Source organism: Streptomyces sp. NPDC088812 (genome assembly GCF_044750285.1).
In the GTDB taxonomy this organism is placed as follows: domain Bacteria; phylum Actinomycetota; class Actinomycetes; order Streptomycetales; family Streptomycetaceae; genus Streptomyces.
The window spans coordinates 1-57,671 of record NZ_JBIVJP010000014.1; the positions used below are offsets into that span (position 1 = coordinate 1).

At 73.4% G+C, this 57,671-nt stretch carries 46 protein-coding genes and 2 pseudogenes (1 of these 48 running past the window's edge); 17 read left to right on the plus strand and 31 right to left on the minus strand.

The features are described from left to right. From ACIP67_RS23875 to ACIP67_RS23910, 8 genes are all read right to left on the minus strand, one after another. The coding region (locus ACIP67_RS23875; RefSeq protein WP_401694399.1) for a DUF475 domain-containing protein at positions 1-209 on the minus strand (209 nt) is incomplete at its 3' end. Between the two features lie 3 nt (positions 210-212). Continuing rightward, a complete protein-coding gene (gene rraA, locus ACIP67_RS23880) occupies positions 213-710 on the minus strand; it encodes a ribonuclease E activity regulator RraA (protein ID WP_401694400.1) in 498 nt (165 codons plus the stop codon). Between the two features lie 53 nt (positions 711-763). Beyond that, entirely contained in the window at positions 764-1,408 is a 645-nt protein-coding gene (gene otnC / locus ACIP67_RS23885; RefSeq protein ID WP_401694402.1) for a 3-oxo-tetronate 4-phosphate decarboxylase, read from the minus strand. Beyond that, entirely contained in the window at positions 1,405-2,679 is a 1,275-nt protein-coding gene (otnK, locus tag ACIP67_RS23890; RefSeq protein ID WP_401694404.1) for a 3-oxo-tetronate kinase, read from the minus strand. The genes otnC and otnK overlap by 4 nt, the downstream gene beginning before the upstream one ends. Positions 2,680-2,761: 82 nt before the next feature. Next, positions 2,762-3,850, minus strand: coding sequence for an isocitrate/isopropylmalate dehydrogenase family protein (locus ACIP67_RS23895; protein ID WP_401694405.1), 1,089 nt, complete (start codon positions 3,848-3,850; stop codon positions 2,762-2,764). A gap of 60 nt (positions 3,851-3,910) precedes the next feature. Further along, positions 3,911-4,747: a sugar phosphate isomerase/epimerase family protein gene (locus ACIP67_RS23900; RefSeq protein ID WP_401694407.1), complete on the minus strand. Its 837-nt coding sequence runs from the start codon at positions 4,745-4,747 to the stop codon at positions 3,911-3,913. Then, positions 4,744-5,454, minus strand: a complete 711-nt coding sequence (locus ACIP67_RS23905) for an aspartate/glutamate racemase family protein (protein WP_401694408.1) — start codon at positions 5,452-5,454, stop codon at positions 4,744-4,746. The genes ACIP67_RS23900 and ACIP67_RS23905 overlap by 4 nt, the downstream gene beginning before the upstream one ends. Positions 5,455-5,685: 231 nt before the next feature. Then, a complete protein-coding gene (locus tag ACIP67_RS23910; protein WP_401694409.1) occupies positions 5,686-6,399 on the minus strand; it encodes a FadR/GntR family transcriptional regulator in 714 nt (237 codons plus the stop codon). Positions 6,400-6,759: 360 nt separating this feature from the next. On the opposite strand from ACIP67_RS23910, the gene ACIP67_RS23915 reads away from it, so the two are divergent. From ACIP67_RS23915 to ACIP67_RS23930, 4 genes are all read left to right on the plus strand, one after another. Continuing rightward, positions 6,760-8,055 carry a CitMHS family transporter gene (locus tag ACIP67_RS23915; RefSeq protein ID WP_401694410.1) on the plus strand — a complete coding sequence of 432 codons (1,296 nt, stop codon included), beginning with the start codon at positions 6,760-6,762 and terminating at the stop codon, positions 8,053-8,055. Positions 8,056-8,299: 244 nt separating this feature from the next. Further along, entirely contained in the window at positions 8,300-9,103 is an 804-nt protein-coding gene (locus ACIP67_RS23920) for an alpha/beta fold hydrolase (protein WP_401694766.1), read from the plus strand. After that, complete coding sequence (locus ACIP67_RS23925) at positions 9,103-10,437, plus strand: SpoIIE family protein phosphatase (RefSeq protein ID WP_401694411.1); 1,335 nt, start codon at positions 9,103-9,105, stop codon at positions 10,435-10,437. The genes ACIP67_RS23920 and ACIP67_RS23925 overlap by 1 nt, the downstream gene beginning before the upstream one ends. Then, a complete protein-coding gene (locus ACIP67_RS23930; RefSeq protein WP_401694412.1) occupies positions 10,437-10,766 on the plus strand; it encodes an STAS domain-containing protein in 330 nt (109 codons plus the stop codon). Before ACIP67_RS23925 ends, ACIP67_RS23930 begins: the two co-directional genes overlap by 1 nt. A 219-nt stretch (positions 10,767-10,985) precedes the next feature. Here the strand turns inward: ACIP67_RS23930 and ACIP67_RS23935 are convergent, their stop codons facing one another. From ACIP67_RS23935 to ACIP67_RS23945, 3 genes are all read right to left on the minus strand, one after another. Next, positions 10,986-11,270: a hypothetical protein gene (locus ACIP67_RS23935; RefSeq protein ID WP_401694768.1), complete on the minus strand. Its 285-nt coding sequence runs from the start codon at positions 11,268-11,270 to the stop codon at positions 10,986-10,988. Then, positions 11,237-11,521, minus strand: coding sequence for a hypothetical protein (locus ACIP67_RS23940; RefSeq protein ID WP_401694413.1), 285 nt, complete (start codon positions 11,519-11,521; stop codon positions 11,237-11,239). Before ACIP67_RS23940 ends, ACIP67_RS23935 begins: the two co-directional genes overlap by 34 nt. 310 nt (positions 11,522-11,831) lie before the next feature. Continuing rightward, positions 11,832-13,544, minus strand: coding sequence for a family 43 glycosylhydrolase (locus ACIP67_RS23945; protein WP_401694414.1), 1,713 nt, complete (start codon positions 13,542-13,544; stop codon positions 11,832-11,834). A 450-nt stretch (positions 13,545-13,994) separates the two neighbouring features. On the opposite strand from ACIP67_RS23945, the gene ACIP67_RS23950 reads away from it, so the two are divergent. Next, complete coding sequence (locus tag ACIP67_RS23950) at positions 13,995-14,819, plus strand: hypothetical protein (protein ID WP_401694415.1); 825 nt, start codon at positions 13,995-13,997, stop codon at positions 14,817-14,819. A 119-nt stretch (positions 14,820-14,938) separates the two neighbouring features. Next, the gene (locus ACIP67_RS23955) at positions 14,939-16,936 is read left to right on the plus strand and encodes an NAD-binding lipoprotein (RefSeq protein ID WP_401694416.1); all 1,998 of its coding nucleotides are present in this window, start codon (positions 14,939-14,941) and stop codon (positions 16,934-16,936) included. Between the two features lie 457 nt (positions 16,937-17,393). Here ACIP67_RS23955 and ACIP67_RS23960 read toward each other — a convergent pair. After that, positions 17,394-18,320: pseudogene (locus tag ACIP67_RS23960) on the minus strand (LysR substrate-binding domain-containing protein); the annotation flags it as partial. Between the two features lie 96 nt (positions 18,321-18,416). Here ACIP67_RS23960 and mdlC point away from each other — a divergent pair. The 4 genes from mdlC to ACIP67_RS23980 all read left to right on the plus strand — a co-directional run bounded on the left by mdlC (position 18,417) and on the right by ACIP67_RS23980 (position 24,376). After that, complete coding sequence (gene mdlC, locus ACIP67_RS23965; RefSeq protein WP_401694417.1) at positions 18,417-19,997, plus strand: benzoylformate decarboxylase; 1,581 nt, start codon at positions 18,417-18,419, stop codon at positions 19,995-19,997. A 45-nt stretch (positions 19,998-20,042) separates the two neighbouring features. Then, positions 20,043-21,497, plus strand: coding sequence for a benzaldehyde dehydrogenase (locus ACIP67_RS23970; RefSeq protein WP_401694418.1), 1,455 nt, complete (start codon positions 20,043-20,045; stop codon positions 21,495-21,497). Between the two features lie 253 nt (positions 21,498-21,750). Next, positions 21,751-23,007, plus strand: a complete 1,257-nt coding sequence (locus ACIP67_RS23975; RefSeq protein ID WP_401694419.1) for an MFS transporter — start codon at positions 21,751-21,753, stop codon at positions 23,005-23,007. A gap of 292 nt (positions 23,008-23,299) precedes the next feature. Further along, positions 23,300-24,376, plus strand: a complete 1,077-nt coding sequence (locus ACIP67_RS23980; RefSeq protein WP_401694421.1) for a tyrosine-protein phosphatase — start codon at positions 23,300-23,302, stop codon at positions 24,374-24,376. 70 nt (positions 24,377-24,446) lie between these two features. Here ACIP67_RS23980 and ACIP67_RS23985 read toward each other — a convergent pair whose 3' ends face one another. Beyond that, a complete protein-coding gene (locus ACIP67_RS23985) occupies positions 24,447-26,009 on the minus strand; it encodes a polysaccharide lyase family 1 protein (RefSeq protein WP_401694422.1) in 1,563 nt (520 codons plus the stop codon). A gap of 805 nt (positions 26,010-26,814) precedes the next feature. Then, positions 26,815-27,699 (minus strand): APC family permease, encoded by an 885-nt coding sequence (locus tag ACIP67_RS23990; protein ID WP_401694423.1) that lies wholly within the window; start codon positions 27,697-27,699, stop codon positions 26,815-26,817. Here ACIP67_RS23990 and ACIP67_RS23995 point away from each other — a divergent pair. Beyond that, on the plus strand, positions 27,668-28,066 hold the full coding sequence (locus tag ACIP67_RS23995) for an Lrp/AsnC family transcriptional regulator (RefSeq protein WP_401694770.1): 399 nt from the start codon (positions 27,668-27,670) through the stop codon (positions 28,064-28,066). The two genes, ACIP67_RS23990 and ACIP67_RS23995, sit on opposite strands and share 32 nt — an antisense overlap. 249 nt (positions 28,067-28,315) lie before the next feature. Then, on the plus strand, positions 28,316-28,666 hold the full coding sequence (locus tag ACIP67_RS24000; RefSeq protein WP_401694776.1) for a hypothetical protein: 351 nt from the start codon (positions 28,316-28,318) through the stop codon (positions 28,664-28,666). A gap of 23 nt (positions 28,667-28,689) precedes the next feature. Here the strand turns inward: ACIP67_RS24000 and ACIP67_RS24005 are convergent. Beyond that, positions 28,690-29,067: pseudogene (locus ACIP67_RS24005) on the minus strand (hypothetical protein); the annotation flags it as partial. Between the two features lie 32 nt (positions 29,068-29,099). On the opposite strand from ACIP67_RS24005, the gene ACIP67_RS24010 reads away from it, so the two are divergent. The 4 genes from ACIP67_RS24010 (at position 29,100) to ACIP67_RS24025 (ending at position 33,231) form a co-directional block, all read left to right on the plus strand. After that, positions 29,100-29,567 (plus strand): DUF4334 domain-containing protein, encoded by a 468-nt coding sequence (locus ACIP67_RS24010; protein WP_401694425.1) that lies wholly within the window; start codon positions 29,100-29,102, stop codon positions 29,565-29,567. Positions 29,568-29,607: 40 nt separating this feature from the next. Beyond that, a complete protein-coding gene (locus tag ACIP67_RS24015) occupies positions 29,608-30,702 on the plus strand; it encodes a zinc-binding dehydrogenase (protein ID WP_401694426.1) in 1,095 nt (364 codons plus the stop codon). 421 nt (positions 30,703-31,123) lie between these two features. Next, positions 31,124-31,600 (plus strand): DUF485 domain-containing protein, encoded by a 477-nt coding sequence (locus ACIP67_RS24020; RefSeq protein WP_401694427.1) that lies wholly within the window; start codon positions 31,124-31,126, stop codon positions 31,598-31,600. After that, positions 31,597-33,231 carry a cation acetate symporter gene (locus tag ACIP67_RS24025; RefSeq protein WP_401694429.1) on the plus strand — a complete coding sequence of 545 codons (1,635 nt, stop codon included), beginning with the start codon at positions 31,597-31,599 and terminating at the stop codon, positions 33,229-33,231. The genes ACIP67_RS24020 and ACIP67_RS24025 overlap by 4 nt, the downstream gene beginning before the upstream one ends. 143 nt (positions 33,232-33,374) lie before the next feature. Here the strand turns inward: ACIP67_RS24025 and ACIP67_RS24030 are convergent, their stop codons facing one another. The 13 genes from ACIP67_RS24030 to ACIP67_RS24090 form a co-directional block, all read right to left on the minus strand. Further along, positions 33,375-36,635 (minus strand): family 78 glycoside hydrolase catalytic domain, encoded by a 3,261-nt coding sequence (locus ACIP67_RS24030; RefSeq protein WP_401694431.1) that lies wholly within the window; start codon positions 36,633-36,635, stop codon positions 33,375-33,377. A 32-nt stretch (positions 36,636-36,667) separates the two neighbouring features. Beyond that, positions 36,668-40,114 carry a glycosyl hydrolase gene (locus tag ACIP67_RS24035; protein ID WP_401694433.1) on the minus strand — a complete coding sequence of 1,149 codons (3,447 nt, stop codon included), beginning with the start codon at positions 40,112-40,114 and terminating at the stop codon, positions 36,668-36,670. 433 nt (positions 40,115-40,547) lie between these two features. Continuing rightward, on the minus strand, positions 40,548-43,136 hold the full coding sequence (locus ACIP67_RS24040; RefSeq protein WP_401694434.1) for a beta-L-arabinofuranosidase domain-containing protein: 2,589 nt from the start codon (positions 43,134-43,136) through the stop codon (positions 40,548-40,550). Positions 43,137-43,464: 328 nt separating this feature from the next. Further along, positions 43,465-44,019 (minus strand): NADPH-dependent FMN reductase, encoded by a 555-nt coding sequence (ssuE, locus tag ACIP67_RS24045; protein WP_401694772.1) that lies wholly within the window; start codon positions 44,017-44,019, stop codon positions 43,465-43,467. 99 nt (positions 44,020-44,118) lie between these two features. Further along, on the minus strand, positions 44,119-44,889 hold the full coding sequence (locus tag ACIP67_RS24050) for an alpha/beta hydrolase (protein WP_401694437.1): 771 nt from the start codon (positions 44,887-44,889) through the stop codon (positions 44,119-44,121). A gap of 62 nt (positions 44,890-44,951) precedes the next feature. After that, positions 44,952-46,292 (minus strand): LLM class flavin-dependent oxidoreductase, encoded by a 1,341-nt coding sequence (locus ACIP67_RS24055; protein ID WP_401694439.1) that lies wholly within the window; start codon positions 46,290-46,292, stop codon positions 44,952-44,954. 172 nt (positions 46,293-46,464) lie between these two features. Beyond that, positions 46,465-47,319 carry an ABC transporter ATP-binding protein gene (locus ACIP67_RS24060; RefSeq protein WP_401694440.1) on the minus strand — a complete coding sequence of 285 codons (855 nt, stop codon included), beginning with the start codon at positions 47,317-47,319 and terminating at the stop codon, positions 46,465-46,467. Next, a complete protein-coding gene (locus ACIP67_RS24065; RefSeq protein WP_401694443.1) occupies positions 47,316-48,215 on the minus strand; it encodes an ABC transporter ATP-binding protein in 900 nt (299 codons plus the stop codon). The genes ACIP67_RS24060 and ACIP67_RS24065 overlap by 4 nt, the downstream gene beginning before the upstream one ends. Further along, positions 48,212-49,099 carry an ABC transporter permease gene (locus ACIP67_RS24070; protein ID WP_401694445.1) on the minus strand — a complete coding sequence of 296 codons (888 nt, stop codon included), beginning with the start codon at positions 49,097-49,099 and terminating at the stop codon, positions 48,212-48,214. Before ACIP67_RS24070 ends, ACIP67_RS24065 begins: the two co-directional genes overlap by 4 nt. A 3-nt stretch (positions 49,100-49,102) precedes the next feature. Further along, positions 49,103-50,131: an ABC transporter permease gene (locus ACIP67_RS24075; RefSeq protein ID WP_401694447.1), complete on the minus strand. Its 1,029-nt coding sequence runs from the start codon at positions 50,129-50,131 to the stop codon at positions 49,103-49,105. Between the two features lie 62 nt (positions 50,132-50,193). Further along, complete coding sequence (locus ACIP67_RS24080; RefSeq protein WP_401694448.1) at positions 50,194-51,765, minus strand: ABC transporter substrate-binding protein; 1,572 nt, start codon at positions 51,763-51,765, stop codon at positions 50,194-50,196. 485 nt (positions 51,766-52,250) lie between these two features. After that, the gene (locus ACIP67_RS24085; RefSeq protein ID WP_401694450.1) at positions 52,251-53,165 is read right to left on the minus strand and encodes a DsbA family protein; all 915 of its coding nucleotides are present in this window, start codon (positions 53,163-53,165) and stop codon (positions 52,251-52,253) included. Positions 53,166-53,194: 29 nt separating this feature from the next. Next, positions 53,195-53,626, minus strand: a complete 432-nt coding sequence (locus ACIP67_RS24090) for an RrF2 family transcriptional regulator (protein WP_401694452.1) — start codon at positions 53,624-53,626, stop codon at positions 53,195-53,197. A 139-nt stretch (positions 53,627-53,765) separates the two neighbouring features. Between ACIP67_RS24090 and ACIP67_RS24095 the strand changes: the two genes are divergently transcribed. Continuing rightward, the gene (locus ACIP67_RS24095; RefSeq protein ID WP_401694453.1) at positions 53,766-54,272 is read left to right on the plus strand and encodes a cupin domain-containing protein; all 507 of its coding nucleotides are present in this window, start codon (positions 53,766-53,768) and stop codon (positions 54,270-54,272) included. Positions 54,273-54,315: 43 nt separating this feature from the next. Here ACIP67_RS24095 and ACIP67_RS24100 read toward each other — a convergent pair whose 3' ends face one another. The 3 genes from ACIP67_RS24100 to hisD all read right to left on the minus strand — a co-directional run. Beyond that, the gene (locus ACIP67_RS24100; protein ID WP_401694455.1) at positions 54,316-56,223 is read right to left on the minus strand and encodes a hypothetical protein; all 1,908 of its coding nucleotides are present in this window, start codon (positions 56,221-56,223) and stop codon (positions 54,316-54,318) included. A gap of 310 nt (positions 56,224-56,533) precedes the next feature. Beyond that, the gene (locus tag ACIP67_RS24105) at positions 56,534-57,304 is read right to left on the minus strand and encodes an SDR family NAD(P)-dependent oxidoreductase (protein WP_401694456.1); all 771 of its coding nucleotides are present in this window, start codon (positions 57,302-57,304) and stop codon (positions 56,534-56,536) included. Then, positions 57,301-57,671 carry the end of a histidinol dehydrogenase gene (hisD, locus tag ACIP67_RS24110; RefSeq protein WP_401694457.1) on the minus strand. The gene runs 931 nt beyond the window's last position, so the window shows 371 of its 1,302 coding nt (coding positions 932-1,302); the start codon falls outside the window, past its right edge; its stop codon occupies positions 57,301-57,303. Before hisD ends, ACIP67_RS24105 begins: the two co-directional genes overlap by 4 nt.

Consider the following 57,671-nt stretch of genomic DNA (forward strand, 5'->3'; position numbering starts at 1 on the left):
ACGCCGACGGTGAGGAAGATCTTCTGCCAGAAGGCGTTCATCTTCTTCAGGATCCCGGCGTTGACCACCGCGTTGTCGAACGACAGCGAGATCTCCAGGACGGAAAGGATCGCCACGACACCGAAGGCGGTCCACCCCCCGTAGAGCGCCGCCGAGACGAGGCCGAGCGCGGTGACCGCGAACGACCAGCCGAAGGTTTTCAGAAGCACTGGCTACCCAATCCTGTGGTCGGGGAGGAGGGCGATGCCGTCGTCGTCGGCGTGCAGGACATCGCCGGGGCGGAAGGTGACGCCGCCGAAGGTGACGGGGACGTCGACGGCCCCGGCGCCGTCCTTGGCGCTCTTGCGGGGGATCGTGCCGAGGGCCTTGATGCCGAGCCGGAGACCGGAGAGGGCGACGCTGTCGCGGACGGCGCCGTGCAGGACGAGACCGGCCCAGCCGTTGTCCTGGGCCGCGCCCGCGATGAGGTCACCGACCAGGGCGGTGCGCAGGGAGCCGCCTCCGTCGACGACGAGGACATGACCGTCGCCCGGGGTGCGCAGCAGGTCGCGCAGCAGGCCGTTGTCCTCGTGGCAGGAGACGGTGCGTACGGGACCGGCGAAGCCGCGGTGCGCGCCGAACTGGCGGAACTGCAGGTCGCAGACGCGCAGGTCGGTGCCGTACCGGTCGACGAGGTCGGCGGTGGGGACGGGGGTGACTGTTTCGGGCATGGTGGGACTCCTTCGCTGGAGGGGGGCTGCCGCGCCCGCTCCTCATCCGGCCGTCAGGGGGATGGGGGCGCGAGCGCGGCAGCCTGCTCGGGGGTGAGGGGGCGGGTGGTGTGTCCCCTCAGGAGGAGGTGGAGTCTGGCGGTCTCCTCCAGTTCCTCGATGGCGTCGGCGGCCTGCTCCAGGCTCGCGCCGGCGATGACGGGACCGTGGTTGGCGAGGAGGACGGCGTGATGGCTGCGGGCCGTCCGCTCGGCGAGCGGTTCCAGGCTGCTGTCGCCGGGGGCGTGGTAGGGCAGCAGCGGGAGGGCGCCGACGCGCATGGCGTAGTACGCGGTGAGGGGAGGAAGGACGTCGGCCGCGTTCACGTCGGCCAGGCAGGAGACGGCGGCGGCGTGGGTGGAGTGCAGGTGCACGACCGCGTGGGCGCCCGGCCGGGCCCGGTAGAAGGCGGCGTGCAGGAACGCCTCCTTGGTGGGCCGGGGGCCGTCGAGGTGACGGCCGTTCAGGTCGGTGCGGGACAGCTCGGCCTCCTCGACGGTGCCGAGGCTCGAGCCGGTGGGGGTGAGCAGGAGGCTGCCGTCGGCGAGGCGGACGGACAGGTTGCCCGTGGAGCCGTGGGTGAGGCCGCGGGTGAACAGGGAGCGGGCGGTGCGCACGATCAGCGCACGGGCCGCCTTCTCGTCGGTGTAGGCGGTCACTCGGCCCCCTCCGTCGTGGTGGCGAGGGCGCGGGTGAACAGGTCGGGGGCGCCGAAGTTGCCGGACTTGAGCATCAGGGCGAGGTCGCCGTGGCGGGTGCCGGTGTGCGTCCAGGGAACGCCGGGGTCGGCTTCGTCGCCGACGAGGACGGCACGGACGCCGAGGGCGGTGGTGACGGCGCCGGAGGTCTCGCCGCCGGCGACGAGGAGGCGGCGTACACCGCGGTCGGTGAGCCGGGCGGCGAGACCGCCGAGGAGTTCCTCGACCTGCGCCGCCGCTTCGGCCACCCCCAGCTGGGCCTGGACGGCGGCGAGTTCCTCGGGGGACGCGGAGGCGTAGATGAGGACGGGCAGGTCGGGGTCCTGGGCGTCGTACCAGGTGAGGGCTTCGCCGGTGACGTCGCGGCCGGCGGCGGCCGCCAGGACGTCGAGGTGGAGGGAGGGCAGACCGGCGGCGTAGAAGTGGGCGATCTGCTCCAGGGTGCGGGCCGAGCAGCTGCCGGCCAGGACGGCGGCACGTCCCTCCCGGGGCAGCGGCTCGGCCGGGGCGGGGCCCTGGGTGGGGTAGGCGTGTCCGATGCCCTCGGCGAGCCCGGCCGCGCCGGCGATCACCGGCAGTTCTAGGGCGGCGGCGCCCAGCACGGCGAGGTCGTCGTCGGTGAGGGCGTCGGCGACGACATGCCGTACACCGGCCTGCTGGTGGGCGGTGAGGGCGTCGCGGACGGCGTCCACGCCGCGGCGCACGGTCGTCCAGTCGATGAGGGCGACCCGGTGGGGGGTCTGCGCGGACAACAGCCGGATCAGGGCGGAGTCCGTCATGGGGTTGAGCGGGTGGTGGCGCAGCGGCGAGTCGGACAGCAGCTGGTCGTGGACGAAGAGGTGGCCCTGGTAGACGGTGCGGCCGTTGGGCGGGGAGGCCGGGCAGTGCAGGGTGACGGTGGCGCCGGCGTCGTCCAGGAGTGCGTCGGTGACCGGGCCGATGTTGCCGTGGGGGGTGGAGTCGAAGGTGGAGCAGTACTTGAAGTAGATCTGTGCCGCGCCCTTGGTCCACAGCCAGCGCTGGGCGGCCCGGGAGTCCGCGACGGCCTCGTCGGCCGGGGTGGAGCGGGACTTCAGGGCGACGACGGCGGCGTCGCAGTCCACCGGCAGCGCGGTGGTGTCGTCCGGGGTGCCGAAGACCAGGGCGGTGCGCAGGCCGGCGCGCCGGAAGGCGGCGGCGACGTCGGTGCCGCCGGTGAAGTCGTCGGCTATGCAGCCGATGCGCAGGGTCATGGTCGGGGGTCTCTCCTCGGGCGTGCGGGCGGAGCGTGGGGGCCGGGGCGGGCGGTCGGGGGCCCGCCCCGGAGCAGGTGGGTCAGTTCTGGCCGGCGCCGGCGGTGATGGCCTTGATGACGGCGGCGGTGAACTCCGCGGTGGACGCGGAGCCGCCGAGGTCGCGGGTGGAGGTGCCGGCGGCGATCGCCTCGGCCACACCCCTCTCGATGATCTTCGCGACCTGGGCCAGGGCCTGGTCGCCGTGCTTCGCGGCGAGCCACTCGAACAGCATGGCGCCGGAGAGGATCATGGCGACCGGGTTGGCGATGTTCCGCCCGGCGATGTCGGGGGCGGAGCCGTGGGAGGCCTGGGCCATGGCGGTGGTGGCGGAGGCGTTGATGGACGGCGCGGTGCCCAGCGAGCCGGAGATCTCGCCGGCGAGGTCGGAGAGGATGTCGCCGAACATGTTCTCGGTGACGATGACGTCGAAGTCCTGGGCGCGGCGCACCAGGTGGACGGTCATGGCATCGATGTGGAAGTCGTCGACGGCGACGTCCGGGTAGTCCTTCGCGACGTCCTGGCACACGGTGCGGAACAGTCCGGTGGTCAGCTTGAGCACGTTGGCCTTGTGCACGATCGTGAGCTTCTTGCGGCGCGAGCGGGCCAGGTCGAAGGCGACGCGGGCGACGCGCTCGGTGGCCTCGCGGGTGATGATGCCCAGCATGATCGCCGTGTCGGGGGTGGGCATGAACTCGCCGGTGCCGGCGAAGGTGTTGCGGTCGGCGTAGAAGCCCTCGGTGTTCTCGCGGACGATGACCAGGTCGGCGTTGTCGCAGACGGCCTTCGCGCCGGGGAAGGACTTGGCGGGGCGGATGTTGGCGAAGAGCTGGAAGTGCTTGCGCAGGGTGCCCGAGGGGTTGAGCGCGGACTTGTGCGGCTCGGGGTAGCTGACGGAGTCGTGCGGGCCGAGGTACCAGCCGTCCAGGCCGGCCAGGGCGTCCTTGGTCTCCTCGGGGACCGGGGTGCCGTGGGACTCGATGGCGGCGGCGCCGAGCGGCAGCGTGACCCAGTCGACGGAGACGCCGGCGGCCTGCGCGGCGGCGGTGGCGATCTCGACGGAGGACGGGACGATCTCCGGGCCGATGCCGTCGCCCTCAAGGACGCCGAGGCGGTAGGTCGTGGTGCTCATGGTGCGGGTTCCTCTCAGAACGGGTGGGTCGTGGACCTGGGGGGAGTCGGGGGACAGGGGTCAGGCAAGGACGGCCGCGGCGTCGGTGAGTGCGGTCCAGGAGCGGGCGGCGGCCTTGGGGCTGTCGCCGTCCTGGGTGTGTTCCAGGGTCAGCCAGCCGGTGAAACCACCCGTGTGCAGGGCCCGCAGCAGGGACGGCAGCCGGGGGTCACCGACGGTCAGGGGGCCCCGCGTGGCCGGTGCCGCGAGCTGGAGGCAGCCGGTGACGCGGGCGTGCTCCGTGACGGCCCGCACCGTGTCGACGCCTTCGGCGTCGAGGTGGTGGGTGTCCAGCACCAGCCCCGCCGGAGCGTCGAGCGAGTCGATGACGGCGAGGGCCTCGTCCGGGGTGTGCCACAGCGAGGTGTTGGCACGTGACTGCGGCTCCAGCAACAGCCGGCTGCCGTGCGTGGACGCCTCCTCGGCCAGCTGCTCCACGGCGCGCGCGGCCCAGATGCGCTGCATGTCCTCCAGCCCGGGCAGGAAGCTGCCGCGCGTCTGGCCGAGCGTGACCGGCACCCCCAGCTCGCCGGCGAGACGGGCCGCGCCCCGCAGGCGGCACAGGGCGTGCCGTCGTACGTCCGGCGACGGGTCGGTCAGCGTCAGCCGGTCCTGGCCCGCGACCGGTCCGGTGCCGATGCCCAGGACCTTCAGGCCGGCGGCCTCGACGGTCCGCGCCAGGCCTTCGGCTGCGCGGGCGCCGGTCTCGCGGACCTGCACCTCGACGCCGTCGTAGCCCAGTTCGGCCAGGTGGCTGACGGCTTCGGCGAGCGGGGCGGCGAAGCCGAGCGGCACGGGCGCCGTGCAGTCGTCGCCGGAGACGGTGTAGGCCAGCGGCCAGGGCAGGCGCGCCGTCATGGCGCGACCGCCGCGGCAGGGGCCGTCCGCACATCGGCGGGGACGAGCAGGCCGCGCAGTTCTCGGGCGGCGGCGCCGGCCCCGTCGAGCACGGGCAGACCCAGCAGGGCGGCCAGCGCCTCGCGTGCCGGGGTCAGCGAGTACTGCGCCAGCAGCACCACGTCGGCATCGGCGCCCCCGGCGGCTCGCAGGGCGTCGGCCAGGTGGCGGGCGGTCGCCTCGGCACTGTCGGCGACGGCCGCCTCCTCGCTCAGCGCGGTCACGATGTCGACCGGGCGGTCCGGCCGTACCGCCGGTACGAGCGCTTCGAGCTGGGCCACGGCGGCCGGGACGGCCGGCGGCGTGGAGGCGACGACGGCGATGCGCCGGTACGGGCCGGCCAGTGCCGCCTGGAACATGGCCTCGTCGGACTTCAGCACCGGGACGTCCCACAGGGTGCGGGCGGTGTCGACGACCTCCCCGTAGGAGGAGCAGGTCAGCAGCAGTCCCTGGGCGCCGCCGTCCATGACGTGGGCGATCAGGCGGAGCATGCGCCGGCGCAGTGCGTCGGTGAGGCCGCCGGCGTCGCGGGCGTCGTCCAGCAGGCGGTCGTCCAGCACGTTCCACACGGTGGCCCGGGGGAATTCGCGGGCGAACGCCTTCTGCGCGATGCGGGTCGCGGCCGGCACGGCGTGGATCATGGCGACCAGGGGTCGGGATTCGATCACCGGGGTTCTTTCCTCTTCCGGTAGGCGGGGACCGGCAAGGGTCCCGGTCCCGGGCCCGCTCCGGTCGGTGCGGAGACGGAACGGAGGCGGAGCGGGCCGGGAGGGGTCACGGCAACGTTTCGTCGCGTTGCTGCGCCGTCACTGTAGGCCCATCCGGTAAACCGGTCAACCGGTTGACCTCATGGTGGCGCACGAAGGGCCGTCGGCCCCCGCCGACGGCCCCGGTGCCGCCTACGCCTCGCGCTGGTCGAGGGCCTGCATCAGCCGCCGGGAGGCACCGCCCATGTGGCGGGCCATCGCCGCGCGGGCCGCGTCGGCGTCGCCCTCGGCGACCGCTTCGAAGATCGGCACGTGGTCGGCGTAGGCCACCTCGCGCGAGCGGACGGCTCCCGTGCGCTCCACCCAGCCGCGCTGGATCATCGCCCGCATGCCCTTGAGCATGTCCCGCAGCACCGTGTTGCCGGCCAGTTCGCCCAGCGCCGCATGGAAGGCCGTGTCCGCCTCGGGGAACTCCTCGTCCGGGCACTCCTTCATGGCGGTCAGCCGGGCCCGCAGCAGCTCGACGCCCGCCTCGTCGCGCGCCTGCGCGGCCAGGCCGGCCACGACGACCTCCAGCTCCGCACGCGCCTGCACCATGTCCCGGGCGCCCCGCTCCCCGAGGACCAGGCCCAGCTCGAACAGCCGGTAGAGCACATCGGAGTCGGTGCCGCGGAAGTAGGTCCCGCTGGACTGCCGGATCTCCAGCAGGCCGAGGAAGCCCAGCGACTTGATCGCCTCCCGCACGGTGGGCCGGTTGACTCCGAGCATCTCCGTGAGCTGCCGCTCGGAGGGGATGCGGTCGCCGGGCTGCACCTCGCCGGACATCAGGTACTCGATCAGTCGACGAGAGACCTCGGCGGCCAGCGGCTCCCGCGGCTCGACCGTGATCCTGGCGAGTTCGGCCATCGAATTCCTCACTTCGGTATTGACGTGATGGCTGGATTCTAGTTACCTACCGGCAATCCGGTAAACCGGTTGTCCGGAGTTCCGGTGCTGGGCTTCCCCGATTCCAAGCCGCCAGGAAGCCTCCGCCTCGCCGCGCGCACCCACGCTTCCGGCAACCGCCGTGTCCTCGGGCCCGGCCCCACCGCGCCCGCGTGACCCGCCCCTACAGGAGCCGCACGTACCATGACTTTTCCGACGCACGAGCCGAGAACGGCGCCGTGTGCGCTGCCGGTCACTGCCTGACCACGTCCACGCACTGACCCGCGCACTGTCCGCCGCCAGACCGCCGGCGGCCACTGAGCCACGCCCCTAGGAGCAACGATGCTCGCCGTCCTCGGCTTCGCCACCCTGGGCAGCTTCATGCTGCTCGTGATGCGGAAGTACCTCTCCGCCTTCACCGCCATCATGCTCACGCCGATCGCCGCCGCCCTCGTCGCGGGCAAGGGCACCCAGCTCGGCGACATGATCATGAACGGTCTGGACACCGTCGCGCCCACCGCCGCGCTGCTGCTGTTCGCCGTCCTCTACTTCGGCCTGATGATGGAGGTCAAACTCTTCGAACCCGTCTGTCAGGCCATCATCCGGGCCACCAAGGGCGACCCGGTCCGCATCTGCGTCGGCACCGCCGTCCTGGCCCTGTGCGTCGCCCTGGACGGGGACGGCACCACCAGCTACATGATCGTCTGCTCGGCGTTCCTGCCCATCTACCGGCGCCTCGGCATGAACCCCCTCATCGTCGCCACGCTGTCCGCCATGGCGCTCGGCACCATCTCCGGGACCACCCCCTGGGGCGGCGCCGCCACCCGCGGCATCAGCGTCCTGCACCTGAGCGCCACCGACTACTTCGTGCACATGATCGGCCCCATGGCCCTCACCGGCCTGGCGATCATCGCCGTCGCCTACTGGCTCGGCCTGCGCGAACGCCACACGATCGACACCGAGAAGCTCGCCGCCTACAAGCTGGAGATCGCCTCGGGTGAGGCGTTCGAGCCGGTGAAGGCGGACTGGCGGATGTGGTTCAACGCCGCGCTCACCCTGCTGCTGATGGTGCTGCTCGTCCTGGAGGTCGCCGACCTCCTGGTCCTCTTCATGGTCGCGTTCGTCATCGCCCTGCTGGTCAACATCCGCTCCATCGGCGACCAGCAGGACCTCATCAAGCAGCAGGCCGCCAACGCCGTCCCCGTGATGATCCTCGTCCTGGCCGCCGGCGTCTTCACCGGCATCATGACCGACTCCGGCATGATCAAGGCCATGGCCGACGCCGCCCTGTCGGTCGTCCCCGACTCCATGGGCAACCTCATCCCCCTCTTCACCGCCGTCCTCGCCCTCCCCCTCGGCTTCTTCATGTCCAACGACGGCTACTGGTTCGGCGTCGTCCCCGTCCTCGCCGAGTCCGCCGCCCACTACGGCATCGACGCCAACGAGATAGCCCGCGCCGGCGCCATCGGCCAGATCCTCCACATGATGGGCCCCACCAGCGCACCCCTGTGGGTCCTCCTCGGCCTGGTCAAGAGCGAGCTCGGCGACTTCCAGAAGCACGCCCTGCGCTGGGGCATCCCCGTCTCCCTCGCCTACATCGCCTTCGCCCTCCTGACCGGCGCCATCAGCATCGCCTGAGCGCTGCCGGCCGGCAGCCCCGGTCCCGCCCGAAGCACGGCGGCCCCCGACGCGGACGACGCGGACGTCCGGTCGGGAGGCCGCCGCCCGCATGAGCGCTCCGCCCGGCGGCAGGCACGCACCGGCCTCCGCTCCCCCGCTCCGCCCGCGGTCGCCCAAAGGTGAGCGGGCCGGGGCACTGACGCGAGGTCGGGGGGATCCCCGCCCGTCCGGGTGATCCGTCGTGGATGGGAGGATGGCGGGTATGGATATGCGGCGCAGGAACAACGTGACGGTGACCGGCCGTCCGGACGGGCCGACGATCGTCCTGGCCCACGGCTTCGGGTGCGACCAGAACATGTGGCGCCTGATCGTTCCGGCTCTGGCCGACCGCTACCGGCTGGTGCTCTTCGACTACGTCGGCTCCGGTGGTTCGGACCTGTCCGCCTGGAGCACCGAGCGCTACTCGTCCCTGGACGGCTACGCCCAGGACGTGGTGGAGGTCTGCGACGAGCTGGGTGTCGAGCGGGCGGTGTTCGTGGGGCACTCGGTCAGCGCCATGGTCGGGGTCCTGGCGGCGCAGGCGGCGCCCCGGCGGATCGGGGCGTTGGTGATGGTGGCTCCCTCCCCGCGCTACATCGACGACGACGGCTACCGCGGCGGCTTCACCGCGGACGACATCGACGAGCTGCTGGAGTCACTGGAGTCGAACTACCTGGGCTGGTCGTCCGCGATGGCCCCGGTCATCATGGGCAACCCGGAGCGGCCCGAGCTGGGCCGGGAGCTGACGAACAGCTTCTGCGCGACCGACCCCGACATCGCCCGGGTCTTCGCCCGCACCACGTTCCTGTCCGACAGCCGCGAGGACCTGAAGCACGTGCGGGTGCCGACGCTGGTGCTGGAGTGCCTCCACGACGTGATCGCTCCCCGCGAGGTCGGCGCGTTCGTGCACGCCGCGATCCCCTCCTCCCGCCTGGTCACCCTCGCCGCCACCGGCCACTGCCCCCAGCTGAGCGCGCCGGAGGCCACCGCGGAAGCGATCTTGGAGTTCCTGGAGTCGCTGAAGTGATGTGCCGGACGGGCTCGAACCCCGATCCCTCCGGGACCGGGGACAGGGCCGGCACCGACGCGGTGTTCACCGCCCTGCTGGAGGACAGTGCCGAGGAACTGTACGAGGCGGCTCCCTGCGGATACCTGTCCACCCTGATGGACGGCACCATAGCCAAGATCAACTCGACGCTGCTCGGCTGGCTCGGCAGGGAGCGTGAAGCGGTGGTGGGGCGGCTGCGCTTCACCGACCTGCTCACCGTCGGCGGCAAGCTGTACCACGAGACGCACTTCGCGCCGCTGCTGCGGATGCGGGGCGAGGTCAGCGGCATCGCCCTGGACCTGAGGGGCGACGGCGGACGCAGGCTGCCGGTGCTGATCTCCTCGGCCGTCAAGCACGGCGTCGGGGGCGAGCCACTGCTCATCCGCACCACCGTCTTCGACGCGTCCGACCGGCGTACGTACGAAGAGGAACTCCTGCGCCGCAAGCAGGAGGCCGAGCAGGCGCGGGCCGAGGCGGAGCAGGCGCGCGCGGAGGCCGAGGAGGCGCGCCGGCAGGCCGAGGCCGACCGGGCCCGGCTGGCCGACGCCCTGGCCGCGCTGCAGCAGTCGCTGCTGCCCACGTCACTGCCGGCGGTGCCCGGGATGGAGACGGCCGTCTACTACCACACCGCCTCCGTCGACCGGCTGGGCGGCGACTTCTACGACCTGTTCCCCATCGACGGCACCCGCTGGGGATTCTTCCTCGGGGACGTGTGCGGCAAGGGGCCCCAGGCGGCGGCGCTGACCTCGCTGACCCGCTACACCCTGCGGGCCGCCGCGCTCCACGACCCCGAGCCGGCGACCGCGCTGGCCACGCTGAACGCCGTCCTGCACGAGCGGTACACCGCCGGCGGCGATCCCCGCTACTGCACGGCCGTCTTCGGCATCGTCCACACCGGCTCCGGCCACCCCGTCGTCCGCCTCGCGTCCGGCGGACATCCCCCGGCCCTGGTGCTGCGGGCGGACGGGAGCGCCGCGTACCTGCCCACGCCGGGCGGCATGCTCGTCGGCGTCCTGCCCGACGCCCCGTTCACCACCGTCGAGACCACCCTCGCCCCCGGCGACACGCTCCTGCTCTACACCGACGGCCTCACCGAGGCGCGCACCGGCCCCTCGCGTGACAGCCTGTACGGCGAGGACGCGCTGCACGCCTTCGCCACCGCCCACGCCCCCTCCACCGCCCACGGAACGATCACCGCACTGACGGGGCTGCTGGACAGCTTCGGCGACGGACTCGACGACGACACCGCCCTGCTCGCCCTCGGCGTGCCCGCCGCTCACCCGCACCCCCACCCGGCAACGAACGCTGACTGATGAGCCCCCTGAGCATCACCGACCGAAACGCCGCCACCGGCCCCGTCGTGCACGTCGCCGGCGACCTCGACTACACCCACGCCCCCGCACTGCGGCAGCGCGTCGAAGGCCTCCCCCTGCGGCCGGGGCAACGCCTGGTCGTCGACCTGACCGGTCTGGAGTTCTGCGACTCCAGCGGCATCACCGCGCTGCTCGCCGCCCGCCAGCACGCCCTGTCCGCCGGAGCCGACCTCGTCCTGGCCGCCGTCCCCTCCAACACTCTGCGCATCCTGGCCATCGTGGGCCTCGACCGGGTCTTCACCATCCATCCCGACGCCCCCACCGCCTGAACGACTCAGCAGCCTGTCGGCGGCCCGCCGAACGCCACGGGCCCTCACCGCCCACGGAGGCCCGCGAGGGGGTTCGGCCCGCGCCGGCTCCCGGTGCGGGTGTGCCGCGGGAGCCGTACGACGACGGCGGGGCAGGTCGGGGCGGAGCGGGGTGGGGCACCGCATGGCCGGAACACGTCCGCCGCCCCGCAGCCGCCCGATGGCCCTCCGCTCCCCGGGTCAGGGAGCGCTGCCGCCGCCGAGGTGTGCGACGGTACGGGTCACGGAGTCGTAGCTGCGGGCGTGGGTGAGCGTGCCGTCCCAGGGGTCGGACAGAGCGGCCGGCAGGAGATGGTCGGGCCACCACGCCGAGGCGCGGGACGACCGGCCCAGGGTCAGGTGCGGGACCCATCTCCCCGGAGCGTGCAGGGGGTTGAGGCGGCCGGTGGCGTGGGCTCCGAGCACGTCCCACACCTGCCGGTGCAGCCGGGTCAGTCCCGCGTCCGGGTCGACCCGCCAGGCCAGGACCGGGTGCGCCCGGGGAAACGGAGCAGCCCGTCGAGCCGGAGCGGGGCGGGCAGGCCGTCGAGGGTCGCCGCGAGCGCCGCCCTGACGGGGGGATCGAGGTCGTCGCACGTCGCCAGGGTCAGGTGCGGCCGGTTGGTCGGGTGCCGGTGGCCGGCGAGGCTGGGCAGTCCGGCGGCGGCGATCCCGCGCCACATCTCCCGGACGTGCAGCTCGGTGGTGGCGTCGGGCAGCAGTTCCACGGTGCGCACGGCGTCAGCCTACGCGGCCGGGGCCGGGGGGCGACGACGCCGTCGGGCCACGCGGGAGGGGCGGTGGTGACGACGGAGCGGCCCGGGGGGCGCAGGATCCGCGCACCTTCACGGTCGACGGCGTCACAGGGGCTGCGCACCCTCACGGTCGACGGCGCCGCAGGAACCGCGCACCCACACGGTCGACGGCGCCGCAGGAACCGCGCACCCACACGGTCGACGGCGCCGCAGGGGCTGCGGCACCGTCGGGTCCGCCGCGTCCGCCGCGTCCGCCGCGTCCGCCGCGTCCGCCGCGTCGTACGGTCCGTTGTCACACGGAGGCCGCCCGGGAAGGTTCCCGTACCGACGCTTCCGCCGCTTCGTCGTCCGTCCCGGTGCTCCGGAAGACCGCCTCGTCGAAGTCGGCCGGCCGGCCACGGCCTTCCAGGTCCCACACCCACAGCCCGGCGAAAGCCCCGGTGAAACCCAGCGAGCGGATCCGCCCGTCCACGAACTCCTCGGCGTGCTCGTCCGACAGCACCGCCGTGTCCAGGGGGGAGCCGATGGAGCGCCAGCCGCCGCCGGTGTCGTGGCGGAAGGTGAGCCGGCGTCCTGCGAAGTCGAGGCCCAGACGGAGACGGGTCAGGTCGCCGAGCGGCTCCTGGCCGGCCTCGTCCACCGTCAGCGAGCCCCGGTCGCAGGCTGCCACCCGCAGCACCGCCTGTCCTCGGTCGTCGGCGGTGACGTGCAGGAAGTACCAGTTGCGGGAGTTGTAGTAGGCGGTGATGCCCGCCAGGTGCTGGAAGCCGTGGGGCCGGAACTCCATCGTGGCTTCGAATGTGCAGTGCGGGGAGGTGACCCGCCGGGCGACCAGGCTGGGGCCCGTCAGGCTCTGCGGGGAGCGTCCGCCCCGCAGCCGCAGGTGCGAGGGGCGTTCGGTGAGGGTGCACCAGTCGGGTGTGGCGGGACGGCGCAGAGTGGACCAGTGGGGGCCGAGGGCGGGCGCGTCGAACCCCTCGGTGTCGCCCGCGTCCCCCGTGTTCCCCGTGTCCCCCGCGTGCTCGTCGCCGTTCTCGGGGGGCGGGGGTCCGGCCGGAGACAGGGCCGGGGCCGGGATGGCGAGCGCGGGCGCCCCGGTCGGGGTGCGCGGCCATCCTTCGGAGGTCCAGGTGACGGGTGCCAGCGCGGTCTCGCGGCCCAGGACGCACGGCCCGCGGCGGCCGTGGGGCCGGGCCACCAGGTAGGCCAGGTACCACTCACCGGCGGGTGTCTCGACCAGGCTGCCGTGGCCGGCTTTCTGCAGGGGCAGGCCGGGATCGTGCCGCGCGGTGATGAGCGGGCCGGCCGGATCGCGCTCGTAGGGTCCGGTCAGGCGACGCGACCGGGCGACGGTGACCTGGTGCTCGTACCCGGTTCCGCCGTCCGCGGTGAGCAGGTAGTACCACTCTCCGCGCCGGTAGAGGTTCGGTCCCTCGATCCACCCGGCCTGCGGCGGCAGGACGACGGGCTCCGGGTCCCCTACGAGACGGCGCGAGGAGCGGTCGTAGCGCGTGGCTTCCAGGCCCGCCGAACCGCCGTGGCCGGGGCGCCAGTCGTGCACCAGGTTGAGCAGCCGGCTCTCCGCTCCGTCGTGGAAGAGCGAGGCGTCGAATCCGCGGGCGTGCAGCGGGACCGGGTCCGACCACGGTCCGTCGATCGACGGTGCGGTGATCAGGTGGTTGGGGCTGTCGGTGAAACCTTCCGCGTAGGTGGAGACGTTGCTGTACACCAGGTGGAAGAGGCCGTCGACGTGCGTGAGGTTGGGGGCCCACACCCCGCCGGAGTCCGGGCAGCCGGTCAGGTCCAGCAACCGGGTCCCGTCCAGTGCCCCGCCCAGCGGCCGCCAGTGCGCCAGGTCCCGGGAGTGGTGCAGCCGCACGCCGGGGAACCACTCGAACGTCGAGGTCGCCAAGTAGTAGTCGTCCCCCACCCGCACAAGGGACGGGTCGGGGTGCGAGCCGGGAAGGATCGGATTGCGGACGACCCGGCTGGTGTGCTGCGGCATGCGTTCCCTCGTGAGTACGGACGGTCCGGCGGGACGGCCGGAAGATCGGCGGCCGGTCCCCGTCGGACCGTAGTGTCGAACGCGGATATCGACAACGGGCCCGTCCCCGGCCCACGTACCGGTCATCACTCCGCACCCGGACCCGACTCTGACGCTTCCCCGCGGTTCCGGACTCACCTGATCCTCCCGGTGACATCGGTCCCGGCACACACGCCTGCGAACTGATGCGCGGCGAAGTGCTCCTTCCGGGGTGGCGCGGGGGGCCGGGACAAGTCCGGGCCGCCGTTCGGGAGAACATCAGCCCCGCTCATCCGTAGTATCGGTACGACACGGCATGCAGCAGCAACTGCCGCGAGCCGCGGCACCTGTGGAAAGGGTGCGCGACGGATGTCGCACGGGGCACGGGGTTCCGACCCGTCGCCCGTGGGCCCATGAAGGAGCGTGAGGATCATGTCCGACGTGACGACCGCATCAAACGGGGTGACCTCCCAGTACGCCGCCCAGGTGGCAGGGGACTTGGAGCGCAACCTCAAGGAGCAGGAACGCATCGCCGGTGAGATCGCCGTGCTGCAGGGCCAGTTGGCGGCCCTGGAACAGGACCGTTCCGTGCTGCTCAACGTCCAGCAGGCACTCGGCGTCGAGCCCGCCGTGACACCGGCGGGGGCAGTCGCGGCGGAACCGGCGGCGGCCGCACCGGGACCGGTCGCCGAGGTACCCGCACCCCGCGGGAAGAAGCAGCCCGCGGCGGGCACCGTCCCGCGGAAGAAGAGCGGGAAGTCCGCTCCTCCCGCCCGCAAGCAGGACGGCAGGAAGAAGGCGGTCCGGACGACGGCGGACCGGGCGACCGAGGCCCGTGCGACGGCTGCGGGGACGACCGAGGCCCGTGCGACGGCGGACCGGGCGACCGAGGCCGGTACGACGGCCGCCGAGCCGGCCAAGCCCTCGCTGGTCTCCCTGGTGCGCGAACACCTGGCCGGCCAGAGCGAGCCCCGCTCCGCGGCCGAGATCGCCCAGTGGCTGGACAAGCGGCACCCCGAGCGCGGCATCAAGACGACCGTGGTGCGCAGCACCCTCGAAGGGCTGGTCGCCAAGAACCAGGCCCACCGCAGCAAGCAGGGGACGTCCGTCTTCTACACCTCCCCCGACGCACCCGAACCGGCCGCCGAGCACCAGCAGGAGCCGGAGCAGGGGCAGGAACAGGGCACGGAGCGGGGACAGGCACAGGCGCAGGAACAGGGGCAGGAGCAGGAGCAGGAGCAGGAGCAGTCCGGCTGAGGGTTCGGGCTCGGCCGAGGCGGCCCGAAAGGATGAATGACCCGATGACACGGCGTGTCGCGGACCCGGGATCAGCACGCTTCGACCCGGGAACGTGAGACGGGTGTCGGGAGGCGCGTGTGGCAGGGCGGCAGCGGCCGAGTTCGCTAGGGGACCGAGCCCGTTACCTGTTCGACAGGACACTGGCGCGCAGTACGGGCACGCTGCTCGGCTGGTTGGCCGTGTGCTGTCTGTCCGTCGTCGTCCCCATCAGCACCCTGCTGGTGTGGACCGACCCCGACGCGCCCCGGTCACTGTCCGGCCGGCTCACGGCCGTGTGGCGCACCAGCGCGGAGACCCTCCGCCTGGGCGGGGTGACCGGCGCGCCGCTGCGCATGCTGCTCTCCGCGGTGCTCGGGCTGATCGCCCTGCTGTGCGTGTCGACCCTGGTGGGAGTGGTCACCACAGGGCTCGGCGACCGGGTGACCGAGCTGCGGCGAGGGCGCTCGACGGTGCTGGAGCGGGACCACGCCGTCGTCCTCGGCTGGTCGGACCAGGTGTTCACCGTGGTCGGTGAGCTGATGGCCGCGCGCGCCGACCGGGGGCGGGGCGTGGTCGCCGTGCTCGCCGACCGCGACACCGCCGAGATGAAGGCGGCGCTGGCCGCCGTGCCGGGTGTCGCCGGCAGCGCCCGCCTGGTCTGCCGCACCGGCGCGCTGACCGATCCCGAGGCCCTCGGGCTGGTCACCCCGGCCGCGGCAGGGGCGGTGCTGGTGCTGCCGTCGGAGCGCGCCGACGCCGACGTGGAGGTCGTACGCGTTCTGCTGGCGCTGCGGGCGCTGCACGGCGGCACCGAGGCCGGGCCGCCGGTGGTGGCCGCCGTGCGGGACGCGCGCTATCTGCCGGCCGCGCGGCTGGCCGCCGGTCCGCGGAGCACGGTCCTGGAGACCGAGCTGACCACGGCTCGGATGGTGGTGCAGTCGGCCCGGCGGCCCGGACTGTCGGCGGCTCTGCGTGACCTGCTGGACTTCGACGGGGCCGAGTTCCACCTGGTCGACGTCCCGGAACCGGCGGGTCTGTCCATGGCGGAGGCCGCGCTGCGCTTCGAGGCGTCCTGTGTCGTGGGGCTGCTGCGGGCCGACGGCCGGCCCCTGCTCGGCCCGGCGCCGGACACCGTCCTCGGCCGCGGGGAGCGGCTGGTCGTCGTCGCCCACGACGACCTGGCCGAGGTACCCACCGACTGCCGTGAGCATGTCGACCCGACGGCCGTGGCGTCGTCGGCACCGCGGCCCGACGGGCCGTCGCGCACCCTGATGCTCGGCTGGAACCGGCGCGCGCCGCTGGTCGTCGACCTCCTGCGCCGGACCGCCCGGCCGGGATCGGTCCTCGACGTGGTCGGCGCGGCGGACCCCGGGCCCGTACCGGCGCGGCCCGCCGGCCTCGCGGACGCGGGGCCGCTCACCGTCACGCACCACGCCGGCGACCCGGTCGGTCCCGAAACCCTGCGCGCACTCGACGTGTTCGGCTACGACAGCGTCCTCGTGCCGGTGCCGGACGCGGACACAGGCCCCGAACGGCCCGACGACCGCACCCTGCTGACCCTGCTGGTCCTGCGGTCGCTGGAGGAGGAGACGGGCCGGGCACTGCCGGTGGTGGCGGAACTGAGCGACCCCCGCAGCCGGGCCCTGGCCCCGCTCGGGCCGGCGTCCGACGTGATCGTCCGGGGCGAACTCACCGCACTGCTGATGACGCAGATCTCCCACAACCCGGCGCTGGCCCCGGTGTTCGAGGCGCTGTTCGCCGGCCGGGACGGCGGGCTCGCCCTGCGCCCCGCCGGACACTACGTCCTGCCGGGCCGCGAGGTGTCGTTCGCGACCATCGTCGCGGCCGCCCTCGAACGCGGCGAGTACGCGATCGGCTACCGCGTCCACCACTCGCACACCGCGCACCGTGACGACGAGCTGCGGCTGTGCCCCGGCAAGGCCGAACGGCGCGAGTGGGGCGCCGAGGACGAGGTCCTCGTCCTGACGCCGGCCGCCGGTGGGCCCGGCGTCACGGACGCCCGGCACGACGGGCTGCCCGCGATGCGGCGGCACCACGAAGGGGACGACTCGCCGACCGGTGTGCCGACGGGGTGACCGTGGGCCACGGCAGACGGGCGGGCGCTACGGACGGATGCTACGCACGAGCGGGCGCTACGAGCGGGCGCTACGAGCGGGCGCTACGAGCGGGCGCTACGGGCGGGCGCTACGGGCGGGGCGGCGCGCGGGACCCGTCGGCACCGGCCCGCTGCCTCGGTGACCGCCGAGCCGGGCGGCGTCGGGCGGCCCGGCGACATGGGGGCGGCCTCGCGCGGCCCGGCCGCACGGGGCGACGCGGGTCCGCAACGAGCGGCCCGCACCGCCGAGTTCAGTCCCGCGGCACCGCCGGCCCGCCCCCCTCCCCTTCGCCTTCTGCACCGGCCTCGACACCTCCGCCGTCCTCGACGTCTTCGGCGGCCTCGGCGTCTGCGACGTCATCGAGGTCGGTCGCCCCGGTCCCCCCGCCGGCAGCCGTCGGCTCGGGTCCGGGCAGGTGGACCGCGCCGTCGGGGGCGGCGGCGGGCGGCAGTTGGGACGGGCTCACGAGTTCGCCCAGCACCTCGGCCATGAAGCGGACCAGCCACCGCTGCGAGGAACTGCGCGAGGACTCGTGCCGGGCGTAGAGCGCCACCTCGATCGGCTCGGTCTCGAAGGGCAGCCGGACCAGGCGGACGTGGTGGGAGGTGCTGAAGACCTCCGCCACGTACTCCGGGACGATGGCGATCAGGTCGGTCTGCTCCAGCACGTAGGGCAGCGTCGAGAAGCGGGTGGCGTCGACGACGACCCGGTCCAGCAGCCCGTGCGAGGCGAGGACCGCGCGGGGCAGGACGTGTCCGCTCGGGCCGTAGACGGTCGCGTGCCGCTCCGCCGCGAGCTGTTCCGCCGTGACCGAGCGGCCCCGGATCCGGGGGTGGTCGGCGGCGACCATGGCGACGTAACGCTCCTGGAAGAGCGGGATGCGCACCGTCCGGTGCGAGGTCAGCACCGGGGTGGCCACGAAGGCGTCCAGTTCGCCACGCCGCAGCTGGCTCTCGGCCTCGTCGACGTCGAACGGGCGGATCGCGAACGACACCCGGGGCGCGCGCTCGCGGGCCTCGGCCAGCAGGCGCGGCAGCAGGGTCGTCTCGCCGAGGTCCGACAGGGCGAGCGTGAACCGCCCCGACATCGTCATGGGGTCGAAGTCGTCGGACTGGCGGATCGTCGCGTCGATGTCGGCCAGGGCGCGTTGCAGTGGCTCGTAGAGCCGGCGGGCCCCCGCGGTCGGGGTCAGTCCGCGCCCGGTGCGCCGGAACAGCTCGTCGCCGAAGTGCCGGCGCAGCTTGGCCAGGCTGTAGCTGACGGTGGGCTGGGTGACGTGGAGGGTGTCCGCGGTGGCCGTGACGCTGCCCGTCTCGTACAGCAGGACGAAGACGCGGGCCAGGTTGAGGTCGAAGCTCCTCATATCGACCGAGTCTATATCGAGCATCCACAACATCTATTGGCGCCCCTCTCGGGTGCTGCCTAGCGTGTCCCGGGTCACCCGGAAAGGAAGGTCCCGTTGCCCTCCGTACGTCATGTCTCCCACGCGTTCCTGCGGCGCCAGGGCCTCACCACCGTGTTCGGCAACCCCGGCTCCAACGAGCTGCCCTTCCTCGCCGAGCTCCCCGACTCCTTCCGGTACGTCCTCGGTCTGCACGAGGGCGCCGTGGTCGGCATGGCGGACGGTTACGCCCAGGCCACCGGCCGCCCGGTGCTGGTCAACCTGCACGCCGCCTCCGGCTCCGGGAACGCGATGGGCACGCTGACGAACGCCGTGGTCTCCCGGACGCCGCTGGTGATCGTGGCCGGTCAGCAGGTGCGGTCGGCGATCGGCCCGGAGTCCCACCTGTCCATCGTCGACGCCCCCGCGCTGATGAAGCCGCTCGTCGGCTGGGCCGGGGAGCCGGCGTGCGCCCAGGACGTTCCGCGGGCGCTCGCACAGGCCGTCTTCGAGGCACGCCTCCAGCGGCGGCCCACGTTCCTGTCCGTGCCGTACGACGACTGGGCAGCCGACGCCGGCGACAACAGCCTGGCCGTGCTGGACCGGCAGGTGCAGCGGTGCTCCGCGCCCGGCGGGGACCAGGCCGACGCGCTCGTCGAGCAGGTCCGCGCCGCCCGCCGGCCCGCGCTCGTCCTGGGCGGCGACATCGACTCGGCCGGGCTGTTCGACGACGCGGTGAGGCTGGCCGAGCGGCTGGAATGCCCGGTGTGGGCGGCGCCCTCGCTGTTCCGCCTGCCCTTCCCCAACCGGCATCCGCAGTTCCGGGGGGTGCTGCCGGCGGGGATCGCGCCGGTGGCGAAGGCGTTCGAGGGGCACGACCTCGTGCTCGTGCTCGGGGCGCCGGTGTTCCGCTACCACGAGTACCTGCCCGGCCGGTACCTGCCCGAGGATACCCGGCTGCTCCAGGTGACCGACGACGCCTCCGCCGTGGCGCGGGCGCCGATGGGCGAGGCGCTGGTCGCCGACCCCGCCGCCGTCATCGGGCTGCTGGTGGAGGCCCTGGACGCGCCCGCCGCGCCGACGGCGGCGTACCGGCCGGTGCCCGAGCCGCCCGGTGCCCGGGGTCCGCTGCTCCACCCCGAGCAGGTCTTCGCCGCGCTGCGCGACGAGCTGCCCGAGGACACCTCCTACGTCGTCGAGTCCACCTCCACGAACGCCGCGTGGTGGCGGCAGATGGACCTGCGCCGGCCCGGCTCCTACTACTTCCCGGCGGCCGGCGGGCTCGGCTTCGGCCTGCCCGGCGCGGTCGGCGTCGCCCTGGCCCGGCCCGACCGGCCGGTCGTGGGCGTCATCGGGGACGGCTCGGCCAACTACGGCATCACCGCCCTGTGGACGGCCGCGCAGCACCGGGTGCCCGTGACGATCGTGCTGCTGCGCAACGGGACGTACGGCGCGCTGCGCTGGTTCGGCGATCTGCTCGGCGTACCGAACGCGCCCGGCATGGACATCCCGGGGATGGACTTCACCCGTATCGCGGAGGGCTACGGAGTCAGCGCCCGGCACGCCGGTGACGTCGAGGAACTGCGCGCCGTACTCGCCGAGCGGCCGGACGGTCCACGGCTGGTGCAGGTCGACACCGCTCTCACCACCCCCTCCTGACCGGCCTTCCGACCGACCTCCCCGACACGAGGAAAGGCACAGCTCATGACACTCCTGGACAGCGCCGTCTGGGGCACGAGGTTCTTCAGCGACGGCTGGCAGGACGCCGTCCACGCGCAGCCGGTGGTCGAGCCCGCGACCGGAAACCAGCTCGCCACCGTGGGCCTGGCCACGGCCGAGGACGCGGGCCGCGCCGCCGCCCGCGCCGCCGAGGCCCAGCGGGACTGGGCGGCGACGTCCCCGCAGCGGCGGGCCGCCGTGCTGCGCCGCGCGGGCGAGCTGTTCACCCGGTACGCCGCCGAGGTCGGGGAATGGCTGGTGCGGGAAGCCGGCTCGGTGCGGTCCAAGGCGGACTTCGAGGTGGGGCTCGCGGTGGGTGAGTGCTTCGAGTGCGCCGCGCTGCCCACGCACCCGCAGGGCGAGGTGCTGACCTCGGAGGAGGCCCGCTGGTCGTTCGCCCGACGCCGGCCGGCCGGCGTCGTCAGCGTGATCGCGCCGTTCAACTTCCCCCTCATCCTCGGTCTGCGCTCGGTGGCGCCGGCGCTCGCGCTCGGCAACGCCGTGCTGCTGAAGCCCGACCCGCGCACCGCGGTGAGCGGCGGCGTCGTCATCGCGCGGATCTTCGAGGAGGCCGGCCTGCCGCCGGGCGTCCTGCACCTGCTGCCCGGCGACGCCTCGGTCGGCCGGGCCGTCGTCGAGGCGCCCGAGGTCCGGGTCGTGTCGTTCACCGGCTCCACCCCCGTCGGGCGGGCCATCGGCGAGCAGGCCGGGCGGCTGCTGAAGCGGGCCCACCTGGAGCTGGGCGGCAACAACGCCCTGGTGGTGCTGCCCGGCGCGGACGTCGGCAAGGCGGCCTCCGCGGGCGCGTTCGGCTCCTACATGCACCAGGGGCAGATCTGCATGACCACCGGCCGCCACATCGTGCACGAGTCGCTGTTGGAGGAGTACACCGCGGCGCTCGCCGCGAAGGCCGCGGCGCTGCCGGTGGGCGACCCCGCCCGTGAGGACGTGGCGCTCGGCCCGATCATCGACCGGCGCCAGCTGGAGCGGGTGCACGGCATCGTCACCGACAGCGTCGCGGCGGGCGCGACCCTCGTCGCGGGCGGCGAGATCGTCGGCAACGGGTACCGGGCCACCGTCCTGAGCGGGCTGACCACCGACATGCCCGCGTGGCGTGAGGAGATCTTCGGGCCCGTGGCACCCGTCATCGGCTTCTCGACGGTGGAGGAGGCATCGCGTATCGTCGACGACTGCGAGTACGGACTGTCCGTGGGCATCCTCGGTGACGTCGGTACGGCGATGAGGCTGGCCGACCTGATCGACTCCGGCAAGATCCACATCAACGAGCAGACCGTGGGCGACGAGCCCAACGCGCCGTTCGGTGGTGTCAAGGCCTCCGGGACCGGGTCCCGGTTCGGCGGCGCCGCCGCCAACGTCGAGGCCTTCACCGAGACCCAGTGGGTGACCGTCCGCCCGGACATCGCCGACTACCCCTTCTGAACCCGATCGGCTTCCGTGCGGGCCGTGGCGTCCACGGCCCGCACGGCACGGCTCCCCCGTGAGCCGTCACCCCCCGCGGCCCGCCGGCGCTCGCTCCCCCGCGAGCCGTCACCACGGCGGTCCGCCGCAGCTCGCTCCCCGGCGAGCCGTCTCCACGACGGATCGCGGGTTCCGCCGCCCTTCCGGCCGCCGGACCCGCGCTTCCGTCAGCCGCACACCGTCCTCCGTAGCCGCCCTTGGGGGGAATGCCGTCATGGCCTCCACCACCACGTCCGCCACATCCGCACAGACCGGCAGAGCCGGCCGCAACGCCTGGACGGTGGTCCTGTGCTGGATCACCGTCCTGCTCGAGGGCTACGACCTCGTCGTCCTCGGCGCCATCATCCCGACGCTGCTCAAGACCCACCACCTCGGCATGACCGCCGCCGACGCCACGACCATCGCGACGCTGTCGCTCGTGGGCGTCGCCGTCGGTGCCGTCCTGGTGGGCCCGCTCGCCGACCGGCTGGGCCGGCGTGTGCTGCTCATCGGCTCGGTGGTCGTGTTCTCGCTGTTCACGATCCTGGTACCGCTGGCCGACTCCGTCGCGATGTTCGCGTTGCTCCGCCTCGTCGCCGGCCTGGGCCTGGGAGCCTGCATGCCGGTGTCGCTGACGATGATGGCCGAGCACATGCCGGCCGCCCGTCGGGCCCGGGCCAGCACGCTCACCATGACCGGCTACCACACCGGTGCGGTCATCACCTCGCTGCTGGCCCTCCAGGTGACCGACAACTGGCAGGTCCTCTTCTACATCCTGGGCGTGGTGGGCTTCCTCGTCGCCGCCGTCCAGTGGTTCCGCCTGCCGGAGTCGGAGGCGTTCGTGCAGGCCAAGCAGGTGAGCGGCGAGCGGCGTGTGCCGGTCACCGAGCTGCTGAAGCCCGCCTACCTCCGTGCGGGCATCGGCGTCTGGCTGGCCTCCTTCATGGGTCTGCTGCTGGTCTACGGCCTCAACACCTGGCTGCCCAAGCTGATGAACGACGCCGGCTATCCCGTGCCCACGGCCGTCACCCAGCTCCTCGTGCTCAACCTCGGCGGTGTCGTCGGTCTGGTCCTCGGCGGGTTCGTCGCCGACCGGCGCGGCATCAAGGGCACCGCCCTGGTCTGGTTCGGGGCGGCGGTGCTGATGCTGGCGTGCCTGAGCGTCAAGATGGACAGCGATCTGCTGCTCAACACGGTCGTCTTCTTCACCGGCGTGTTCGTCTTCTCGGCCCAGGTCCTCGTCTACGCCTACGTCACGCACTACTACCCGGCCGCCATCCGCGGCACCGCCCTCGGCTCGGCGTCCGGCATCGGCCGCATCGGCTCGATCATCGGCCCGTCGATCACCGGCGCCCTGGTCGCCGCCGGCATCGGTCACCCGTGGGGCTTCTACTTCTTCGCCGCGGTCGCGGTCCTCGGTCTGCTGGCGGTACTGACGCTGCCGCGCCCGGCGGAGGACGCCGAGGCCGACGCCTCGACGACCGGCGGCTGAGTCGGCCCGTACCCGGCCCGTACCTCTCGTCGGCGGCCCGGACCCCTCCCCCGGGGTCCGGGCCGCCGTGCACGTGCGCACCCGCAGCGGATCACGGAGGTGCCCCCGCCGGGCGGTGGTCGGGGCTCGCGGAACGTCGCCCACCTGCGGTGACCCGCCGGGCGGCACGGGGCCGACCGGGTCGGTGCACACGGGCACCCTGGGGGCGCCGGCCGGAGCATGGCATCGGGACGACGACGGCACTTCGGGGACTGTTCACCTCCGGCTTCCTTTCGGGGCGAACGATCCGGCCATGACTCACATGACACACGTCAGGACGGCCGCGCGCGCCCTGACGGCGGCCGCCGTGCTCGCGGGCGTCGCCGCCCCCGCCGCCGTCGCGGCCCCGGCGTCCCACCGGAGCGCCTCCGAGCGCATCCCCTTCACGGCTGCCGAGGTCACCGCCCAGGACGACGGCTCGTACCGCATCACCTGGGAGGCGCCGGGCGTGCGGCGCGTCGCCGTCCGCGCGGGCGGGCGTACCGTCGCCTCCGGCGGCTCGACGGGTTCGGTCACGGTCCGGGGCCTGCCCGCCGCCGACCGGCAGTGGTTCGACCTGGTGCCCGACCGGGGCGGCAGGCTGCGCCTGGCCGACCGGCTGATCGAACTCGACGGCGCCGTCAACTTCCGGGACGCCGGCGGCTACCGCACCGCCGACGGCCACTGGGTGAAGATGGGCGTCGTCTACCGTTCGGACGCGCTGAACAACCTCACCGACGCCGACCTCGCCAAGCTGAGGCGGCTCGGCCTGTCCGTCGACTACGACCTGCGCATGACGTCCGAGCGGACCGCCGCGCCGGACCGGCTGCCCACCGGTGTGCGCTACGTGGTGGCCGACGTCAGCGGCGACTCGGCGGGCGGCGGTTACACGCTGCCCACCACCGCCGAGGGGGCCGCCCAGATGATGATCGCCGGCGAGAAGGCGATGGTGAGCAGCGAGACGGCGAAGGCCGCCTACTCCACGGTCTTCGGCGGCATCACCGACGACGCCGACGGCTCGCTGTACCACTGCACCGCGGGCAAGGACCGCACCGGCTGGGCCAGTGCCACCCTCCTCACCGCCCTCGGGGTGCCGCGCGAGACGGTCATGCGGGACTACCTGGCCTCCAACGTCTACCGTGCCGAGGCCAACGCCGCCGCCCTCGCGGCCCTGCCGGCCGACCGGGCCGCCGTCTACAAGCCGCTGCTCGACGTCCGCGCCGAGTACCTGAACTCCGGGTTCGACGAGGTCGAGGACGCGTACGGCTCGTTCACCGCGTACGAGAAGAGCGCCCTCGGCCTGGACGCCAAGGACATCAGGAAGCTGAAGTCCCAGTTGCTGGTGGGCTGACGGCCGACGGGAACCGTCACTCGAACGGGCCGCGGTTCGAGTGACGGTCACCGTCGGGCCGTCGGGACCCCTACTGGTCGTAGGTCTCGAACTCGGCGACCTTCGGCGTGGCGGTCGAGCCGGTGATGTCGAAGGTGACCTTGCTGAGCGAGGTGCGCGGGAACGAGATGGTTCCCGCGCCGCTGCCGGAGGTCAGGACGGCGCCGGTGTCGGCGTTGAGGACCCGCCAGGACCCGATGGCGCCCTCGGAACCGGACGCCTCCCGGATGACGACGGTGGAGACGGCGGTGGCCGAGCCCCACTTGATGGAGATGGAACCGGTCGAGCCGGTCGGCGACCAGTAGGTGCTCAGGTCACCGTCGCGCACATTGCCGTAACTGGTGCCACTGGCCTTGCTGGAGCCGTCGGAGCCGGCGCCCAGGCTGAGGTTGGTGCCGCTGGGCTGGGTCGCGCTCGACGTGGGCGTGGGCGTGGGCGTCGCGGAGGTGGCCGTGGCGGTCGGGGTCGCGGTGGCCGTCGGCGTCTGCACCGTGCAGTTGCCGTCCGACACCTGGAGCCCGGTGCCCGCTCCCGCCGTCCGGCTGACGACGTCCGGTACGCAGGCGGCGGCGTCGAGCGTGTACGCGTAGGGGATGCTGACGGTGGTGTTGGACTGCGGGTCGGGCCCGGCCGGGTTGTTCTCCTCGCCTGCCTCGGACCAGGTCACGTTGTCGAAGACGTTGCCGCTGACCTGCCAGTAGCCGGCCTCGTCGGTGTAGAAGGTGCCCAGGACGTCCTTGGAGTCCTCGAAGTAGTTGTTGTCCACCTTGGCGCGGGCGCCGGCACGGGAGTTGATGCCGGACTCGTTGAGGCTCACGTAGTGGTTGTTGTAGATGTGGGCGATCCCGCCGCGCAGCAGCGGCGTACGGGAGTCGATGTTCTCGTAGAGGTTGTGGTGGAACGTGACGTAGCCGTTGGTGAGGTCGCTCTCGCTGGACCCGATGAGGCCGCCCCGGCCGGAGTTGCGCAGGATGCTGTACGACAGCGTCACGTACTGGGTGTTGTCCTTCATGTCGAAGAGGCCGTCGTAGCCTTCGGACTCACCGCCCGACGCCTCCAGGGTCGTGTGGTCGACCCAGACGTTGCGGACGTCGCTCTCCATGCCGATGGCGTCCCCGCCGTTGGACGTGGGCGAGCCGGACTTCTTGACGTTCTTGACCGTCACGTTCTGGATGATGATGTTGCTGGCCTCGCGGATGTGGATGCCGAGCTGGTCGAAGACGGCTCCGCTGCCGACGCCGACGAGGGTGACGTTGCTGATCTGCTTGAGCTCGATCACCCCGTCGGCGGTGTTGCAGCTGTCACCCGACACCTTGGCCGTGTTGCCGTGGTTGATGGTGCCCTCGACCTCGATGGTGATCGGGGTGGTGCTGTCGGCCCGTCCGCACAGAGCCGCGTGGATCTCGGTGCCCGTGGTGGCCCGTACCGTCTCGCCGCCCGCGCCACCGGTCGTTCCGCCGTTCTGGGTGGCGTAGCCGGTGGCGCTGCCGGTCGCCGCCGACGCCTCGGGCATCGACAGCGCCACTCCGACCGCGGCCGCGATGGCCATGGCGGCCGAGGCGGCGGAGAGTCTCAGTGCGACTGGTCGTCTCATCGTGCGTCTCCTGATCCGTCTTCGAACATGGGGAGGTGCTGCTGTACGCCGACCTCGCGTCGGCTGTCCGGGGCGGCTGCCGGATCGGCAGGGGACCTCGTGTCCCGGGCGGCCCGGCGGGGCCGGCGGATGATCCGGTCGCCGGGCAGGCCGAAGTCGGCCCTGGTACGGATGGCTCTGTCGACGCGCCCGGGCGGCCACCGCGGCCCGGAGCGCCTCGGACCGCCGGCGCGGGGCGGACGCTCACGTCCGTGCGTCCCCCGTGCTGACGGACGGCGGCGGCCCGGCCCCGGCGCGGTGACCGCCGGGGCAGGCGGCCGGCCCGCCGTCCGTCAGAGGAAGCCGTCGCCGCCTGGAGCGCGGTGGACGGCGTGGTGCGTGTGCGTCATGGCGTGCACCCTTCGTTCCTCGGCACGTCGGCGTCGCTGGACAGCCCCGTGCCGGATCTCCGGCGGCTCGTGCACACGTCGCGGCGGCCCCCGCGACGAAACGGCGCCCCCTGGGAGCGGTCCCACACTCGCCAGAAAGCGCTTTCTCCTGTTCCGACCGCGACAATAGGGCGGAGTGCGGTCGGCTGACAAGGGTCTGTCGGAGGGGAGGATGCGGCCGGGGGCGGATTGCATGACGGTTCGTCAACATAAGCTGGGGAGAGCCGTTTTGGGTTCGACGGGACGGAGGGGCGACGGGTTCGACGGGCAGGAAGGGTGCGAAGAGTCGACACAGTTGCCGTCGCCGTCGCCGTCGCCGTCCACATCGTGATCGGCGACGGCGACGGCGACTGTGTCCACTTTCGGCTTCGGTGCGGTCAGCCGCCCTCGTGCGCGGGTGGTCTGCGGTCCTGCACGCGGGTCCGGTACAGCCACAGGAGCACGCCCACCGCCAGCACCCCGACGGCCACGGCCAGTTCGGTGACGCCGTCGTACCCGCTCACCGAGAAGCCGGTCGCGCCCACGACGAGGATCACGCCGAGCAGGGCCGCCAGTGCCCAGGCCACCGGGACGAAGAAGTCCGGCAGCCGGATCGGCCGGGCCGTGTCCGGGCGGTGCCTGCGCAGCAGTGCGAAGGCCGACAGGGCGAGGACGTGGGTGAGGATGTAGCCGAGGTTGCCCGCGACGATGATGGCCAGCGGGGTCCTGAGGACCGTCAGCGTCAGGACGTTGAGCACCAGGGCCACGACCAGCGCCCGTACCGGAACGCCCCGCCGATTCAGCACGCCGAACTGCCGGATCGTCGTCCCCTCGACGCCCATCGTGTACAGCACGCGGGAGCCGTCGGCGAGACCGGTGACCATGATGAGCAGCAGGGAGCCGATCAGGAAGACCACCATGAGGTCGGCGCCGCCGCCGATCAGGTCCTGGAAGGCCCCGACGTAGAACGTCGTCGGATCGTCGGAGATCGGCTGTTCGCCCACGTATCCCGCGAGCGCCAGGGGCATGAGCACGAACACGCCGAGGCCGAACAGCGCGCCCGCGCGCAGGGCCCGGGAGGTGTCCCTGACGGTGTCGGTGTACTCGGGGGCGAAGGTGGCGCAGACCTCCACGCAGAAGCATGTCCACGCCATGATGTAGAGCCACACCAGCGCTTGGTGGAGACCCGCCGCGCCATGCAGGTTCCAGTGCAGCCGGGAGGCGTCCCCGTCGCCGCTGACCTTCCGGGAGATCGCCCGGTCGCTCGACGTTTCCGAGGGCACCGTGCGCAGCCGCTTCCGCCGACTGGAGGAGGGCGGCGTCCTGAAGATCACCGCGTTCGCCGATCCCGGCCGCTTCGGCACCGCACGGCTGGCGCTGCTGTTCCTCAAGGTCGCACCCGAGCACCACGCGTCCGTCGTCGACCACCTCACCGCGTGCGGCGAGGTCAGTTACGTCTCCAGCACCCTCGGCCGGGCCGATGTCTTCGCCCAGGTCCTCGTCGCCGACGACAGCGCGCTGTGGCGGTTCCTCCAGGAACGCGTACGCCCGCTGGACGGCGTCCTGGAGACCGAGTGCACCCTCGAAGTCGCCGTGCACAAGCTCTGGTTCGACAAGGACGGCTCCGGCCGACCCGGCGGCGCGCGGTAGGGGCGGCGGCACGCGGCAGGGGCGGCCGGTGACCGACAGCGGCGGCACGCGGCAGGGGCGGCCGACGCCCGACAGGAGTGGCGGCACGCGGCAGGCGTGGCCGACGCCCGGCAGGCGTGACCGGCGCGGCCCGGACGGCTGCCGGTGCGCGTCCACGGGGCGGGCCGGGGCCGCCCGCGCCGGAGCACGGAGTCGGTACGTCCGGGTCACGGACGGGTATTCCGTCGCATTCGGCGAGCCTGACGGGGCATGAACCGCTCCGTGATCGCCTGTGCCTGCGCCGACATACCCGGCGCCGCCCGTTCCACCGTGATGTTCGGCCTCATGATGCCGATCGTGCTCGCGCTGCTCTTCGCGGCCGTTCTGACCGTCGTCTGCGCGGTCGCCTGGACCGCGGACCGTCTGCTGCGCCGCCCGCCCGCCGGGGTGGAGCGGCACGACACCGACGCCCCGCCGCCCGGTGCCCCGGCCGGCCCGCCCTCGGACACGGAGCCCGAAGCGCGGAGCGGGCTGGACGAGTTCACCTGGACCGAGGAACACCCGGCTGGGCGGCCCCCGCGGAGGCGGCCCGGGCCCGCGCACCCGGGCCCGCGGCACTGAGTCACAGCCTCGGTGGACTCGCGTACCACCAGGCGGGGGCGGACCAGCAGGGAGCGGCCCGCGCCCGAGGTGGACTCGATGCGGGAGCGCAGTTGCCGGAAGGTCTCCGCGGCCATCCCCGGCAAGGGCTGCTGGACCGTGGTCAACGGTGACTCGAACAACTCGGCGAGCAGGATGTCCGCCGCGGAAGCTGACGGCACTGCGGCAGGTCCTCGGCGGCTGACCGGCATCCCCTCCGCCGTCCTCCGCCGTCCTCCGCCGTTCTCCACCTTCCTCCGCCGTCCTCCGCCGTCCGTCGTCCTTCGTCGGCCTTCGTCGGCCTTCGCGGTGAACGGCTGTTCTTCCCTCCTGCCCCTGGCCCTCCATGAAACAGTGATACATAATGCCAATGTTTGTTTCATACAGTGGTCTCCCACGGAGGGAAGGACAGCCGATGGACATCGACGAGGCGCGCGCCCGGTTCGCGGTCCTGCGCGGCAAGGACTCCGCCGTCCCGGCCGGGGAACTCGACGCCGTGTGGGCCGCGTTGCCCACCGTTCGCGTCGAGGACATCCTCGGCGAGTGGCGCGGCAGCGGCTTCGACACCGGGCACCCGCTGTACCGGCGTCTGCGGGCCTCCGGCTGGTACGGCAAGTCGTTCCTCTCGGCCGACGACGCCAAGCCGCTGATCATGAGCGGGGAGGACGGGCGGCTGTACTCCGACACCGAGCTGGGCAAGGGTGAGGCCAGTCTGTGGATGGTCGAGTTCCGGGGCGAGTCGACGGCGACCATGGTCTACGACGGTCAGCCGGTCTTCGACCACTTCAAGGCGGTCGACGACCGCACCCTCATGGGGGTCATGAACGGCAAGGGCTTCGGCGCGGACGGTCCCTTCTTCTACTTCATCCTCGACCGCGTCTGAGCGGGCCGGCCGGTCCCGCCGACGGAGACGGAGCCTGAGCGTGAAAGCCGCAGTGGTGGACGCGGAGGGCGGCGGGTTCGCCCTCCAGGACATCGACATCGCCGAGCCCGCGGACCACGAGGTCCTGGTGGAGGTGAGGGCGTCCGGCCTCTGCCACACCGACCTCACCCTCGCCACCCACGCCCTGACCCGCTACCCCCCGCCGGTGGTGCTGGGACACGAGGTCGCCGGTGTGGTCACCGCCCTCGGACCGCGCGCCACCGCCTTCGCCGTCGGCGACCACGTGGTGGGCTGCCTCGTCCAGTGGTGCGGCGGCTGCCCCGCGTGCCGGGTCGGCAGGACGTACCAGTGCGGCCGCCCCGGGACCACCCTGCGCGATCCGCATCGGCAGGCCCCCCGGCTCAGCCGCGCGGGGCAGCCGGTCACCCAGGGAATGGGGCTGGGTGGCTTCGCCGAGCGGGTCCTCGTCCACGAGAACCAGCTCACCGCCGTCCCGCGGCGGATGCCGTTCGCCCCGGCCGCCCTGCTGGGGTGCGGGGTGCTGACCGGCGTGGGGTCCGTGCTCAACGGCGCGCGGGTGCGGGCCGGGGAGACCGTCGCCGTGATCGGCGTGGGCGGCGTCGGGCTGAACGCGGTGAGCGGGGCGGTGATCGCCGGCGCCTCGCGCATCGTCGCGGTCGACGTGCAGCCCGGCAGGCTGCGGCGGGCGCGCGCCTTCGGCGCCACGGACGTCGTCGACTCCACGGCCACGGACGCCGTCGCGGCCGTGCGCGAACTGACCGGGGGCGGGGTGCGGCACGCCTTCGACGTCGTCGGCGTGGCGGCCACGACGGACCAGGCGCTGCGCATGACCGCCCTGGGGGGCGCCGTGCACGTGGTGGGCCTGGCGGGCGGCAAAGAGGAACTGAGGCTGTCCCTGCCGCGGCTGCTGCTGGAGCAGAAGCGGCTCCAAGGCCTGATCATGGGGTCGGCCGACCCCCGGCGCGACATCCCCCGCTACGCCGACCTGTACCTGCGGGGCCGGCTGAACCTCGACGACCTCGTCTCCCGGCGGATCGCGCTCGGCGAGATCGACGCCGGGTACGCCGCCCTCCGGGACCCCGCGGTGGCACGCGTCGTCGTCACGTCCTTCTGATCCCCCGAGAACCCGACCGGACCGGCGCGCGACACCCTCCGCGCACCGGACCCCTCCGGTACGGCGCGGCGCCCCGGAATCTTGGCCGACGCCCATCCCGGCCGGCCCCGGTCCGCCGGCCCCTGGACGCCACGCGTTTTCCGCCTCCCTCCGCCACGGCGGAGCCGGGACGGACGCAGCCCGCCCGCCCGGCCCACCGCAGGTCAGCGGCCCCCACCCGACCGGCCGTGACATCTGACATCCCACCGGAAACAGGAGTAACACCTCAGCATCCGTCGCGTATCAGCCGTCCACCGGCCACTTCCGGAAAAACCCTCCACGTCGCACGCGTGGCCGAATACCGTGCGAGGACCCGAGCCGCTCCCCCACGCCGTCACGCGCCCGTTCACGCGGGGCCGCCGCCGCTCCAGGAGATCCGTACATGTCCTACGGGAACGCCGAGCCGCACCCCCGACCACCCGCCCTCCCTCATCCGGCCCTCCCTCATCCCGCCCTCCCCCAGCTCCCGGCCCTCCCCCAGCTCCCGGCCCTCGACGGCGGCTCCCCCGACGGGCGGCGGGACGGCGGGACCCCGCCCCGCTCCCGCGCCGGCGACCACGGCGCCCTGCGCCGGCTGCGGCGGACGTACCGGCGCCAGCGCCGCGTGACCACCGTCCTGGCCCTCGGCTACTTCACGGCGTTCCTGGTCCTGTCCGCGAACGAACCCGCCCTCATGGCCCGGCCGTTGCCCGGCGGCCTGCCGCTCGGCGTGGTCCTCGCCCTCTCCCACGTCCCCGTCACCTGGCTCGCCGTGCTGCTCTACGAACTCACCGCGCGACGCTGGGTCGACCCCCTGGCCCTGCGCATCGAACGGCACGCCTCGTGGGGCTCCGCACCGGGCCGGGGGCCGGGCCGGTGACCGTCTTCGACGGGACGGCGCAGACCTGGTCGCTGGTGGCCTTCTGCTCCGCCGTCAGCTTCACCCTCCTGCTGTGCGTGCTGACCGGACCCGACAGCGACGACCTCGCCGAGTTCTACACCGGCTACCGCTACCTCTCCCCGCTGCGCAACGGACTGGCCATCGCCGGGGACTACATCTCCGCGGCGACCGTGCTGACCATCGGCGGCGTCATCGCGCTGTGCGGCTACGACGGTGTCGTCCTCGCCGTCAGCACCCTGCTGTCCCTGCTGGTGCTGATGTTCCTGCTCGCCGAACCGCTGCGCAACACCGGCCGGTTCACGATGGGGGACGCGCTCGCCCGCCGCACGTCCGGCCGGTCGGTGCGGATCGTGGCCTGCCTGGTGACCATCGCCTCGCTGGTGCCGATGATGCTCGTCCAACTGGCCAGCACCGGCCAGCTCCTGGCGTACATCCTGGGATTCTCCAGCACCTCCATGAAGACCGGCTGCGTGGTCGGCGTGGGCACCCTGATGATCGTGTACGCGGCGGTGGGCGGCATGCGCGGGACCGCGCTGCTGCACATCCTCAAGATGGTCACGCTGCTGGGGAGCGGGGTCGTCGTCGCCGTGCTCGTGCTGCACGCCTTCGACTTCCGTCCCGCGGCCCTGTTCCACAGCGCGGCCGAGCGCAGCGGGGCGGGCGCGGCGTACCTGCGCAGCGGCCTTCAGTTCGCGGGCGGGCCGTACCCGCGGCTGGACATGGTGACGACCCAGTTCGCCATCGTGCTGGGCGGGGCGTGCTTGCCGCACGTCACGATGCGCATGTACACCGCGTCCGACGCACGGCAGGTCCGGCGCTCGATGTCCTGGGCGGTGTCGTCCGTCGCCCTGTTCGTGCTGGTGATCACCGTGATCGGGGTGGGGGCGACGGCCCTGGTGGGACGGGCGGGTATCGCGGCCGGCGATCCGCGCGGCAACACGGCCTACCTGCTGGGCTCGCGGGCCGCGTTCGGCGAGCACGTCTCGCGTCCGGAGACGCTGCTGTTCACCTCGGTCACCACGGCGATCTTCCTGACGCTGCTCGCGTCGGTCGCCAGCATGACGCTCGCCTGCGCGAACTCCCTGGCGCACGACGTCGTGGCGTCCCGCCGCTCGGGGCTGACCCCGGTGCGCGAGACGGCCGTGGCCCGCGTCTCGGCGGTGGTGGTGGGCGCGCCGGTGATCGCGCTCGCCGCGCTCGTCCAGCACCGCAGCCTCCAGCCCCTCGCCACGGTGTCGTTCTGCCTGGCGGCGTCCGCGATCGCGCCGGCGCTCGTCTACAGCCTGTTCTGGCGCCGCTTCACCCGGACCGGCCTGCTGTGCACGCTCGTCGGAGGCTCGCTCGCCGTGCTGGTGCTGATGCCGGGCACCCGTCTCGTCTCCGGTTCGCCCACCGCCGCGTTCCCCGAATCCGACTTCAACTGGTTCCCGTTCACCACGACGGGCCTGGTCTCCATCCCCCTCGGCTTCGTCCTCGGCTGGCTGGGCACGGTCCTGCCCGGTAGGCGGGCGCAGAAGGAGGCGCGGCGCGGCTACGAGTCGCTGGAACGTCTCATCCTGGCCGGACCGGAGGGCGGGATCGCTCCCGGGCGCACCGAGCCGGGACGCTGACCGGCTCCCGGTCGTCGGTCCGTCTCCTCGTCCCCCGGCAGCCGTTCCACGGCGGCCGTTCCACGGCGGCCCGGCCGCGCCCCCGTGGGACGGGAGGCGCGGCCGGGCGCGAGGAAGGGACGGTTGCCGGGCCGTCGGCCGGGTCAGGCCGTGCCGGCGGCGGGCGGCGTGGAGCGGAAGGTCCAGTGGCCCGAACCGACCGCGTACACCGCCTCGGTGGCCGTGGACCCGATCAGGCGCGCGCCCCGGGGGGCGGTGGCCCGGCCGTCGGAGGCCGGGACGTGGATCTCCGCCGTGCTGCCCGCGGGGACGTCCACCGTGAGCCGGAACCGGTCGGCGGTGCGCGCCCAGTCGGTGCGGGCGACGCCGTAGGGGGTCCGGTACGAGCCCGATGCCGAGGTCAGGTCGCCCTCGACGGCGGGGTCGACGAGCAGCTCGGCGTAGCCCACGGAGTCGGAGGTCTGCGCGATACCGGCGATGCGGCCGGTGAACCAGGAGTCGATGGCGCCGAGCATGAAGTGGTTCTGCGACTGGCCGGGGCCGCCGTCCCAGGACTCGCCGAGCGTGGTGTTGCCGGCGAGCACCTGGTAGCCGTAGCTGGGGCTGGCGGTCTGGGTGGCGATCCGGTACACGATGTCGTCGCGGCCGGCGCCGGACAGGACGCGGAAGGCGGCGGGCAGGGAGATCTCGCCGAGCTGGAGGTGGTATCCGGCGCTCTTGACGGATCCGGTGAAGTGGGCCAGCAGCCGGTCCCGCTCCCCCGCCGGGTAGGCGCCGATGTCCAGGGCGAGGGCCTCCGCGCCGTGGCCGCCGCCGGCGAAGGTGCCGGTGGCCGGGTCGTAGTACTTCGCGGCGAGGGCCTGGGCGGAGGTGTCGGCCTCGGCCCGGTAGTCCGCGGCGGCCGTGTCGTCGCCGAGGACGCCGGCGATCCGGGAGAGGGCGTCGACGACGCGCCAGTAGCCGTAGGTGCCGGCCACCGCGCGCGGGAAGGTGCGGTCGGGGGTGAACCAGTCGCCGAGGCCGTAGTCGAGGATGCCGCCGGAGACCTGGGTCCTGAGGAAGGCCGCGTACTGCCGCATGCGCGGGTAGTAGGTGCGCAGGGTGTCCCGGTCGCCGTAGGTGGTGTAGAGCTGCCAGGGCACCAGGACGAAGGCGCCGCCCCAGTTGGAGTCGTTGCGGTAGGCGCCGGGCAGGCTGGTGTACTCCGGGACGGTGCTCGGGATCAGGCCTTCGGCGGTCTGGGCGTCGGCCATGTCACGGACGATCTTGCGCAGGTGGGCCTGCATGTCGTAGTTGGCGGCGAGCGCCGGGAAGACCAGCTGGTCCTGCTCCAGCCAGCCCAGCTTCTCCCGGCTCGGGCAGTCGGTGAGGACGCTCATCATGTTGCCCTCGACGGCCCGGCGGATGATGCCGTGGATGCCGTTGATCAGCGGGTCGGAGCTGGTGAAGGTGCCGGCCGAGGCGTTGTCGGTGCGCAGCACCTTGCCGCGCACGGTGACCGTGGCGCCCTCGGGCACGCCCTTCAGCTCCAGGTAGCGGAAGCCGTGGTAGCTGAACGTCGGGTGCCAGGTGGCGGTGCGGGTGTCGCGGGTGGTGTAGCTGTCCCACAGGGGCGCGCCGACGTTGCTGATGGACTGGAAGGCGTGGCCGTCCTTGAGGCTCTCCGCCGGGTAGACGCGGATCTCCGTCCCGGCGGGCGCGCTGACGGTGATCTCCGGCCAGCCGGCGATGTTGCGGCCCAGGTCGAAGACGCGGCTGCCGTCGGCGCCGTCGACCTCCGTGCCGGTGAGGGTCTCCACGACCCGGATCGGCTCGGTCTCGCGGGCGCTGAGCGCGGCGGGCGCGGCGGCGGTGCCGGGGGCGTTCACGGTGACCGCCCGGTCCCAGGCGCGGCGGTCGCCCTTCGGCTCGTCCCAGTGCGGGATCTCGCGGCGGGCGTCGTGGTCCTCGCCGCCGTACCAGTTGCTGGAGGTGGTGGGGCCGAGCGCGGTGCGCCAGTCGTCGCCGCTGGTCACGGTGCGGACGCTGCCGTCGGCGAGGGTGACCTCGAGCCGGGCGATCAGCTTGGGGTCGCTGATGTTGCCGTACAGCTTGCGGTAGCGGTCGGCGGTGCTGACGACGTTGGACATGCCGTTGCCGAGGGCGACGCCGAGGGTGTTGGCGCCGGTGCGCAGACGGTCGGTGACGTCGTAGGTGGCGTACTGGACGCGTTCGCGGTAGTCGGTGTTGGCGGGCTCCAGCACGGCGTCGCCGACCGGTTCGCCGTTGAGGGTGGCGTCGTAGACGCCGAGGCCGGCGATGTACAGGCGGGCGCTGCGTACGGCGCGCGGCAGCTGGAAGTCGTCGGCGAGCAGGGGCAGTCCGGCGGGCAGGTACGGCTTCGGCGGCTGCTGTCCGGTGACGTCGGCGAGGGTGGTGAACGGTCCGGCCGGGGCGTCGGCCGCCGACAGGGCGTAGTCGACGGGGAAGTCGGGGACCTTCCCGTCGTCGGTGAGGACGTCGGCGCGCGGGTAGAGCGCGACCTGGTCGAAGGTCTTGACCGACTTGAGGTCGAGGGTGAGCGTGACGGGGGCGGCCGAGGTGTCGGCGGAGGTGTGGGGGGCGCTGGAGTAGCCGGCGGCGGTCTGGAGGGCGCTGTTGGGCAGGCCGTCCACGGCGAGGGCGGGCTCGTAGGTCTTGCGGATCGTGGTGGTCTCGGAGGCGGTGACCGCGGCGCCCTTGGCGAGCCCCGAGGTGTCGGTCCCGGAGTCGCGTACGTCGATCTCGCCGAGCTGGAGGCGCCAGGTGCGGGCGTCGACGCTCTCCTTCAGCGGCAGGCCGAGGCGGGTGACGTCGAGGCGGAGGTAGCGGGCCGTGGTGCGGGGCAGCTCGACGACGACCGGCTCGAGCTCGCGTTCGCTCAGCCGCCAGTCGGGGTGGGTGATCCACTGCGCGTCCCAGTCGGACGCCCGGGTCAGGCCGGTCTCGAAGACGGCCGTGTCGCTCCAGCCGGAGTCCTCGCGGGAGCCGGACCAGAGCATGACGCGCCAGTAGACGCGGTCCCGGGAGCCGAGCGCGCGGCCCGCGTAGGTGGTCTCCGGTACGGCGGAGGCGACCTTGCCGGAGTCCCACAGGTCGGGCTTGCCGGCGCGCAGGCGTTCGGGGGAGGTGGCGGCCTGGACGCGGTAGGCGCTCTGGAGGGTGTTCGCGGCGCGGGCCGCCGTCTCCCAGCTGAGCACGGGGGTGGTGTCGTCGATGCCGAGCGCCTCGTCGAGGTGCTGGGTGCGCAGGTGGACGGGGCTGACGGTGGTGGTCGCGGCGGAGGCCTGCACGGTGCCGGACACGGTGGTGACGAAGGCGGTCAGCGCGGCGGGCAGCAGCAGGGCGAGGCGCCGGCGTCCGGCGCGTGGTCTGGATCTGGGCATGGCGGTCCTTCGGGAGAGGGGTGTGCGGCTCGTCAGACGCGGTCCAGGTCGACGGTCACGCGGCGCTTGAAGCGCAGGGTGACCGGGCCGAGCAGGCCGGAGGGCAGGGGCTTGTTGCGTTCGTTGGAGAGGGTGTTGGAGACGCGTACGGCGAGGCGGTTGCGTCCGGGGATCAGCAGGCCGGTGACGTCGGTGACGAACGGTGCCCACAGCAGCGGGTCGCCTTCCGTGCCGTTGACGGTCACCTCGGCCACGTCCCGTACGTCGCCGAGGTCGAGCAGCACGCGCCGGCCGTCGAGGACGGCACGGTCCAGGTCGATCTCGGTGGTGTAGGTGCCGGTGCCGGAGAACAGCGGGGCGCGCGCGGTCCAGCTGCCGAGCGGGCCGGTGACCGGGGTGTCCCCGTCGCGGTCCAGGGTGAGGGTCCAGTCGCCGGTGACGGGGAGCGCGGTGAGCGGGTCGTCGACCCGGACCGTGCCGCGGTGGGTGCGGCCGGAGTCGGTGCCGGTGAGCGCGTGGCTGCCGGGCTCGGACACCTCGACCGTCGCGCGCAGGGAACCGCCGTGCCGCTCGACGGAGAGGACGTCGACCGGGGCGTCGGTGAGGTGGGGCACGGCGGCCGCGGAACGGCGGACGACGACGATCCGGGTCTCGTACGGCTCGAAGGCGACCGGTACGTGCAGGCCACGCCTGGTCTCGCGGAAGACGGGTGCCGGACGGGTCTCGCCGGTCGCCGGGTCCCACAGCTCGGGGACGCCCCCGGCGGGCAGGACCACCGTGGTCGACACGGCCGTGGCGCTCTCGTTGTTGAACAGGAAGGCGGTGTCCTCGCCGCGGGTGACGCGCAGCGCGCGGATCGTCTCGCGCGCCGGTTCCAGGACGGCGGCAGCGGCCCCGGCGGCGTGGGCGGCGGCGCCCAGGGCCACGGTGTCGGCGACGCGCACCGCGTGTCCCCGCCCGAGGGCGCGGCTGCCGGGGACGGCGTCGCCGAACAGGTCGGACAGGGCGCGTGTCAGGGAGCGGTCGTTGCCGTCGGCGTCGTCGGCGGGCAGGGTGCCCACGGCGACGACGGTCCCGCCGGCCCGGACGAAGGTGCTCAGGGCGCGGACGGCGGCCGCGTCCAGGGTCGGGGTGACCGGCAGCACGACGAGGTCGTAGCGCGCGGCGCCCACCGCGAGGCGTCCGGCGCGCACCCGGGCGTGGGCCAGCAGCTCCGGGTCGTCGGTGAGGGCGCCCTCGTGGAGGAGGTCGAAGTCGACCTGGGCGCGTTCCAGCGCGTAGGCGGCGTCGGCGAGCGCGCCGTCGACCGCGCCCTGCCGGTCGGTGCCGGTCCACTGCTCGGCGGCGCGCTGCGGCTGGAGGAGCGCGGTGCGGGCGGCGGAGGTGCCGCGCGCGGCCTCCATGACCCGGCCGATCCACTCGGCGAGCGGCCGCATGGACCACCACCACGGGGCCCGGGGGCCGAACGGCGGCGGGAAGTAGACGACGGCCTCGTCGGTCCACAGGGCGTGCAGGACGGTCAGGTTGACCCCGCGGGCGGCCTGCGCCCCGACGGTCGCGTGCACGAAGCCGGGCGTGACCTGCCAGCCCATGTTGCCGAACATCTCCATCAGGGCCCGTTCGCGGCCCATCTGGTGGGCGACCGAGACCGGGTTGCGCGGGAGCATGGTCTGCTCCCCCGCCACGTACTCGGCGGTGATGATGTCGCCGCCGGGGACCTGCGCGTGCTGGTTGACCTTGTGCAGGTCGCCGGTGGTGGGGACGCGCTTGGCGGGGGACGTCTCGTCGTAGAGCGGGTTGGTGATCAGCGCGACGCCCCGCTCCTCGCACCAGCGGGCCTGGGTGCGGAAGTAGGCGGCGAACCGGTTGGACACGGCCTGCCAGTAGCGGCCGCGGGTGATCCGGCCGGTGCGGCCGAGGTCGTCGAAGGCACTGGCGTAGGCCACGCCGGGCGCGACGTCCACCGCGCGCAGCGCCGCGTCGAGCGTGGGCGACCAGGGCAGCCGCTTGAAGTGGGCCTCGGCGGAGGCGAAGAACGGCTCGTCGTCCCAGAAGCCGGGGACGACGGTGCCGAAGAAGCGGCGGAAGCGGCGGTGGTACTCGCCGGGGACGATGTCGAGGAAGAGCCGTACGGGCTCGTCGTCGAGCAGGTCCACGTAACTGCGGCTGTAGCCCTGGGTGTCGTCGATCAGCGGTGTCCCGCCGAACAGGTCGATCTGCCAGCGGCCCGCCGGGACCTGCCAGACGCCGTCCGCCGTCAGCCGCGCCGTCAGGTCGACGACGTCGGAGGCGTCCGTGGAACCGGCCGGGCGGGCCGCGGCGGCGACGGCCTCGGCGCCGAGGGACTCCCGTTCGGGGAAGTCGCCCGCGGCGGCCGAGTCGTCGAACGCCGTCGTGTACAGCGTGGTCCCGTCGGCCGCCGTGACGGTGAGGGCGTCCCACAGGCCGCGCTCGTCGCCGACCGCGCGCACCCCGACCCCGCCGGCGGTGTGGCGGTCGTCGACGGCGGTGCCCTTGTCACGGCCGTCGAGCGTGACGGAGAGGGAGCCGCCGCGGAGGGTGACGGCGAGGGTGTGGTACTTCGTCTTGTTGAAGCCGTCGCTGCGGGTGCTGCGCAGCAGCTGGACGGGGTCGGCGTCGCGGGCGAGGCGCTGCACGGTGACCACGCCGGTCTGGTCGAAGGAGACCGCGTAGCCGTCGAGCGCGTCGGCGGAGGCGCGGACCACGAGCCCGGCGGCGGTGTGGTCGGCCTTGCCGCTCGCGGTGACGGTGAGGTCGGTCCAGTCCTCGCCGCCGCGCAGGACGGTGGCGCCGCCGAGGACCGCGGCGTCGGCGACCAGGTGTCCGGCCTCCACGCCCACACCGGTGCTGCGGCGCAGCTCGGCCCGGGCGGGGCCCTCGACCACGGTGGTGGAGCGCCACAGCGCCTTGAGCCGGAGGTCGGGACGGGGGGCGTAGGTGCGGGAGCCGACCGTGCCGCCCTTGACGATGTACTCGCCGGCCCGGCCGCTCGGGAAGTGGTCGTCGTTGAACAGCCAGACCCGCATGCCGGTGCGCTCCGCGGTGCGCAGCACGTGCTCGACGACGGTGAACCAGTCCTCGGTGAAGAAGACGGGCCGCATCGCGTCGTTGTCGAAGGAGAAGAGGATCACCTCGTACATGCCCTTGTCGCGCAGGTCGGCCAGCTGCCGGTCGACGAGTTCGGGCGTGACGGGGCCGTTCCAGTACCAGTAGACGGTGGGGCGGCTGTCCTTCGGCGGGTCGGTGAAGCGCCGCGCGGTGAAGGTGGCGGGGCCGGCCTGCGGTGCGGGGTCCGGGGTGGCGGCGGAGGCGGGCGGTACCGCGAACCCGAGGCCGGGCAGTCCGGCGGCGACGGCGGTGCCGACGCCGGCCGCGGCGACGAATCCGCGTCTGGACAGAAGGGTGGCGGGGGCGGTGTCCGCGCCGGGGCCGGGGGTGTCGGGGGTGGTGTCGGACATGCGGGAGCTCCTGCGGGAGGGGGACGGCGTGCGGGCACAGCCGGGAGGGGACGGGCGGGGAGGTGGGCCGAGGGGGCCGGGGCGGGGCGGTGGGGGCGAGGAGGCCGGGGGCGGGACGGCCGGAGAAGCCGGGGCGGGACGGGCGGAGAGGCCGGCGCGGGACGGGCGGGGCCGAGGAGGCCGGGGGCGGGACGGGCGGGGCCGAGGAGGCCGGGGGCGGGACGGGTGGGGCCGGAGAGGCCGGGGCGGGCCGGCCGGAGAGGCTGGCTCGGGACGGGCGGGGCCGGGGAGACCGGGGGCGGGACGGGTGGGGCCGGAGAGGCCGGGGCGGGCCGGCCGCAGAGGCCGGGGCGGGACGGCCGCAGAGGCCGGGGCGGGACGGCCGCAGAGGCCGGGGCGGGACGGCCGCAGAGGCCGGGGCGGGACGGAGCGCTCAGCCGGCGGCCAGGGCGGCCACGTCGGAGGCGCTGAGGGCCCGGTTGTGGACCCGCAGGTCGCGTACGGCGCCGTGCAGGTACGGATGGGTGCTGTTCTGGGAGCGTCCGAGGTACGTGCGGGTGGTCGCGCCGAGCAGCAGCGGGCTCGCCACCATGGCCGCGTTGCGGCCCGCCTCGACGCCGTCGAGGTAGAGCACGCCGGTGCCGCCGCCGAGGGTGAGGGCCACGTGCGTCCACCGGCCCACGGGCAGCGGTCCGCCGGCGTCCACGACGTCCTCCCGCTCCATTCCCGCGATCTTGAGCGCGGCGCGGGCCCGCCCGGCGCCGGTGGTGGCGGCGAGGAAGAGGTACGTGTCCTTGTGGTAACCGAAGTCGAGGACACGGGCGGAGGCGGCGAGCGTGTCGACCCGGACCCGGAGGCTGACGGTCAGTTCGTCCAGGCCGCTCACCAGGCCCGCGGGGAGCACGACATGGCCGCCGCGGCCGTCCAGGGCCACGGCCGGACCGGTGCCGTCGTCCGTCCAGTCCGCGCCGGCGGCGAGCGTCGCGGCGCCGAAGGTGCCGGTGGAGTCGGTGGCGGAGGTGCCGCTCCCCTCGCCGAACGGGTAGCGGGCGACGTCCCGTTCGGGGGACCGGCGGGGGGTCACCGCCCAGTAGACGTTGTAGCGCTGGTGGTGCACCTCGTGGAACGGCCGCAGCTCCACGGACCGGCCGTCCGCGAGCGCGGTGAACCGGGTGGCGGTGTCCGGGACGGGGCGCAGCGACTTCGGGCTGATGGTCGGCAGCGTGGCGAGCTCGGTGTCGCCGTACTGTCCCGCCAGCACCAGGGGCCCGTACGACAGCGTTGTCACCTGGGGGTTGTCGGGCGCCGGGGTCCACACGGGCCGACGCGGCAGGGTGAGTTCGACCGTGTCGCCGGTGCGCCAGGTCCGTTCCACCGTGGCGTACGTGCCCGGTCGGAGCCGGGTGGTGACCGGGCGGCCGTCGACCTCCAGGACGGCCGGGCGCCCGGTGCCGGCCACCCAGGCGGGGATGCGGACGTGCAGCGCGAAGCGTCCCCGGCCGCGGGTGACGGTGAGCCGGGTGCGTCCGTCCGACGGGTAGTCGGTCTGCTGACGGAACGTCACGCCTTGCTGGTGCCAGTCCACTTCGGAGGGGATGAACAGGTTCACCCAGAGGGCCGGCGGTTGCCCGTCACGGGAGCGGAAGTAGACGGAGTCGGCGAACTTGGTGTGCGTCTCCAGCCCGGTGCCGTGGTCGCAGGAGAAGTTGTCGTAGTCGCCGCTGTAGCTGCCGGGGGCCGAGCCCAGGCCGCCCTTGGGTTCCCGCCGGGAGCCCGCCCACAGGCCGGTGTAGTAGGTGACGAACCCGTGCTCGGAGTCGGGGTCCTGCTCGCCCAGCATCTGGTTGTAGAGGGTCCACTCGTAGTGGTCCATGAGGTCGGTGCGGCCGGGCCGGTGCAGGAACAGGTGCCGGCCCAGCTTCAGCATGTTGTAGCTGTTGCAGTTCTCGCAGGTGACCTCGGAGAGCCGGCTGACGATCTCGCCGGGCGGCCCGAAGAGTTCCTGGTTGGAGTTGCCGCCGATGGCGTACGAATGGTGGCGTACGACGGTGGTCCAGAAGGTGTCCGCGATGTCCAGGTAGCGGGACTCCCCGGTCGCCTCGTAGGACGGCACGGCCCCGACGATCTTGGCGATCTCGGTGTTGGCGTGCCGTCCGGCGAGCTCGTCCCGGCCGGCGGCGAGGGGCGCGTACAGCTCCTCGTGGTCGAAGCGGCGGGCGGTGCGCAGGTGCGCGGGGTCGCCGGTCTCCTGGTACAGCCGGGTCAGCACGTCGTTCATGCCGCCGAACTCCACCTTGAGCAGGTTCTGCATCCGCTCGTACGACAGCGGCGCGGTGCGGGCGTCGGCCCACGCGGCCATCTCCCGCAGGACGTCCAGGGCCTGGCGGTCGCCGCTGAGGCGGTACTGGTCGAGCAGCCCGGCCATGATCTTGTGCAGGGTGTAGTACGGCGCCCAGGGCTTGCCGCCCGCCTCCAGCTGGTCGAAGACGGACTCGGGGAACGCGGAGAGGTAGCCGCGGGTGAAGCCGGCGGCCGGTGCGGCCCGCTGGCACTCGGCGAGCGCCGAGACCAGGGCGCGTCCCTTCTCGGCGTACGCGGAGTCGCCGGTGTGGGCGTGCGCCTGGGCGAGGGCGCTGAGCAGATGGCCGGTGGTGTGGCCGCGCAGCTGGATGTCGGGGGCCTCCCATCCGCCGCAGGGTTCCGCGGCGGAGGGCAGGCCCACGGTGCGGCGGAAGGTGTGCAGGAGCCGGTCGGCGTCGACGAAGAGCAGATAGGCGCAGGTGCGGCGCATGTTGGCGAGGAAAGGGCTGTCCAGGAGGCGGACGTCGGACAGCTCGAAGGCGGCGAGGGCGGGGACGGTGGCCGACGGCCCGGCGGCCGGCGGCCCGGTGACCGGGCGGGTCGCGGGTGCGGCCGCATGGGCGGCCCCGGGCGGCGCGAGCGTGGTGACGGCCGCCGCGGCCGTGGCGGTGAAGAGGATCTGGCGGCGGGACGGACCGGCGGTGTCGCGAGGCACGGACAACGTGCGGACTCCCTTCGGCGGGACGCGGGCACGCGGAACAGCGGCCGTCGCTCCGGCACCGACGAGCGAAGCGCTGCACTGCGCGGGATTGAATCGTTTTACGGTGCAGGCGCAGACGCTAAGCTCGGCCATGAGAGGCGTCAAGGTTTTTCACAGGTATTGATCGAACTCCGCCGACAAGGGAACATGAAGTCCCAGGTGAGGCTGGAGGGTTGACTGCACGACCACCCTCCCGGCCGCAGCCTGGGACTTCACCATCACCCCCTGGGAGTGGTTTTGAAACGTTCAATTCACGGTGGGCCGCCTCCGTGACGGAGCCGACCCGGCGTCACCGGGAGACCGGCGCGGCCGTCCGGCCGGACAGTGCGGCGGAGAAGTTGTCCGTGACCTCGGCCAGGGCGTCCGCCGCGGCCGGTGCCACGGTCGGCGTGCCGTCGTCGCCGAGGATGATGTCCTTGTCCAGGGTGAACCAGCCCGGCACGATGTGCGCGGCGCCCATGGAGTTGAGGACCGGACGCAGGGCGTAGTCGAGTGCCAGGACATGGGCGGTGCTGCCGCCGGTGGCGAGCGGCAGCACGGTCTTGTCGCGCAGGGCGTACTGCGGCAGCAGGTCGAGCAGTGCCTTCAGCAGACCCGAGTAGGCGGCCTTGTACACGGGCGTGCCGATCACGATCCCGTCGGCCTCCTGGAACAGGGCCGCCGTCCGGACGATCGCCGGGTGGGCGAAGTCGGCGCCGAGCAGCGCGTCGGCGGGAAGGGTCCGCACGTCCAGCGCGGTCACGTCGTGGCCGTGGAGTCGGAGCCGGTCGTCGAGGTGACGCAGGAGGCTGGTGGTGCGGGAGGTGACGGAAGGGCTTCCGGACACGGACAGGACGGTGGGCATGGGCAGGGCCTTCCGGGGATGCGGGCGGGCGGGAGCGGGGTGGGACGGCCGGCGTGCGGCGGTCACCGCGTCACCTCGGAACGCGGACGCCGGGCGCGCTCACCACGCGCTCGCCTCCACCACGACCTGGGGCCGCAGACCGTCGCGGAGCGCCTCCAGGAAGGTGACGACCTCCGCCGCCACCGAGCGGTGCTGGAGGTCGTTCAGGACGTCGTGATGGGCTCCGCGGACCACGGAAAGACGCGCTTGGGGCAGGGACTTCGCCAACCGGGCCAGGGCGGCGCGGTCCGCGAGCGGATCGGCGTCGCCGACGAGCAGGAGGGCGGGTACGGCGATGTCGCCGCCGTACGCCGCGCTGAGGACGGCCTCCGGCAGCGCCTCGTCCAGGGAGCCGCGGCGGACCTCGGCGTCCTGGGAGAGGATGCCCCGGTGGGTGGGGCAGGAGGTGCGGACGTCCAGCTCCTCGTCCCACCCTCCGCCGTCGGCGGCGGCGTCGTGGCCGGGCAGGCCCGCGAGGACCACGGCGTGCGGCTGCCGGGCGGAGGGGATCTCCGCGCGGGCAAGCAGCGCGGCGACGGCCGCGGCGCCCGCGTCCGCTCCGACGAGGACGACGGGTTCGGCGACGCCCTGCTCGCCCGCGGTGCCGTCCACGGCCTCCGCGAGCCGCTGCGCAAACCGGCCGAGCGCGCCGGCCGGATCGCCGCCGTCGAGGTCCGGGGCGTCGACGACCCGGACCCGGTAGGCGTCGGTGGCGAGCCGCCTGCCGAAGCGGTGGTACGTCGCCCGGGTCTCACCCCGCCCCGGCACGACGACGACCGTGCCCCGGACGAGAAGGCCCTCGGGGCCGTGGTGGTCGGTGTACTCGGTCATGGTGAACTCCTGACGGGGAAGGGGTGGACGGGGATGCCGGGGCGGATGCCGGGGCGGGGGCCTCAGTCGCTCACGAGCTGCGGCCGGCGGGTGTGGCGGTTGGCCGGTACGGGCAGGCCGAGGTTGCCGCGCAGGGTGTCGGAGGCGTACTCGGTGCGGAACAGGCCGCGCTTCTGGAGGATCGGGACGACGCCGTCGACGAAGCGGTCCAGGTCCTCCTCGGTGCGGAAGGCCAGGTTGATGCCGTCGAAGGTGCCCGCGCCGAACCACCGCTCGATGGTGTCGGCGACGGTGTGCGGATCGCCGACGAACGGGGACCGCCGGAACTGGTTCACCGACTCAGCCACCTGACGTAGCGTCAGCTTTTCCTCACGGGCTCGCTCGATGAGCTTCGCGGCGCCCGTACGGCCGCCCTTCTCGGCGAGGTGGGCGACGTCGGGGAAGGGCGCGTCCAGGTCGTGGACGCTGAAGTCGTAGGCGCCGAACGAACGGCCCAGCAGGGCGAGGTTGCGGTCGAAGTCGTTGTCCTCCTCGAAGATCTCGCGCTCCCGGCGGCGGGCCGCCTCGTCCGTGCCGGCGACGACGGGGCCGCCGTGGATGAAGATCTTGATGTGCTCGGGGTCGCGGCCGTACGCGGCGGTGCGCCGCTTGATGTCGGCGTAGTACTCCTGCGCCTGCTCCAGGGTGCCGCCCGGCGCGTAGATGCCCTCGGCGACCTGCGCGGCGAGGTCGCGGCCCTCCTCGGAGACCCCGGCCTGGAAGATCACCGGCTGGCCCTGCGGCGAACGGGAGAGGTTCAGCGGGCCGGCGACCTCGAAGTGCTCGCCCACGTGGTTCAGTTCGTGCAGCTTGGCCGGGTCGAGGAAGACGTTCCGCGCCACGTCGGCGGGGAAGGCGTCGTCCTCGTAGGAGTCCCACAGGCCGCGGGCGACCTGGACGAACTCCAGGGCACGGGCGTAGCGGGTCGTGTAGTCGAGGTGCTCGTCCAGCCCGAAGTTCTTCGAGGTGCCCGTGTCGAAGCTGGTCACGACGTTCCAGCCGGCCCGGCCGCGGCTGATGTGGTCGAGCGAGGCGAACCGGCGGGCGAGGTTGAACGGCGAGTTGTACGTAGAGCTGGCGGTGCCCACCAGGCCGATGTTGCGGGTGTGGGTGGCGACCGCGGACAGCAGGGTGAGCGGCTCCAGCCGGTTGAGGTAGTGCGCCGGGTAGGTGGCGTTGATGAACTGGCTGTCGACGATGAACAGGGCGTCGAACAGGGCGTGTTCGGCCGCCTGGGCCAGGCGGATGTAGTAGTCGATGTCGATGCTGGCGTTCTTCGCCACCCGCGGGTCCTTCCACAGGCCGTGCTGGCCGGGACCGCCGACGCCGTAGGGGTGGAGCGCGAGGTGCAGGGTGCGGGGCATGAGCTGTTCCTGTCTGTCTGTCTGTCTGTCTGTCTGTCTGTCTGTCTGTCTGTCGAGTCGTGCCGTGCCGTGTCGAGTCGAGTCGAGTCGAGTCGAGTCGAGTCGAGTCGTGCCGTGTCGAGTCGTGCCGTGCCGTGCCGTGCCGTGCCGTGCCGAGTCGAGTGTCGTGGCGTCAGGCGTGCAGCAGGGCGCGCAGGGCGTCGCGTTCGGCCCGGTCGGCCGACGCGCCGCGGAGGGTGGGCGCGGAGCTGACGAGGAGGCGCGTGTAGAGGTGCCGCGGGCGGCTGACGACGTCGGCGGCGGCCCCGTCCTCCACCAGTTCGCCCTGGTGGAGGACGGCGATGCGGTCGGCGACGCCGGCGACGGATCCGAGGTCGTGGGAGATGAAGACGAGGGCCACGCCACTGGCGCGGAGCTCCTTGAGGATCTCCAGGACCCGGACGCGGTTCGCGGAGTCCAGGGCGCTGACCGGTTCGTCCAGGAGGACCAGCCGCGGCTCGGTGACCAGTGCCCGGGCCACGGCGACGCGCTGGCGCTGGCCGCCGGAGAGTTCGCCGGGCAGCCGGTCGAGGAGGTCCTCGGTGAGGTGGACGCGGGCGAGGAACGCCCGGGCGCGGGCGGCCGCCTCGGTGCGCGGCACCCCCTGGACGAGCAGGGGCTCGGCGAGGGAGTCCGCGACGGTGAGGTCGGGGTCGAGACTGCGCAGGGGGTCCTGGAAGACGTACTGGACGACGCCCTTGCGGCGCAGCTCGCGCCACTGCCGCCGGCCGTAGGAGCCGACGTCGTGGCCGTCGACGACGATCGAGCCGGCCGAGGGGCGCACCAGGCCGAGCACGGCCCGGGCGAGGGTGGACTTGCCCGAGCCGGTCTCGCCGATGACGCCGACGGTCTCCCCCGGCGCGACGCTCAGCGAGACGTCGCGCAGGATGCTGCGGCGGCCGTGGTGCACGTGCAGGCCGGTGATGTCGAGGACGGGCCGCGCGCCGCCCTCGGCGGCGGGCGTACCCGGGGACGGACGGGCGCTCACGCGGCCTCCTTCGGGGTGCGGAACTTCTCCAGGCCGTACTGCTCGTGCTCGGCGATCAGCAGCCGGGTGTACGAGTGCTGCGGATCGTGGAGCACCTGGCGGGTCGGGCCGTGCTCGACGACCTCGCCGCGCCGCATGACGAGGACCTCGTCGCACAGCTGGGCGACCACCGCGAGGTCGTGGGAGACGACGACGAGGGCGAGGCCGGTGCGTTCGCGCAGGTCGTCGAGGAGGTCGAGGATCTCGGCCTGGACGGTGACGTCGAGGGCGGTGGTGGCCTCGTCCGCGATGAGGACGCGTGGGCCGGCCGCGATGGCGGCGGCGATGAGGACCCGCTGGAGCATGCCGCCGGACAGTTCGTGGGGGTACTGGTCGTGGACCAGCTCCGGGTCACGCAGGTGCACCGCCCGCAGCAGGTCGACGGCCCCGAGGCGGGCCTCGCGCCGCCCCAGGCCCTTCTTGACGCGGAGGACCTCGGCGATCTGCGCGCCGACGCGCCGGGAGGGGTTGAGGTAGGAGGCCGGGTCCTGGAAGACGGCGCTGATGGTGCTGCCGCGCAGGGCCGTCCACTGCCGGGGGGTCAGCTCCTCGATGCGGGTGCCGTCGATCTCGACGGAGCCGGCGGTCACCTCGAAGGGCGGCGGCAGGATGCCCAGGGTGGCGCGGCAGGTGAGGGTCTTGCCGCTGCCGGACTCCCCGACGATGCCGACCGCCTTGCCCGGGGTGAGGTCGAAGCTCACCCCGTGGACGATCTCGCGGTCGCCGGTCCGGTCGCCGATGCGGACGTCGCGCACGGACAGCACCGGTGGAGCGGTGGGTGCCGGCGCGGTGCCGTCGGACGGGGTGAGCGCCGGGGCGGCGGGTTCCCGGTCCGTCGTCGGGGACGGGGATGTCATGAGGCACCTCCGGAGGGGGCGTGGCCGGCCGCGGCGGGGCGGTCGGCGCGGGCCTTGCGGTGGTCGACGAGGGCACGGCCCGCCTCTCCGGACACGTCGCGGACGGCGTCGGCCAGGAGGTTGGCGGCCCAGACCGTGACCATGATCAGCAGCGCGGGGGCGAGGGGCGCCCAGGGCCGCTGGCCCAGGTATCCGAGGTCGGAGGCGAGCAGGCCGCCCCAGGTGGGGGCGGGCGGCTGGACGCCGATGCCGAGGAAGGTCAGGCTGGAGACGATGACGAACCCGACGCCGATCGTCTGGGCGAGCGCGACGGCGACCGGCGGGAGGACCTTGGCCCACAGGTGCCGGCGCACCACCCAGCCGACGGAGGCGCCGGAGATCAGCGCCGCCTCGACGTACGGGGAACGGGCCACGGCCAGGGTCGCGGCGCGGGACACGCGGTAGAACAGCGGTGAGACCAGGACGCCCGTGACGAGCATGGCCTGGGTGAGGCCGTTGCCGAGGAGGGCGACGACGGCGACGGCGAACAGCAGGAACGGCAGGGCGACCAGGGTGTCCGCCAGCCGGAGCGTGACCCACTCGAAGGCCCGGCCCAGGTGGACGGAGAGGATCCCGGGGACCGTCCCCACCACCAGGGCGGTGAGCGCCACTTCGAGGGAGCCGAGCACGCTGACGCGGGAGCCGTCCAGGAGCCGGCTGAGCACGTCGCGGCCCAGGTAGTCCGTCCCCATCCAGTGGGCGCCGGACACGGGGGCGAGGGTGGCGTCGCTGGTGGCCAGGGGGTCCTGGGGGGCGAGCAGCGGGCCGAACAGGGCGAGCAGGGCGACGACGGTGAGGACCGCCACCGCGATGCGGCCGGAGGTGAGGGCGAGGACACGGCGCATGGATCAGACCCCCCGTCGGGCGGCCGGCGTGACGCGCGCCAGCAGCAGGTTGACGATCAGGTTGAAGGAGACGACCAGCACGATCGACACCACGAGGACGCCCTGCACGGCGGGTACGTCGCCGGCCTGGGCGGCGTCGTTGGCGAAGCGTCCGAAGCCCTGGAGGCCGAAGATCCACTCCGTGACGACGGAGGCGCCGACCAGGGCGGGGAACTTCAGGCCCAGCGTGGCCAGCGTCGGGCCCAGTCCGTTGCGCAGGACGTGTGCGAAGAAGATGCGGCGCGGGCCGATGCCCCGGACGACCGCACCGGTCACGTAGTTCTCGCGGTAGGCGGCGACGAGGCTGGACCTCAGCTGCCGGGCCACGTCGGCGACGACGTCGAAGCTCAGCGCCACCGCCGGGAGGGTGATGTGGGCGAGCCAGGGCCCGAGGCCCTGCTCGGCCGGCACGTATCCGGCCGAGGGGAACAGGTCCAGTCCGACGGCGAACACGGCGACCAGCACGATACCGACGACGAACGCCGGCATCACCGAGATGACGGTCACGAAGCCCGTGATCGAGCGGTCCACCCAGGTGGTGCGCCGTACGGCGGCCAGCGTGCCGAGGGCGAAGCCCGCGACCACGCCGATGACCAGCGCGAGGGTCGCCACCGACAGGCTCACGCCCAGGCCGAGGCCGATGAGCGTGGAGATGTCGGCGCCGTTGGACCAGCTCGTGCCGAGCTGTCCGTGCAGGAGATCGGAGAACCAGTCGCCGTACTGGACCAGGAAGGGCCGGTCGAGGCCCCACTCGGACTCGATGCGGGCGACGGCCTCGGGGGTCGCGTCCTCGCCCAGCTGGATCCGCGCCGGGCTGAGCCCGCTCAGGGATCGCAGCGCGAACGTCACGAACGTCGCCACCAGGAACACCGGTACGAAGAGCGCGACGGATCGGGCCAGGGCGGCCAGGACGCGGCGCAGCGTGTGCCGCGTCCTGGCCGCGGCGACCCCGCGACGGAGGGCAGGCCCGGCCTGCGCCTCGGTCGTCGTCATGGGGTGCCCCTTCGTCTGTGGCGGAACGGTCTGTCGTGGAACGGTCGGTGAGGGCACGGGGATCAGCCGCCGCTGGAGATGGTCACGCCGGTCCAGTCGATGTGGGCCGGGTTCTTCGGCAGGTCGGAGACGGTCTTGCTCTTGGCGATGAGGTTGGGCTGGGAGTAGGTGAACACCAGGGCCCTGCTCGCCAGGCCGGCCCGGGTCGCGGCCTGGAGCACCTGCGCGTACTGCGGGTCGTCCAGTGCCGTCTGGCGGACCTTGGCGACGGCCTCCTCGAAGCCGGCGGGCTCGTAGGGGGAGCTGAGGTTCAGCGGGCCGTCGGGGCCGAAGTGGGCGGTGAGGGTCTGCACCGCGGAGTCGCGTCCCGTGGTGCCGTAGAGCGAGAAGGTGAGGTCCTTGGCGAAGAACGGGGTGGACCAGTTCTTGTCGATCTTGATGTCGACGGTGATGCCGACCTTCGCGAGCTGCGACTGGACGATCTCGGCCTGCGGGTCCTCGGCGGGGATGACCAGGTCGAGCTTGATGTCGCCGGACTCGTATCCGGCCTCGGCGAGGAGCTTCTTCGACTTCGCCGGGTCGTAGGGGTAGGCGTCCGCCGACTCGGGGTCGTAGGCCACGTACCCCTCGGGGAACGGCTGGTCGGTGGTCTCGCCGTAGCCGAACGTCAGCTTGTCGACGAACTCCTGACGGTTGATCGCGTACCGCACGGCGTCGACGACCTTGGTGTTGTCGAACGGCGCCTTGTTGACGTTCAGGCTGATGTTGGAGGCGTTGAAGCCGGGCTGGACGAAGACGTCGAGGCCGGCCTTCTTCGCGGCGTCCGCCTGGCTGGGGTCGATGTCGGCGAAGTTGTAGACGCCGGTGCGCAGGCCGGAGACGACCGTGGAGGCGTCGGGGGCCGAGGTGAGTTCGACGTTGTCGATGTGGATGTTGTCGGCGTCCCAGTAGTCCGGGTTCTTCTTGAGGACGGCCTTGGTGCCCGGGACGAGCTGCGTCACGACGAACGGGCCCGCGCCGACCGGGTTCCGGTCCAGCTCGGTGGGGGACTTCGCCGCCTTGGGGCTGGCGATCTGCAGGACGCGCTGCCCGAGCAGCTGCGGGATCTGGTAGTCGACCTGGGTGAGGTGGAGCACCGCGTCCAGCCCGTTCGCCTCGACGGACTCGATGGAGGTCAGGTCGCCGAAGAGCGCGGAGTTCTTCTGCTTCTGGGCCCGTTCGACGGCGGCCTTGACGGCCGTGGCGTCGACCGGCTCGCCGTCGCTGAACTTCAGTCCGGAGCGCAGGTGGAAGGTGATCTGGTCGCCCTCGTCGTTGTACTCCCAGCTCTCGGCCAGGTCGGGGACGGCGTTTCCCTGCTCGTCGGTGCGGGTCAACGACGCGTAGACCAGGGCGAGTTCGCGGAACTGGGCGCCACTGCCGGAGACGACCGGATCCCAGTGGGCCGGGAAGTAGGAGGAGGTCCACTTCAGGGTGGCGCCGCCCGCGGAGGCGGAGGCTCCCCCGCCGCAGGCGCTCAGGGCGGCGACCAGGACGGTGGCGAGGGAGGCGGCCAGGGCTCCGGTCCGCAGGCGGCGGGCTCGGGCGGGTCGCGGTGTCGGTCCGGGGCGGCGGGCGGTGAGTCGTCCGGGCATCTCGTTCTCTCTTCGATGACTCCGACGCGTGGCGTGCGGCGGGATCGGCGGTGTGGGTGCGGCGGTCGGTCCGCGCGGCGCACACCGGCGCCCGGACCCGTACGGGCACGCCGAGGACGGCTTGAGGGCAGCTCGGCGGGGCCCGTACGGCAGGGGGCGTCGGTGAAGGCGACGGAGGAGGACCGGGGTGCGGCAGGGGGACGCGGTGTACGCGGGAAGGCGAGGGCAGGCGCGGGCGGCGGGTACGGCGGCTGGGCCGGCGATCCGGTGCCGACCGGGAGGTCAGGCGCCTGGGGGCCGTGGGCGGCGGTCGGTCAGCGACAGAGAGCGCTACAGGTGCGCCGCAGATCCACGTAGCGGCAGACCACACCGGGGTGCGTCGTGAGCATGTCGCACATCCTGGGGGCAGCCGCGACCGGCTGTCAATGGACACCAAATGGTGTCTCATTCGGTGGGACGGTGTGTGACGCCTGGTCAGAGGCTGGTCAGGGCGCGCCGGGTGGGCGGAGCGGGGAGGCGGGGTGGACGGTGGCCTCCTCCGGGTCCAGCCACAGCGGGCCGTTGCCGGTGTCCACCCGCAGGGCGCCGGCCGGGGGCCACGGGCCCCGCGTCAGCAGCCGGACCTCGGGATCGGTCAGGGTGCGGTGGCGGGCGAGCGCCGCGTCCGGGGCGAGCGGTTCCGGCCGGGAGAGCGCCCCCGGACACAGGGCGTCCACGGCGGCGGCGTACTCCTCGTACGTCCGCCAGCCGGGAACCGCCCGGTGGGCGCCGGGGACCCGGACGAGCAGGGTGGGCAGGGCGTAGCGGTGGCCGTCGGCGGTCTCCTTGGCGGTGCCGGCGTGCGGTGAGCCGCTCTGCGCGGCCAGCACGTCGGCGACCGGCCGCCGGGCCTCGGCCCGGTCCGCGCGGACCTGCTCCAGTACGGCGGCCGAGGCGGCGTCGGCCGCCAGCCGTACGGGGTCGAGGCCCGGCACTCCGCGGGCCGCCGCGAGCGCCGAGGCGGGGGTGTCGGCGGGGTCGCCCAGGACGAAGACGGTCTCGCGCAGCCGGCGCAGCACGCGCTCGGCCACGTCGGTGCCCTGGCGCTCGGCGGCCTTGGCGACCAGCGACGCGGGCCAGGAGCTCGCGGCCACGCGGTCCAGGCGCACCGCGCGCGGGGAGCGGGTGTGGGCGGTGATGTCCTCGACGTACCGCGCGTACCAGGCGGTCTCGGCCGCGGGGTCGGGCGGCGGGTCGTCGTCGTGGTCGAAGAGGATGCAGAACACGCGGCGCCAGCGGACCCGGTCCGCCAGTGCCGCCCGCAGCAGGCGGAAGACCGGCTCCGACCCCCAGGCCCAGGGACACAGCGGATCGGTGTACTCCACCACCTCGGCCGCCGGCCGCCGCTCGGTGCCGGTCACGCGGCCCCCTGCCCGCCGCTCGACGCCGGTCACGCGGCCCCCTGCCCGGCCGGTGTCACCCCGTCCGCGGGCAGCAGCGCGGCGACGGTGACGCCGCCCAGGACCGCCGCCGCGTCCGCCTCGATCCGGCGCCACACGCCGGGCAGTCCGGTCGCGGGGCCGGGGTAGTCGAGTCCGGCCAGCGCCGCGCCGCGCAGGGTGATCAGCTCGCCGTCGACGGCGCGGGCGACCTCCAGCAGGGTGATCTCGTGGGCGGGCCGGCCGAGCCAGTAGCCGCCCTCGCAGCCGCGCTGGCTGCGGACGAGGCCCGCTCTGCGCAGCTCGCCGACGACGGACTTCAGGAAACGGAACGGGATCTGCTGCGCGGAGGCGATGGCCTCGCAGGTGAGCGGGCGGGAAGGTTCGCGGGCGAGCTCCAGCAGAGCCCGTGCGGCGTAGTCCGCCTTCGCGGAGATATGCATGCGCACATCATGCCCGAGAGGGCTTTCGCACGCGGTCGTTCGCCCTGATCCCGCCTTGTGTTGCGGGAACATTGCCGCAGGTGAAGGGCAATGGACACCTCTTGACATCCTTTTCGGGGCCCGTTTAGCGTCCCGGCTCATGAGCGAGCCGTTGACGACGCCCGGTGCAGGCTTCCACCCCCATCTGCACGACGTTCCCGAGCCGCCGAAGGCGCCCCTGAGCACCCGGCTGCACCACATCCGCGCCGACGGCCTCGACGGGGACACCGCCCAGACGGGCGGCATGCGCCGGTTCGCCGCCGTCAGCGGGCGGACCGTGGGGTCGGAGAAGCTGTGGATGGGCCAGACCCACGTCGCTCCCGGGACGTCGTCCTCCGACCACCACCACGGCGTGTCGGAGACCGCCATCTACGTGGTGAGCGGGCACCCCGAGTTCGTCTTCCTGGACGACTCCGGCGAGCGGCCGGAGGAGGTGCGGCTGCGCACCTCCCCCGGCGACTACGTCTTCGTCCCGCCGTTCGTGCCGCACCGCGAGGAGAACCCGGACCCCGCCGAGGAGGCGGTGGTGGTCATCGCCCGCAGCACCCAGGAGGCGATCGTGGTCAACCTGCCCGAGCTGTACGCGCTGCCCGCCGACCGCGGGTGACGGCCTCCGCCCCGAGCGCACCGCGGGGCGGAGGCCTGCCCGGTCACGCCACCGTGAGGGTGATGGCCCCGGTGTAGGTGGCGCCCGGGGCCAGGGTGGTGGCCGTGCCGTCGACCGTCGCGGTGAGCGTCCTGCCGCGCGGCGCGCTCACCGCCGCGTCGGCGGCGACGGTGAGCGAGGTCAGGTGCGAGGTGCCGGTGACCGTCCAGGCCGAGCCGCTCCCCAGCGTCACGACGACGCCGTTGTTGACGGCCGGCTGCACGGTGTTGGTGACGATGCCCAGCTCCTGGAAGTTCGACGCGTCGATGGTCGTCACCCGGTGCTTGGTGCGCGACGCCGAGATGACGCCCCGGACGGTCGAGTCCTCGAAGGTGAGGACCATGTTCTTGCCGGTGCGCATGCCGTTGTAGAAGTCGCCCTCCAGCTCGATGGAGGTGAAAGTGGCGGCTCCGTCGGTGGCGTGGGCGGCGGTGACGTCGAAGGAGGAGTCCTTGGCGGGGTCGTCGGTGGGCTCGGTGTAGACGCCGACGTTGAGCATCTTGCCGTCGACGCTGACCGGGCCCGGGTCGTCCAGCTCGATCATCTGGAGGACGATCCCGTCGCCCGGGTCGAGCCGGGCGCCCTGCGAGCCGTCGACGGCGATGGCGGTCTGCTGGCCCTTGTTGAGGAAGGTGGCGCGCTCGGAGTTGACGACGGTGCCGCCGTCCAGGGTGAGCCGGCCCGCGCCGAAGAACATGTAGCCGAAGTGGCCCGAGTTCACGACCGTGTTGCGGGCCGGGAGGGCCTTCAGCTCGGCCGCCGAGAGTCCGAGCGCCAGTTCGGTGTTGAGCGCGGCCACGGCCTCCTTGGTGCTGTCGCCGTAGTGCACGACCGCGGCGGGGCCGGCGATGATGGTGGCGTAGCTGCCGACCTCGAACCGGCAGCCGAGGACGCGGACGGTGGCGTCACCGATGGCGTAGGTGCCGTAGCCGTAGGCGCCGGTGTTGCCGATGCGGCTGTTGACCGCCGTCAGCTTCAGTCCGCTGCCGCCCTCCACCGACAGGGCGCCCCAGGTCTCCGACAGGACCGTGGAGTTGAGATACGTCGCCTTGCTGCCCGCGCCGACGAGGTTGGTGGCGCGGACGTTGCCGTCCAGGCCGAGCATCCACGGCACGGACTGCATGTACGGCGTCTCGACGGTGGCCTGGTAGTCCGCGGGCAGGGTGCCGTTGCGGGTCTGGATGGTGGTGTTCTTCACGACGACGTTGGCGCCGCCGTTGGCGATGACGGCGGTGCGGACCACACCCTTGGTGGTGATCTCGCCGTCCTCGACGACGAGGGTCGTGGCGGCGCCGTCTCCGACGACGGCCGCGCCGTAACCGGCGAAGTCGCAGCGGCCGTTGCCCGTGAAGGAGAGGGTGGGACGCTGGAGCGTGTAGGTGCCGTCCTGGACGAAGACGCCGTTGAAGCACTCGCCCGTCGAGGTGATCGACACATTGCGGGCGAGGGCGTCGGTGACGCGGCCGCCGAGGACGGCCGTGAGGACGGACCGGTCCCGGTCGACACCGTCGGAGCCCACGTACAGCGCCTGCCGGAAGGGGAAGGTGAGCGTCTCGTACGTCACCTCGTTGGCCTCGGCCACGGTGAGGACGACGTCGCCCTGGTAGGTGCCGGGCTGGATCAGGGTGAGGGTGCCGCCCGTCACCGTCAGCAGCTGGCCGGTCTCGACGCCGTCGACGGTCAGCGACAGGAGGTACCCCTCGGGGGCGGTGAGCGTGCCGCCCTCCGCGACGGTCAGCCGGCTCACCCGGGTGGTGGCCGCCACCTCGTACGTCTCGCCGGAGCCGACCGTGATCCGCGAGCCCGACGCCTTCGGCGCGGCGGTGGCGGTACCGACGGCGGCCGGGACCAGCAGGGCCCCGGCCGTGGCGGTACCGGCCATCAGGATCGAACGTCGGGTGATCAGCGTCATTGCATGCCTTCCCACGGGGTCGTGTGCGCGATCGCGCCAAGTGACGGGCCGGCCGACGACGACACGTCGGCCGAGGCCCGGTCAGGGCACCCTGAGGTGCGCTGGAGGGGAGTGAAGCAGCCCCGCACAAGGGGGAACAGACACCGCACACACGCATGCCGGAAGCTGATGCCTCGGATCGCGCCGCCCGTTCCATGGCGGTCACAAAGAGTGCCCACAGGGGTGTTCCGGCGGACGCACGACGGCGAGGCGGACGGCTGCCGAGCCGTCCACCTCGCCGTTCGTGATGCGCCGTGCGCTACGCCGGGTACTACGCCGGGGCGATCATCCCCGCCGACAGGTCGATGTCCGCCCCGCACAGGCCGGGCATGGCGAGCATCGCGACCAGGGCCTGGGCCACCTCGCCCTCCTCGACGAGCCGGTTCAGCGCCGCGCGGGAGGCGAAGGCACGCTCGGCGGCCTCGGGGGTGGTGCCGGTGAGTTCGGCCTCCAGACGGAAGTTGCGGTCCATCCGGGGGCCCCGGACCGGTCCGGGAGACAGCGAGTTGACGGCCACCCCGTGCGGGCCGACCTCGCCGGCCAGGGTGCGGGTCAGGCCGAGCAGCGCCATCTTCGAGGCGGTGTAGGGCGTGCGGTTGAGCAGCGGGCGCTTGCCGCTCACCGAGGCCACGTTGACCACGTCACCGCGCCCGGCCGCGACCATCGCGGGCAGGAACGCCCGGCACATCAGGTAGACGCCGCGCACATTGGCCGCGAACACGTCGTCCCACTCGTCGGGTTCGATCTCGGTGAGCGGCTTGACCGGGCCCGCCACCCCCGCGTTGTTGACCAGCAGCGACACGTCCTCGTCGGCCAGGGCGGCGGCGAGGGCGGCCACCGAGGCCGGGTCGGAGACGTCGCAGACGGCCGTACGGGCGCCGCCGCCCTCCTTGCGGACGCGTTCCGCCGCCTCGGCGAGCGCGCTCTCGTTGCGGCCGGTGAGGATCACCCGGGCCCCGGCGCCCGCGAGGGCGAGGGCGAAGGCCCGGCCCAGCGGTCCGCCGCCGCCCGTGACCAGGGCGGTTCGCCCCGCCAGGGTCACCGCACGTCCCAGGGCAGCTCGTCGCCGGCGGCCAGGGTGGCGCGCAGGTCGCCGGAGCGGGCGTGGCCCTCGAACAGCTCCACGCGCGCCGCGCGCCCGCAGAGCCGGCCCAGCTCGGCCTGCGAGGCCGGGTCGGTGACCTCCTGGTACGTCACCGTCTTGAGGTACTTGCCGACCCACAGGCCGCCGGTGTAGCGGGCGGCGCCCCGGGTGGGCAGGACGTGGTTGGTGCCGATCACCTTGTCCCCGAAGGAGACGCAGGTGCCCGCGCCGAGGAAGAGCGCCCCGTACTGCGTCATCCGCTCCAGCGCCTCCCGCGGGTTCGCGGTCAGCACCTCCACGTGCTCGGAGGCGAACTCGTCGGCCA

What these genes read in the sequence shown, in the direction of transcription:
- rraA (WP_401694400.1), bottom strand. Translation starts at nt 710, where the DNA reads ATGCCCGAAACAGTCACCCCCGTCCCCACCGCCGACCTCGTCGACCGG.
- otnK (WP_401694404.1), bottom strand. Translation starts at nt 2,679, where the DNA reads ATGACCCTGCGCATCGGCTGCATAGCCGACGACTTCACCGGCGGCACC.
- ACIP67_RS23895 (WP_401694405.1), bottom strand. Translation starts at nt 3,850, where the DNA reads ATGAGCACCACGACCTACCGCCTCGGCGTCCTTGAGGGCGACGGCATC.
- ACIP67_RS23900 (WP_401694407.1), bottom strand. Translation starts at nt 4,747, where the DNA reads ATGACGGCGCGCCTGCCCTGGCCGCTGGCCTACACCGTCTCCGGCGAC.
- ACIP67_RS23910 (WP_401694409.1), bottom strand. Translation starts at nt 6,399, where the DNA reads ATGGCCGAACTCGCCAGGATCACGGTCGAGCCGCGGGAGCCGCTGGCC.
- ACIP67_RS23915 (WP_401694410.1), top strand. Translation starts at nt 6,760, where the DNA reads ATGCTCGCCGTCCTCGGCTTCGCCACCCTGGGCAGCTTCATGCTGCTC.
- ACIP67_RS23920 (WP_401694766.1), top strand. Translation starts at nt 8,300, where the DNA reads ATGGATATGCGGCGCAGGAACAACGTGACGGTGACCGGCCGTCCGGAC.
- ACIP67_RS23925 (WP_401694411.1), top strand. Translation starts at nt 9,103, where the DNA reads ATGTGCCGGACGGGCTCGAACCCCGATCCCTCCGGGACCGGGGACAGG.
- ACIP67_RS23930 (WP_401694412.1), top strand. Translation starts at nt 10,437, where the DNA reads ATGAGCCCCCTGAGCATCACCGACCGAAACGCCGCCACCGGCCCCGTC.
- ACIP67_RS23945 (WP_401694414.1), bottom strand. Translation starts at nt 13,544, where the DNA reads ATGCCGCAGCACACCAGCCGGGTCGTCCGCAATCCGATCCTTCCCGGC.
- ACIP67_RS23950 (WP_401694415.1), top strand. Translation starts at nt 13,995, where the DNA reads ATGTCCGACGTGACGACCGCATCAAACGGGGTGACCTCCCAGTACGCC.
- ACIP67_RS23970 (WP_401694418.1), top strand. Translation starts at nt 20,043, where the DNA reads ATGACACTCCTGGACAGCGCCGTCTGGGGCACGAGGTTCTTCAGCGAC.
- ACIP67_RS23975 (WP_401694419.1), top strand. Translation starts at nt 21,751, where the DNA reads ATGGCCTCCACCACCACGTCCGCCACATCCGCACAGACCGGCAGAGCC.
- ACIP67_RS23980 (WP_401694421.1), top strand. Translation starts at nt 23,300, where the DNA reads ATGACTCACATGACACACGTCAGGACGGCCGCGCGCGCCCTGACGGCG.
- ACIP67_RS23985 (WP_401694422.1), bottom strand. Translation starts at nt 26,009, where the DNA reads ATGAGACGACCAGTCGCACTGAGACTCTCCGCCGCCTCGGCCGCCATG.
- ACIP67_RS24000 (WP_401694776.1), top strand. Translation starts at nt 28,316, where the DNA reads ATGAACCGCTCCGTGATCGCCTGTGCCTGCGCCGACATACCCGGCGCC.
- ACIP67_RS24010 (WP_401694425.1), top strand. Translation starts at nt 29,100, where the DNA reads ATGGACATCGACGAGGCGCGCGCCCGGTTCGCGGTCCTGCGCGGCAAG.
- ACIP67_RS24020 (WP_401694427.1), top strand. Translation starts at nt 31,124, where the DNA reads ATGTCCTACGGGAACGCCGAGCCGCACCCCCGACCACCCGCCCTCCCT.
- ACIP67_RS24030 (WP_401694431.1), bottom strand. Translation starts at nt 36,635, where the DNA reads ATGCCCAGATCCAGACCACGCGCCGGACGCCGGCGCCTCGCCCTGCTG.
- ACIP67_RS24035 (WP_401694433.1), bottom strand. Translation starts at nt 40,114, where the DNA reads ATGTCCGACACCACCCCCGACACCCCCGGCCCCGGCGCGGACACCGCC.
- ssuE (WP_401694772.1), bottom strand. Translation starts at nt 44,019, where the DNA reads ATGCCCACCGTCCTGTCCGTGTCCGGAAGCCCTTCCGTCACCTCCCGC.
- ACIP67_RS24050 (WP_401694437.1), bottom strand. Translation starts at nt 44,889, where the DNA reads ATGACCGAGTACACCGACCACCACGGCCCCGAGGGCCTTCTCGTCCGG.
- ACIP67_RS24055 (WP_401694439.1), bottom strand. Translation starts at nt 46,292, where the DNA reads ATGCCCCGCACCCTGCACCTCGCGCTCCACCCCTACGGCGTCGGCGGT.
- ACIP67_RS24065 (WP_401694443.1), bottom strand. Translation starts at nt 48,215, where the DNA reads ATGACATCCCCGTCCCCGACGACGGACCGGGAACCCGCCGCCCCGGCG.
- ACIP67_RS24070 (WP_401694445.1), bottom strand. Translation starts at nt 49,099, where the DNA reads ATGCGCCGTGTCCTCGCCCTCACCTCCGGCCGCATCGCGGTGGCGGTC.
- ACIP67_RS24075 (WP_401694447.1), bottom strand. Translation starts at nt 50,131, where the DNA reads ATGACGACGACCGAGGCGCAGGCCGGGCCTGCCCTCCGTCGCGGGGTC.
- ACIP67_RS24080 (WP_401694448.1), bottom strand. Translation starts at nt 51,765, where the DNA reads ATGCCCGGACGACTCACCGCCCGCCGCCCCGGACCGACACCGCGACCC.
- ACIP67_RS24090 (WP_401694452.1), bottom strand. Translation starts at nt 53,626, where the DNA reads ATGCATATCTCCGCGAAGGCGGACTACGCCGCACGGGCTCTGCTGGAG.
- ACIP67_RS24095 (WP_401694453.1), top strand. Translation starts at nt 53,766, where the DNA reads ATGAGCGAGCCGTTGACGACGCCCGGTGCAGGCTTCCACCCCCATCTG.
- ACIP67_RS24100 (WP_401694455.1), bottom strand. Translation starts at nt 56,223, where the DNA reads ATGACGCTGATCACCCGACGTTCGATCCTGATGGCCGGTACCGCCACG.